Below are 55,398 nucleotides of genomic sequence, written 5' to 3'. Positions count from 1 at the left end.
CGGTTCGGGATGCCGTCGCCGTCCGCGTCCCAGCGCGAGGCACGGTGGTAGCCGCGGGGGCGGCTGTAGGGCGAGGGCTGCACGTAGTAGTAGCCGGGCGCGGGCCGCACGTAGACCGGCGCGGGCTGCACGTAGACGGGTGCCGGCGCATACACCGGCGCGGGCTGCGTGTACACCGGCACGCCCACCGGGGTGCCGATGGTGACGGACCACTGCACGTCGCTCCCGCCATGCGCCTGCGCCATGCCGGCGCCCAGCACGCCCGCCAGGGCCAGTGCCGCGACGACGATGCTTCTGCTGCTCATGAATCCACTCCTCGTTGGCTGCCGGCCAGCATGTCCCCGGCCGTGCTGGGAGTTCAAACGCCGCGTGCGCGGCGCCGGTTCACCGCCGCCATGTAAAGCCCAGGTAAAGCCAGCTGAAACCGGACGTTCGCCGCGGCGCGCACGATTGCGCGAATCCTTGACCCGGTTCCTTCTTGGGCCCGGCGCCGGCTGGCGACAATCGGCCCATGACACCGCCCGCCCCCGCGCGCCTGGCCGCGCTGCTCGAATCCCTGGAAGCCGGCCTGCTGGAGCGCCAGACCGCCGTTCGCTTGACCCTGCTGGCCGCGCTCTCCGGCGAGCATGTCCTGCTGATCGGCCCGCCCGGCACCGCCAAGAGCGAGCTGGCGCGGCGCCTGCACCGCGCCTTCGACGGCGCGCGCTACTTCGAGCGGCTGCTCACGCGCTTCTCGACGCCGGAAGAGCTGTTCGGCCCGCTGTCGCTCAAGGCGCTGGAGGACGACCGCTACGAGCGCCTGACCGACGGCTTCCTGCCCACCGCCGGCATCGCCTTCCTCGACGAGGTGTTCAAGGCCAACTCGGCCATCCTCAACGCGCTGCTGACGCTGCTCAACGAGCGCGAGTTCGACAACGGCAGCGGCCGTGAGCGCACGCCGCTGGTCAGCGTCGTGGGCGCCAGCAACGAGGTGCCCGGCGACGAGGCGCTGCAGGCGTTCTTCGACCGTTTCATCTTGCGTATCCCGGTGCTGCCGGTCAGTGACGACGCCTTCACGGCGCTGCTGCAACTGCGACCGCAGGCGCTCGCCGTCGAGCAGCCGCTGTCGGCCGACGAGCGCGGGGCGGCGCTGCAGGCCGCGGCGCACGTCGCGCTTGGCGAAGAGTCGCTGGCCGCCTTCCGGTCCCTGCGCGCCTGGCTGCGGGCGCAGTCGCTGCCGATGTCCGACCGCCGCTGGCGCCAGTGGCTGCAGCTGCTGCGCGTGTCCGCCGCCACCGAGGGCCGCGCCGAGGTCGATGCGCTGGACCTGTGGACCGCTCCGTTCGTGGCCGGCGCCGGCCCCGAGGACGTGCCACGGCTGCAGGCCTGGTTCGAGCGCGACCTGCTGGGCGCCGTGCCGCAGGACGCACCCTGGCTCACGCGCGCGGTGGAGGCCTTCGAGAAGCAGCTGGAGATCGAGCAGTCCGCGCCCGACGACCCGGACGCCGCCAATGCCGCGGGCAAGCTGGCGCTGGCGCGCTCGATCAGCGGCAGCGAGGACGGCGCGCGCATGCTGCGCATCGTCTCGGACACGCTCGAAGACAAGCTGCGCCGCCGCTACAGCCCGGTCCATGTCGAGGCGCGCGTGGCGCAGGTGGACGAGATCCTGGCGCAGGCCCGGGCGCAGCACGCCGCCGCGGCGCAGGCCCGCTCCGCGCTGGCGCAGCGGCTGCAGGGCCGGCTGTGGCTGCCGCCGGAGCTGGCGCAGCGCCTGCTGGACGCGCACGGCCACACCTGCGCGGTGCTGGCCGACCTGGTCGAGCGCCTGGCGCGCACGCGCGACGCTTTCGGCGCGCTGCCGCTGGATGCGCAGCTCGACGCCGCCGCGCCCACGCCGGTGCTGGTGGAAACCGCATCGGCCTGAGCCGCGCATGGACGCCGCCGCGATCGACCGCCCCTACGACCGGCTGGAGCCGCTGCCGCGCGCGCTGTGGCTGCCGGCGCTGATCACCAGCGCCGGCGAGCGCGGGCAGCGCCTGGCCGACGCCCGGACCTGGCTGGACAGCCTGGGCGCCGGCGCGCTGCCGCCGGCAGCTGCCGACTTCGGCGACGCCGCGGCCACCGCGCCGCTGCGCCAGGCCGTGGGCGAGCTGGGGCTGGCGGCGCTGTCGCGCGGCGTGCCGGCGCTGGCCGAGCAGGTGTTGCGCACGTTGCTGTGGCACCTGGACCGCATCGTCGATCACCAGCCGCGGCTGTCCCGGGGTGAAGCCATCGCGCGCGCCGCCGCCGACTTCCGCGCCGAATGGCAGCTGCAAGGCGCCGGGCTGGAGGAGCAGCTGGCGCTGCTGCGCAGCCTGGGCGACCTGGGCCAGATGCGCTGGGACGAGCTGCACGGGCAGCTGCACTCGCGCTCCTGGCAAGCCGCGCGCAAGGCGAGCGAGTGGCTGCAGCAGCTGCCGGCGCTGGTGGCGCTGATCCAGCGCCTGGGCCGCACCGAGCGCAGTGGCGGCACGCCCGCGCCGCAGTCGGTGGAGAGTGCGTGCGCCGCGCCGCCGCAGGGCTTGCGCGCCGTCGAGACCCGCCTGCCCGACGCGCCGGGCGAGATCGTCGGCGTGCGCTTCTCGTCGCGCCCCGAGCGCATGCTCGCCGGCGAGGCGGTGATGCTCACGCACCCGGTGCTGAAGAAGCTCTGGCGCGCGCGCCATGCCGAAGCGCGGCTGCTGAGCTGGGAGACGCAGGCCGTGCTTACCGACTGGCGGCCGGACCCGCACGCGCCGCCGCGCCGGCGCAGCGCCGAGGCGGAGCCCGAGGCGCTGCAGCGCGGGCCGATCATCCTGTGCCTGGACACCTCCGGCTCCATGCGTGGCGCCCCGGAGAACATCGCCAAGGCCGTGGCGATTGCCGCGCTGCGCGCCGCGCACGAGCAGCGCCGCGGCTGCAAGCTCATCGCCTTCGGCGGGCCCGGCGAGGTGCTGGAGCGCGACCTGGGCGGCGACGCCGCAGGCCTGCGCGCGCTGCTGGAGCTCATGGGCCAGAGCTTCGACGGCGGCACCGACATCCAGACCCCCATCGAGCGCGCCATCGAGCGCGTGCACGAGGCGCGCTGGCAGCAGGCCGACGTGCTGCTGGTCAGCGACGGCGAGTTCGGCTGCGTGCCGCACACGCTGCGCCGGCTGGAGGAGGCGCAGTCGCGCTTCGGGCTGCGCGTGCAGGGCGTGCTGGTGGGCGATCGCGAGACCATGGGGCTGCTGGAGGTCTGCGACGACATCCACTGGGTGCGCGACTGGCGCCGCTACGCCGACGCGGCCGAGGGCGGCGACGGCCGCGGCTTCTCGCCCGTGCACAGCAAGAGCCTGACGGCGCTGTACTTCCCCAACGCCCTGTCGCCGCGCGCCGCGCGGCACGGCACTTCCTCCGGAAAGAACGAATGAGCTTTGCCACCGACGCCCTGGCCCGGGTCCAGGCCCTGGCCGACTTCGGGCCGCTGCCGCGCGTGCGCGCGCTGCACCTGCCGCCGCTGCCGGCCGCCGACGCGATGCGCGGCGAGTTCGCGGCGCTGGAGCTGGAGGACGGGTCGCTGGGCCTGTCCTACGTGCTGCTGGGCGACACCTGGGCCGGGCTGCGCCGCCACGCGCAGCGGCACGACCTGGCCGGCGCGGACGCGCTGGCGCTGGCGCGCGGCTGCGCCGGCGGCGACCCCGTCGAGCGCACGCTGGGCTTTGCCGCGCTCAATGCGCTGACACGCCGGCTCTTCGACCAGGCCGGCTTCGTGCCGCCGGCCAGTGCCGACTCGCTGGGCGCGCTCGACCCGCAGCCGGGCGAGACGGTGGGCATGGTCGGCTACTTCACGCCGCTGATCCCGCGCATCGTGGCGCGCGGCGCGCGCGTGCTGGTGGTCGAGCTGCGCGCGGACCTGGCCGGCGAGCGCGACGGCGTGCGCGTGACGCTGGATGCGGCCGAGCTCGCCGGCTGCGCCAAGGTGCTGGCCACCGGCACGCTGCTGCTCAACGACACGCTGGACGCGACACTGGCGCACTGCCGCGGTGCACGGGCGCTGGCGCTGGTCGGGCCCAGCGTCGGCTGCCCGCCCGACCCGCTGTTCGCGCGCGGCATCACGCTGCTGGGCGGCAGCTGGGTCACGGACGGCCCGGGCTACCTGCGCGCGCTGGCCGCAGGCGAGTCCACGCAGGACCTGGCCCGCAAGTTCTCGCTGGCGCCGCGCGACTATCCCGGCTGGGAGGCGCTGCTGGAGCGGGCCGCGGTGCGGCGCGCCTGAATCGGGCCGGGTGCCGGCGCCTTCAGCCCTGGCCGGCGCCGCCGCGACCCGGGCGCCAGTGCCGCAGCGGACGCGGCGCGTGCGCGATCAGCCCGGACACGCCCAGCACCAGCCAGAACAGCAGCGGCGCCGCCGCCGGGCGCAACGCCATGCAGCCCACCGCCGCCAGCTTGAGCAGCACCACCAGGCCGGCGAGTTCCCCCAGCCGGATGCGCGTGTCGGCCAACTCGGCCACGAACAGCGCCAGCCCGCTGGCCAGCGTCAGCAGCGCGCCGTCACGCACGGACAGCGGGGCGCCCAGCAGCGCCGCGCCCAGCAGCACCAGGCCGGCCAGGTGCGCGCAGCGCAGCACGATGGCGATCCAGCGCCGCCAGGCGGGAGGTTTCGATGCAGCCGCGGAACGTGTCATGGGGCGGCATTGTCGCGTCGCGGCTCGCGGTCCCTGCCCGGCGCGCGGCCGTGTTTGACCATCACGAAACCTTCGGCAAATTGCTGTTGTTATGCTTCGTGCCGCGTGGGTCCACCGAAAAGTGGTTGCACCGGCGCGTCAGGCAGGAACCTTATTCCAGGGTGCCGTCCACTTCTCGCCGGTCATGCGAATGCCGTTTGCTCCTGCCGGGAGCAAAAGGGCGCGCCAGCGCCGTGAGTCAAGAAAAACAACAGAGCGCCTCTTGATTCCCGCGGGGTCGGACAAAACCATCGGGAACCTGGGGCAGGTAGTCATTGTTCTGGGTGATTGAAAATATGGCAGCAGTTGAGCACACCGGTTGGGTCAAGCCGCAAAGGGCGCCCACGTACGAGGAAATCCTGGCGCGCATCGACGAATTGCGTACCGAGCTGACGGCACTGGAACAACAGGCCGCCGACATGCGCGAAGCGTCGCGGCTGGAGGCGCTGGTCAAGATTCGAAACATCATGCGGGCGCAGCAGCTGACGGTCGAAGACATCCTGCCCGAGCGCTCCGAACGCACCGGCCGCCACTGAAACCGCGGCCGCACCTTCCGCCTCCCGAAGCCCGCCTTGCGCGGGCTTTTTCATTTGCAAACGTCATAAGCGGCACCGGCTTGTGCATAAACCCTGCAGTTACCGGGAGCACTTCCATGAAATACCTGCCTGCCGTTCACGTCCTGACACGCCGCCAGGCCCTCGCACTGCCGGCGCTGGCAGTGGGGACCTGCGCATGGGCCCAGGGCACCGGGCAGTTGCCAAGCGGGCACTGGGTCGGCACCTGGAGCACCGGGATGCAGCCGCCGCGCTACCCGCCCGTGGCGCAGGGCTTTCCCGGGCGGACGCTGCGCCAGATCGTGTTCACCAGCATCGGCGGCCAACGGGTCAGGGTGCGCTTTTCCAATGCCTTCGGCACCGCGCCCGTGAACATTGGCGCGGCGCGCATCGCGCTGCAGGGCAGCGGGGCGGCCATCGTGCCCGGATCGGACCGCGCGCTGACCTTCGACGGCAAAAGCGGCGTGGCGATGGCGCCCGGCGCCAGCGTATTGAGCGATGCGGTGGACTTCGAAGTCCCGGCAAGGCGCTCTCTGGCCGTGAGTATTTTCTTTCCCGGCTTCACCGGCGCGCCCACGCTGCGGTTTCGCTCGCGCCAGACCAATTACGTCTCGCCGCCCGGCAATTTCACGGCAGCCGCCAGCCTGCCGGTGGAATCCACGGGCTTTTGCGTCATGCAGGGCGGCAAGCAGGTATGCAGCTCGCCGTGGTATTTCCTGGACGGGGTCGAGGTGCTGGCGCCGGCCGAGGTATCGGCCATCGTGGCGCTGGGAGACTCCATCACCGGCGGCGCCGGCACCCGTGACAACGCCAACCAGCGCTGGACGGACGTGCTGGCGCGGCGCCTGCAGAACGAGGGCCTGGTGCGCGGGGTGCTCAACCAGGGCATCGACGGCAACACGCTGTGGACCACGTACCTGAGCCAGAACGCCCAAGCCCGCTTCCAGCGCGACGTGCTGGACGCGGCCGGCGTGAAGTACGTGATCGTGCTGCTGGGCATCAACGACCTGCGCACCGGCGTCGTGGCCGAGCGCGTGATCGCCGCGCTGCAGCAGCTCGCCGTCCGGGCGCATGCGCGCGGCCTGCGTGCCTACGGCGGCACCCTGCTGCCCAACGCCAATGCCGCCGACTCGGTCGAGGCCGCGCGCCAGGCCGTGAACCGCTGGATCCGCGGCAGCGGCGCCTTCGACGCCGTCATCGACTTCGACGCCGCGCTGCGCGACCCGGCGTGGCCGCGCCGCCTGCGCCCGGCCTACGACAGCGGCGACACGCTACACCCCAGCCCCGCCGGCCACGAGGCGCTGGCCAACGCCATCGACCTGGAGCTGTTCAGGTCCTGACCACGGGCCGCCAGGCGCCGGTGCCGCCTTCAGCCCGGCGTGCGCGCCGCCTGCGCCAGCTCGCGCGCCAGCGCGCGGTGGCGCTCCAGGTGCACGGGCAGGTCGAGCGTGGCCAGGTGGCCCTCGCTCACCACCACGCGGCCATTGACGACCACGGTGGAGGCGCTCGCGGGCGCGCAAAACACCAGCGCGGCCACCGGGTCCTCGCCCGCGCCGGCGTGGGCCACGCCGCGCACGTCGAAGGCCGCGAAGTCGGCGGACATGCCCGGGGCCAGCGCGCCGATGTCGTCGCGGCCCAGCACCTGCGCGCCGCCCAGGGTGGCGATCTCCAGCGCCTCGCGCGCGCCCATGGCCGCCGGCCCGTGGCCCACGCGCTGCAGCAGCAGCGCCTGGCGCGCCTCGCCCAGCAGGTGCGCGCCGTCGTTGGAGGCGCTGCCGTCCACGCCCAGGCCCACCTTCACGCCCGCGTCGCGCATGCGCCGCACCGGCGCGATGCCCGAGGCCAGGCGCATGTTCGAGCAGGGGCAGTGCGCCACGCCGGTGCCGGTGCGCGCGAACAGCGCGATGCCGGCCTCGTCGAGCTTGACGCAGTGCGCATGCCACACGTCGCGGCCGGTCCAGCCCAGGTCCTGCGCGTACTGCGCCGGCGTCATGCCGAACTTCTCGTGCGAGTAGGCGACGTCGTTGTCGTTCTCGGCCAGGTGCGTGTGCAGCGACACGCCGTGGGCACGCGCCAGCAGCGCCGACTCGCGCATGAGCTCGCGCGACACCGAGAAGGGCGAGCAGGGCGCGACCGCGATGCGCAGCATCGAGTGGCGCGAGGCGTCGTGCCAGGTCTCGATCAGCCGCAGGGTGTCGCGCAGGATGTCGGCTTCCTTCTCGACCACGGCGTCCGGCGGCAGCCCGCCCTGGCTGCGGCCCACGCTCATGCTGCCGCGTGCGGCGTGGAAGCGCATGCCGATCTGCCGCGCGGCCTCGATCGAGTCGTCGAGCCGGCTGCCGTTGGGATAGATGTAGAGATGATCGCTGCTGGTGGTGCAGCCCGACAGCAGCAGCTCGGCCATGGCGGTGAGCGTGGAGACGCGGATCATCTCCGGCGTGAGGCCGGCCCACACCGGGTACAGCGTCGTGAGCCAGCCGAAGAGCTCGGCGTCCTGCGCGCCGGGCAGCGCGCGCGTGAGGCTCTGGTACATGTGGTGGTGGGTGTTGACCAGGCCCGGCGTGACCACGTGGCCGCGCATGTCAAGCACCCGCGCCCGGCCGGCAGCGATGGCCTCGACAGCCTCGGCGGGCAGCTCGGCGCTGGCACCGACCCACTGCACCACGGCGCCGCGCGCCACCAGCGCGCCGTCGCGGATCTCGCGGCGCGCGGCGTCCATGGTCACCAGCACGTCGCAGTGGCGCAGCACGAGCAGGGCGTTGGAATCGGACATGGGCAGAAGTCTCCGGGCAGGAACGGCGGGAATGGCAGGAATGGCGGGAAGGCCGGGAAACGCCGGGAATGCAGGAAAGATGCCGGCGATCGGCGGCCGCCACTGTAAGGCGCCGCGCGCGCCGGTCGCCGGGCTCAGGCGGCCGCGGCGTGCAGCGCCTGCACCGTTTCCTCGCGCTCGGCAGCGCTGGGCCGCGACAGCAGGAAGCCGCTCCAGCCCAGCTGTGCGGCGCCGCCGCCCTCGTCGCCGCCCAGCCGCGCGGCCGTCACGGCCTGCGCGCGCAGCCGCAGGCGCACTTCCCATTCCAGGCTGACGCCGGCCATCAGCGTCAGCAACTCGCGCAGCGCCAGCGCGCCCGGCTGCCCGGGCAGGAAGCGCCGCTGCTGCTCCCGGCCGAGCGGGCCCAGCACCACGCGCAGGCGCAGGTCGCGCTGCCACACGCGCTCGCCCAGCACCGTGTCGGCGCCCAGCGTGGCGTGGACCGTGCCCAGGCTGCAGAAGTTGTCCGGTGCCAGCGCGCACCAGCGGCCGACGAACTGTTCAACCTGCACCGGCACGCCCAGGTAGTCGGCCAGCAGCGCCTGCAGCTGCCCGGCATCGGTGCAGCGGCGCTGCAGCGTGCCGGCGTGGTGGGCGAGCGCGTCGTCGGCAACCCCGCCTTCGGCCGCGCGCAGCCGTTCGCGCAGCGCGGGCTGTCCCAGGCCGGCCAGGCTCAGCGCCGCGCACAGGCCCGGATCGGGCTCGCCCAGCCCGGCCTGCAGCGGGAGCCGGTGCTTGCGCCACGCGGCATGGAACAGCGTGACGGCGCGGTGCTGGAAGATGTCCAGGAAAGCGCGCGCGGCGCCGTCGCGTTGCCGGGCCTCGTGCCCGGCCAGGGTTTCGCTGTAGGCCAGCGGCAGCGCGCCGCCGGTGCCCAGCAGCCCCATGAAGGCCGGCGTGAGTTCAATGCGGCGCCATGTGGCCGGATCGGGCATGGCAGGGGCACCGACTTCCCGGGTGGTGTCGCCGGCAGGCGTGGCGGCATCGGCCCGCGCGTCGGATTCCAGCGCCAGGGCGGCGATCTCGCTGGCCGGAAAGGCCAGCGACAGCGTGTTGCGGAACTGCAGCGCCGGCCGCTGCGGGACGGCGCTGCCGCCCAGCCAGCGCTCGAGCAGGCACACGGCCTGGTGGAACTCGAAGCGCTGCGGTTGCTGCAGCAACCGCGCGATGGGCGCGGCGTCCACCGCGGCCGGGGCCGCCGGCCCGGAAGGTCCGACGGGCCGCGCCGTCATGCCAGCACGCCGTGGCCGCTGCGGCGTGCGCCGGCAAAGAGGACATCGCCGGTGTGCGCGGACACCAGCACCAGCCGCGTGAAGGTGTTGAGCCTGGCCTGCAGCGCGAAGCTGCGCTCCAGCACCTGTGCGAACAGGCGCAGGCCGCTGCCCACGAAGTGCTGCTCGTCCACGACCAGGCGGATGCCCGTCCCGCACACCAGGGTGGCAAAGGGGTTGCCGGCCACGCAGTCCCGCACCGTGCGGTATTCAACCTGCAGCAGTCCCTGCACCAGGCGCTCGGCCTGGGCGCTGCCGGACGGGGCGTGCAGGCGCAGCAGCTCCTTGAGCCCGTCGATGCCGGCACCGGCGAGCGAGAGGTGGCCCAGCGACAGCCGCGACAGCAGCCGCCGCAAGCCTTCCTGCGCCAGCTCCAGGCGCTGCGGCGGCGTGGGCTTGCGCAGCAGGCGGATCGCTTCCCACGGATTCGTGTCGCTGCCTTCGCCAGCCAGCCGCAGGTCTCCGCCGGGATGGCCGATGCGCAACCGGCTGGGCAGTTCGCGCTGGGTGGCGCGCAGCTCGATGGACAGCGTGTCGGTGCCGGGTGCCGCCGGGTCGAAACCCGGGTCCGCCAGCCCGATCTCCGTTTCGTAGCCCGGGCTGACGCGCGCCACCGCTTCGTTGCGCTGCGCGTGCCAGTACGGTGCCCGGCCGCCGTCGCCGCGCAGCAGCGCCTCGTGCCGCAGCGCGTGCAGCGGCGCCACCGGCTGCACCTGCGTGCCCAGCGGCGTCTGGCGCACGCGTGTCACGCGGTCGATCGAATACACCTCGTGGGCCGCCGCGGCCTGCTCGTCGGCCAGCACCGGGTACGTCGTCGAGCGGTGGCTGATGCGCACAGGCACGGCATGGCGGCGGAACAGGTTGATGGCCGGCACGCATTGGGTGAGGAAGTTGGCGGCCGTGACCAGGCTGAGCAGCCGGGCGGCATCGTGGCCGCCGCGCGGGGCGGCCAGCACGAAATGCAGCGCCAGCCGGCGCTCCTGCGCGTGGCGTGCGGCCTGCGGCAGCGGCAGGTCGATGAAGTTGAACTTCTCCGCGAAGGCGAAGTACTCGCCCAGCAGCCGGCCGGCGGGATGCGCGCGGGCCTCGGGATCGATGAGCGCCTCGCCCTCCTCCAGCCCGACCTGGCGTGGGCAAGCCCCGGCTTCGGCCCGCCACGGTCCCGGCGCCCCGGTCTGCACCAGCGTCGCGGCGACGTGGCCGCACAGCGTCTCGCGCAGCAGCGTCACCAGCGAGGGGTCGCCGTCCAGGAACAGCCGGATGTGGTCCGTGCCCAGCGCCTGCCATGACGGCACCGCGGCACCCAGCTCCAGTTGCAGCGAGAGCTGCGCTGTGGCGCGCTGCGGCAGCGCCGTGCCCGGCGGCGCGGACACGCCGGCGCGGTAAGCCGCCGACACCACGCGCACGGGCAGCAGCTGTGCCGGCGCCGTGGTCGTGAAGCGGCAGGCGACGCGGCGTACCGGTCGCGCCTCGAGTACCGTGCCGCGAGGCAGCGCCGTGGCGCCGGGCAGCCGGTCCAGCGACCCGCCCGGCTCGAAGCGCACGATGGCGCAGCCGGGAAAGGGCCGCAGCGCCTGCGGCTGGAGCAGCTGCAACAGCCATTGCGTGACCAGCGCAAAGTCGTCGTCCAGACGCTTGTGAACGCGTGCGGTCAGCATCGCGAAGGCCTGCAGCAGGCGCTCCACATGCGGGTCGTGCGCGGTGTCGCCGGTGTCGGCGAGCTGGCCGGCAATGCGCGGGTAGTCGCGGGCGAAACGAGGCGCCTCCTCGCGCAGGAAGGTGAGCTCGTGCTCGTAGTGCGTGAGCAGCCGTTGCATCGCGGGAGGGCTTGTCTCAGCTCGGACGCCAGGCACGGCAGCCGCTGGACACCGCGTAGCGGTTGGAGCCCGGCTGCAGTACCGCGTCGAAGGCCACCGGCTCCACGTAGGGGGCAAGCTGCAGGTGGGCATGGATGCTGAAGCACAGGCCGCCGCCGGGCCGCGACTCGTCGCGCACGCCGACCTGGACGTCGCGCAGCCGCGGCTCGTGGCTGCGCAGCGTGTCGGTGATGGCCTCGACGATGCTGCGCCGGTCGCGATCGCTGGCCAGGCACGCGGCGCTGATGTCGGGCAGCCCGAAGGTCAGCAGCGAGCAGGCGGCTTGCGGGTGACCGGGCAACCGTGCCGGCACGAGCCCGGGCCGGGCGTTGAGCAGGGCCTCGATGTCCCGGGCCACCGAGGCCTTGACCTGTTCCAGGCTCGCGCCGGGCGCGGCTGCCGATGGGGCCCCCTGCGGCGCGCCCAGCAGCTTGTCCAGCAGCGAGGGGTTGAATCGGTGCATGGTGGCTTCCTTCCCGCTGCCGCAGCGTGCCGCCCGGCTCAGACGGCGACGTTGCGGGCCAGGTCCCAGCCGGCGATGCCGGTGGAGGCCGAGGAGCCGTCGTGCTTGTGCTGCTTGTACTCCCAGGTGAGCTTGCTGCACTTGAGGCCGAAGCGCTGCAGCGGCAGCTCGCCGTCGCCGATCTCCGTGGCCACCGAGGACACCACCACGTCGTCGAGCACGATCTTGTAGTAGTCCACCCGGGTCTGCGAGGTCGCCGTCGCATTCTTGCCGCCGTAGGCGCGGTAGAACGTGACGTAGACCTTGGGATAGACCGTGCCGGCGGCGCAGGCGCGGTTGAGCTTGGCCGAGGAGCGGTCGATGTCCTTGGTGAAGACCAGCTCGCCGATCTCGGTGCGCTCGGCCGTGTGGGCGCCGGCGGTGGAGGCGGTGGAGGACTTGGGCTGGGTGATGAGCTGGCTGAACGAGGTGATCTCAATCTCGTTGAGGTGCGCGCTGTCGGTGCTGTCGCCCTGCAGCTCGGTGGCGCCGGCAAACTTCAGGTAGATGTCTTTCATGGCTGAACGATCTCCTTGGGTGGGTCATCCCTTCTGGGACGGGGGCAGCTCGGCGACCAGGCGCAGCGAAACCGACAACTCATCGAGCTGGAAGTGCGGGCGTATGAACGAGACGGCCCGATAGACGCCGGGGCGTCCCGGCACCTCGGCCACCTGCACGCTGGCCTCGCGCAGCGGGTACGTGGCCTTGGTTTCCTGCGTGGCGTTGTCGTCCTCCACGACGTACTGCCGCAGCCAGCGGTTGAGGAACTCCTCGACGTTGCGCGCCGACGCAAAGCTGCCGACCTTGTCGCGCATCAGCGCCTTGAGGTAGTGCGCGATGCGGCAGATGCTGAACATGTACTGCAGCTGCGCCGACAGCACCGCGTTGGCGTTGGCCGCGTCGCTGTCGTACCTGCGCGGCCTTTGCGCCGACTGGGTGCCGAAGAAGGCGGCGTAGGCCGTGTTCTTGCAATGCACCAGCGGCACGAAGCCCAGGTCGCTGAGCTCCTTCTCGCGCCGGTCCGTCACGGCCACCTCGGTCGGGCACTTGAGCGCGATCTCGCCGTCGTCGGTCTTGAAGCAGTGCGTGGGCAGGTCGTCCACCAGGCCGCCGCCTTCGACGCCGCGGATCGCGGCGCACCAGCCATGGCTGTCGAACGCGGCGGTAAGGCGCGTGCCCAGGGCATAGGCGGCATTGATCCACAGGTACTTGCCGTGGTCGCTGCCGTCCACGTCCTCGACGAAGTTGAAGGACTCGACCGTGTTGCCTTCCCTGGGATGGAAGGGAAGCCGGCCCAGGAAGCGCGGCAGCGTCAGGCCCACGTAGCGGGCGTCCTCCGAGTCGCGGAAGGCGCGCCAGCGCACGTAGTCCACGGTGTCGAAGGTCTTGGACAGGTCGCGCGGCTTGCCCAGCTCCGTGAAGGCATCCAGCCCCAGCAGCTCCGGCGCCGCCGCGCAGAGAAACGGCGCGTGCGCGGCCGCGGCGACGTGCGACATCTGCTCGACGAAGTACACGTCCTCGGGTTGGCGCGTGATCTCGTAGTCGCCGATCAGCGCGCCGAACGGCGCGCCGCCGAAGGTGCCGAACTCCTCCTCGTAGACCTTCTTGAACAGCGTGCTCTGGTCGAAGTCGATGGCGGACCTGAAATCCTTCACCAGCTCCTTGCGGGTGGCGTTGAGCACCTGGATCCTCATGCCCTTGCCGGTGGGGGTCTGCCGGCACAGGTAGTGCAGGCCGCTCCAGCTGGCTTCGAGCTTCTGGAACTCCGGATGGTGCATGACCTCGCTGAGCTGTGCGGACACGATCTCGTCGAGCTGCGCGATGCGCGCGTCGAGCGCGGCGCCCAGGTTCTCCGACAGCTGCACCGTGCCCTGCATCACCTCGCGCACCAGCTCGGCGACGAGGTCGCGGGCACGGTCATGCTCTCCCTGCGAGCGCGCCACCTTGCTTTGCGTGACGATCTGCGACAGCAGCCCCATGTCGGCCGCAGGCGCGGCGGCCATGACTTCAGTCGCGGTCTCAACCATGCGGCACCTCCTTCGCCGGAGCAGCCTCGGCGCCAAGGCGCAGCAGCTGCTCCGTGTTGGACAGCGCTTCGGACAGCAGGTCGTCGAGCCGGTGGTTGCCGGCGATCTTGTTGCGCAGGTCGCACAGCCGGGCGCGGATCTCGATGAGCCGGCGCAGCGGCTCGATCTGCCCGATCACGGCCTCGGGCTGGAAGTCCCGCATCGCCCTGAAATGCAGCTCGACCGCGAACTCGCCACCTTCGGGCAGGATCCGGTTCTTCACCCTGAACGAGGCCCGGGGCCCCATGCCGGACATGACGTCGTCGATGTTGTCGACGTCGACATTGACGAACTTGCGGTCCTTGAGCCGCGTGGACACGTCGCGCGCGTCGGGCGTGCCGGTGAAGTCGCCCAGCACGCCGATGACGAAAGGCAGTTCCTTCTTCTCGATGGCATCACCCACCTGCACGTCGTAGGTGAGCTGCACGCGCGGCGGCCGCACCTTTTCAAGCCGCTTGTGCACGCTGTCGTTTCGAGACATGTCGCATCCTTCCTGAAGGTTGTGGATTGGTGGGGGCCGCTTACTTGAGCTTGTCGAGCGGGCTGCCCGACGGCGCCGGCGCAGCGGTCCGGGCAGCAGGCAACGCCGTGCCCGACACAGGCACGACAGCCGGGGCGGCGAAAGGCGTGGTTGCCGCCGCGCGGTGGGCCGTCCCCGCTCCGGCCGCTGCCGTGGCCGGGCCTGGGACTGTCGGCATGACCGCCGCACCGGGCGGCGGCGCCGGCTTCCTGGGACGGTTGGCCGGACTGCCCGAAGCCGCCGGTGCGAGCAGCGCGGTGGCCCCCAGCGCGTCGCGCAGCGAGCGCGCCACCGTGATGGCTTCATCGCGCGAGCCCACCGGGTACGCCGTGTCCTGGCGCAGTGCCACCAGGGAGCCTGCCGCGAGCCGCAGGCCGCTCATGGCCAGGATGCTGTGCGCGACATGGTCCTGGCCATCACGCTGCAGCGCCTCCTGTGCGGCGATGACGGCATTGCCGTAGTCCTGAGCGTTGAAGTAGTCCTCGGACAAACGCAGCCAAGGCAATTTCTCGGCCGGGTGGCTCTGTGCCGCGGCGCGGTATGCGGCGCGTGCCTTCTCACGGTTTCCTTCATTCAGTGCCGTTCGGGCCTGTCCCAGCCATTCCTCCATGGGAATTACTTTTGGAGCTGCCGTTGCGGAAAGTGGATCTTGTGGAGGTGCCGTTGCGCAACCAGCCAGCCACAAGGCGACACAACTGCTCAAGGCCAGGCGCAAGGCTGCGCGCGTGGCGGCCGGAATGGGTGAAGGTTTTGGTTTTCCCTGAATCGGGTGCAGCAGACAATGGGAATCCATGCCGAGATTTCCTCCGCTTTGCCAAGATTGCGTTCATCGAAGCAGCCGTACTGCATGGCGCCTATTGCAGTCCGCCCGCATAAAGCCCGGCCGGTGCTTGCAATTGCAATCGACAAACTCACCCGTCGTCCATCGGGAAAGCTCCAGCCGCTTACAAATGGGGGGTTCACACCAAAGGGGGAAGGGGGCCGGCGCGTCTGCGGCACACCATCGGGACGGGCTTTCCCACCGGCTGGCGCAGACACTGGCGTTTACAAACGACGTCGTGCGCAACCCGCACTCAAGGGGTATCAAGTTTCGGATTCGTGGTGAATAGGAGAATGTCTTGAATAACTCAGCACCCTACACCCCACGAATGAGCGTTCATGGATCAGATCAGATGCGTCAAGACGTATCTTTGTCGAGCCGGTCGCAGGGTGGATGGCCGGCGTGGACGCGCTGTCCCAAGTGCCATGACTCATTGCTGGCCGGCCGGACTTGTGTAACAGGCTTGGTAAAGGTGATGAGTTGATGAATATCGCGGATGGCAAATGCCGCCCTGTTTGTACGGTGGGCTGAGGGTGCCGCTGGAACGAGAGAATTGATTCTGTTACTGATAAAAACCATAAGACTGTGGAACCAGCGGCTTTGATGCCAAAGTGGGCGTCCACGGTTTTTCGAGATTTTCCAGGGCTGCTGATTTCAGGTTGTTTCGGCGCCAGGATGGCTGCAACGTCGGGGGTGGTCCTGGAGTCGTGAAAATGCCAAGCCGGGAGCTCAGGGTAAATTCAACCGCGCGAGAGATGAAATGATCAGATCAGCCAAGATTCTATGGGGCGAAGGGCTGTTCCTGCGGCCCCAGCATTTTCAGCGCCAGGATGCCTACCATGAGTGGCGGCAGGCTGAACGCTCCCTGGCGCTGCAACCGCATGGCTGGGGCTTGCGGCAGCTGCAGCTCGACACCGGTGCGCTGGCAACGGGCATGGTGCGCATCACCGGGCTGCAGGCCATATTTCCCGATGGCGATCTCTATTGCGCGCCGCAGGACGACGAGCTGCCTGCGGCGCTGTCGTTGTCATCCCTGCCCGCCGGAATGGGCGAGGTCACGCTGCACCTGGCGCTGGCACCCATGCGCGAGGCCGGCAGCAACTTCGCCGGGGAAGGCGACGACGGCGGCGGCGTGCGCTTCGTGCAGCGGGCACAGGCCGCCGGCGACTGGTTCACGGAAGCGGTGGAGGCCAGCGTCACGACGTTGCGGCGCCGAGCCCAGCTGCTGACGGACCCGGAGCCCAGGGCCCATCTCGTGTCCTTGCCGCTGCTGCGGCTGCGCCGCCTGGCCGGCGGCGGATTCGAAGTCGACGCCGATTTCGTGGCGCCGGTCCTCACGCTGGCCGCGGCGCCGGCGCTGAAGAGGACGCTGGACACGTTGCTCGACGTGCTGAAGGCCAAGGCCGATGCCCTGTACGGCGTGCACCGGGAACCGTCGCGCCACGTCATCGAGTTCCGCTCCGGCGACATCGCATCCTTCTGGCTGCTGCACACCTGCAATGCCGCCTTTGCCGGGCTGTCGCATCTGCAGCGCCACCCGCTGCTCCATCCCGAGCGGCTGTTCGAGCGCCTGCTGGAGCTTGCCGGCGCGCTGATGACGTTCTCGCGCTCGCATGGCCTGTCGGACCTGCCTGCCTATGAGCACCAGGCGCCACAGGCCGGCTTCCACCAGCTCGACACGATCGTGCGAGACCTGCTCGAGACCGTGATCTCGACCCGCTGCTTCTCGATTACGCTGGAGGAGGTCCGCACGTCCTTCCACCAGGCCCGGCTCGATTCGCAGAAGATCGATGCCCGCACCCGGTTCTTCCTGGGCGTGCAGGCCGCGGTGCCGGCGGCAGAGCTGGTGCAGCTCATACCGCAGCAGCTCAAGCTCGGCACGCCCGACGATGTGGACAAGCTGCTGCTGTCGGCCATGCAGGGCGTGAGGCTGGTGCATGCGCCGCAGGTGCCATCGGCCATTCCCGTGCGTCCGGGTGCCCTGTACTTCGGTCTGGAGCCGCGCGGTCCGCTGTACGAGCGCATGTTGCAGGCACGCACGCTCACGCTCTATGCGCCCAGTGGCCTGCCGGATCTGCAGCTTGAACTCTTTGCCTTGAACGATGGCCAGTGAGCCCGGAACTTCATCGCGGCGTGCACCAGGAGCCTTCCCGATGAAAGACATGCCTCCATCTGCATCCGGCGCCACGGTGCAGATGCCGAAGCCGCCTGCAGCGACCGGTGATGCGCGGACGCTGATGGAACTGCTCTATCCCGGCTTCTACATGGTGTTCCTGCTGCGCAGCGGCCATGCGCCGTCTCAAGCCGGCGAGTTTCGGAGGCAGGTGAAGGCGCTGCTGGATTCGGTGGAACAGGGTGCGCGGCGGTTGCAGCTGCCTGCCAGTGACGCGGTGGACGCACGGTTTGCGTTCTGTGCCCTGCTCGATGAAGTGGTGCTGGTGTCGAAGCTCGACATTCGCCGGGAATGGACCTGCCAGCCTCTGCAACTGGAACTGTTCGGCGAGCACATGGCGGGCGAGCGCTTCTTCGACCGGTTGGAGGCCCTGCGCCGCGAAGGCGCTGCCCGGCTGGGGCTGCTGGAGGTGTTCCACATGTGCCTGCTGCTGGGTTTCCGCGGTCGCTACGTGCTCGAAGGCCCGGAAAAGCTTGACTACCTGACAGCCCGGCTCGGCGACGAGATCGTCCACCTGCAGGGACGGCGCGCCGCATTCGCGCCGCACGGGTTGGCGCCGGACCGGCTGGCGCACAAGCTGCAGCGTGAGATCCCCCTGTGGGTCATGGGCAGCGTGTTCGCCGCGCTGGCGCTGGCAGCCTTTCTCGGCCTGCGGATACAGCTCGATCGTTCCACCGAGCGCGAGCTGGCGGCCTACGGCGACATCGTCCAGCTTGCGCCTCTGCCGGCCCAGGTCACGATCACGCTGCCTTGAGTCGGGGCTTCTGGCTGGACTGCACGAACGCCTGACGCAACGGCGTCGCACCGGGTCGAGAAAAAGCCCGCCGGGCTTCACAGCCACAGCGGGCTCAACACGACTCACCAACACAACTCTGCGGCGAGGGACGCAGCGCGTCCGGGTCCATGCCTAGATCTTCAACGCCCTTGCCGGGTTGCCGGCCACGCAGCATCCGCTGGCCACGCTGCGGATCACGTTGCTGCCCAGTCCGACCAGGCAACCGTCGCCGATCTCGATGCCGTTCATGATGCTGGTGCCGCTGCCCACGTAGCAGTTCTCTCCCACCATGACGTTGCCCGCGATCGTCACGTTCGAGCCGATGAGGCTCCAGTCGCCGATGCGCGCGTCGTGATGGATCACGGTGTTGGGCAGCACGCAGACGTGGTCGCCGATGACGGCGTTGCTGGTGATGACCACGCCGGCCATGATCAGCACGTTGCGCCCGATCGTGGCCAGAGGCGACACCCGTGCGCTCGGGTGGATGACCCGGGCAAAGCGCTGCGGCGCCACTTCCAGCGCCTCGATGGTCTGACGCCTGGAGCGGTACGAGGCCGGGCTGCCCGGCACTGCCAGCACCTGCGCCTCGGGCCAGCGGTGCATGGCATCGCGGCCGGTGACCACGCAACCATGGCGGTCCACGCCCTGCTTGCCCGGAGTGTCGTCCATGAAAGCCACGAGGCGATGGACCGGTTCCAGGCAGTCCAACGCTTCAAGCCCGTTGCCGTTGTACGGGAAGATCAGCAGCGGTTGCGCCACTGCCGGGGCCGTTGCGCTGGAGTGGCTGTCCATGGCGCGCGGCCCTAGATGGCGCCGGCCAGGGCGGTGTTCGCCGGCGCGCCAGCCACCGGTTCGGCCAGCGCCAGGACAGCCTGCGCCACCTGATCGCATTGCGCTGCCGTCAGCTCGGGGAACATCGGCAGCGACAGTACCTCGCTGGCGGCTTGTTCCGAATGCGGGAACTGACCCGGCTGGTAACCCAGGTCGGCAAAGGCCGGCAGCAGGTGCACGGGGGTCGGATAGTGGATGCCCGTCTGGATACCCTGCGCCAGCAGCGCTTCCTGCCAAGCTTGGCGATGCCGTGTGCGGATGGCGTAGAGGTGATAGACATGCCGCACGTCCGCGCGGGCAAAGGGCGTGGGCACGCTGCTGCCGGCCATCAACGAGTCGTAACGGGCTGCAGCGGCGCGCCGTGCCTCGGTCCAACCGTCCAGGTACTTCAGCTTGACCCGCAACACCGCGCCCTGGATGCCTTCGAGCCGGAAGTTGTAGCCCTTGAGCACATGGTGGTACTTCTTCTCCGCACCCCAGTCGCGCAGCATGCGAATGGTGCGCGTGAACTCGGGATGGTTGGTCACCACCATGCCGCCTTCACCGTAAGCGCCCAGGTTCTTGCCTGGGTAGAAGCTGAAGCAGCCCATGTCGCCCATGCTGCCGGCGCGGCGGCCCTTGTACTCGGCGCCGTGGGCCTGGCAGGCATCCTCGATCACGATCAGGCCGTGCTTGCGCGCGATCTCCAGCAGCGGGTCCATGTCCACGGGTTGACCGTAGAGGTGGACCGGGATGATGGCCTTGGTGCGTGGCGTGATGGCTGCTTCCACGGCGTTCACGTCCATCGTGAAGGTCCGGGGATCGATGTCCACGAACACGGGCCGGGCGCCGGTGTAGTCGATGGCCGACACCGTCGCGACGAAGGTGAAGGGCACGGTGATCACTTCATCCCCGGGACCTACGCCCGCGGCCAGCAAGGCCAGGTGCAGGGCACTGGTGCCGGTGTTGACGCCAATGCCGTGTTCAGCTTGGCAGTAGGCGGCAAACTCCTTCTCAAATGCCGCCACCTCGCTGCCGAGCGTGAATTCACAGCGGTCGAGAACGCCCTGGATGGCGGCGTTGACCTCGTCCTTGATGGAAAGGTACTGCGCCTTGAGATCGACGAAGGGAATCATGGGGTTCAGCTCCGCTTTTGAATGTTGACGGTGTCGCCGCGGCACCGCATGGAGCGGTTGGCCGCCTCGATCAGTTCGACGACGCGCACGCCGAGATGGCCGTCGGTCATCGGCCTGCGGCCATGCTCGATGCAATCGACGAAATGCTCGCTCTCTACCCGCAGGGCTTCGGCAACAGCCAGCTTTGGTGCCCACATGTCGCCGGTGCGGTAACCGATGCGCATTTCGCGAATCTGGTTCGGGTCGTCGGTGAAACTCACGCCCTTGTCATAAACCTTGATTTTCTCGCTGGGTTCGAGGTCATCATAGGTAATCATCTTGTTGCTGCCGCCAATCAATATCTGGCGTACCTTGACGGGTGCCAGCCAGCTCACGTTGGCATGGGCGATGATGCCTGAGTCATAGAAGAGCGTGACGTAGGCCAGGTTTTCAGGCGTGCCGGGAAAATGATTCGTGCCGCTGGCCGTGACGGCCACGGGATGCTCGCCCAGAAGATAATCCAGGATGGAAAAGTCGTGCACGGCGAGATCGGAAATCACGCTCACGTCACGCTGGAAAAGCCCGAGATTGACGCGTACAGAATCGTAGTAATAGATTTTTCCCAACTCGCCGTTGCGGATGATCTCGCCCATCTTGCGGACTGCACCGGTGTAGATGAAGGTGTGGTCCACGATCAGCACCCGATTGCGGCGTTCGGCTTCCTCGACCAGCCGGCGTGCCTGCACCGAGGTTTCGGTCATCGGCTTTTCCAGCCAGACGTGTTTGCCGGCCTGCAAGGCCGCCAGTGCCAATTCATAGTGAGTGTTGACCGGCGTGGCAATGGCGATTGCGTCGATGGAGGTGTCGTCGAGCAAATCGCGGTAGTTCGTCGTCGTGCCGCAGCCGTGGCGCTTGCGCACCAGTTCCAGCTTGCCGGGGTCCAGGTCGGACACCATGGTCACGTTCAGGCCGGGCGTTTCGGAGAAATTGCGGACCAGGTTGGGACCCCAATAGCCGTATCCGATGACACCGATGTTGACCATTTTGCTTCCCTCTCTGCTTTGACAGTTGACCATGGGCTCCATGGCGCCCGGCTTCAGGCCGGGTCGGAGCGATGCGTGTCGATGGGCTGATTTGCCGGGTGGGCCGTTGCCGGACCCGGAATTCCAGCCCGGAGGCGCTGGGCTATTTTTTTCGTTCCCGGGTATCTCCAACCACGCGTGCGGGTACGCCGGCCACGATGGCAAATGGACGGACATCCTTGGTCACCACGGCGCCGGCGCCTACGAGCGCGCCTTCTCCAATCGTGATGCCCGCGACGATCGTGGCGTTGCTGCCGATGGAAGCGCCGCGCTTGACGTACGTCGGTTCGACCTTCCAGTCCGCTTCGGTCTGCAGGCCGCCTTCAGGATTGGTGGCGCGCGGGTAGAGATCGTTCGTGAACATGACGCCGTGCCCGATGAATACTTCATCTGCAATATCGACGCCCTCACACACGAAGGTATGGGACGATATCTTGCAGCGGGCGCCAATGCAGGCATTTTTTTGAATTTCCACGAAGGCGCCGATCCGGGTGCCGTCGCCAATGCTGCAGCCGTAGAGATTGACCAGCGTGGGCTGGAAAATCTGGACCTCGTGTCCAAGCTTGACGTTGTCGCTGATGGGCATGAGTACCTGCCTTTTCGGATGAACGTGCCCACCCAAACTTCTCCATCCTGGAGCCAGGAGATTTCAGGGCAGGAATGGCAAATGCTTTCACATGGCTGAAACAAGTTTGAGCAGGGCGGTTTCAGCCGATGTGCACTCCCTGGTCGAGGGAGCACGCCTGCAGGCGCGGCAATCGCGGTGGTCGCGGTAATGCATGGCCCGGGCACCTCCCTCAAGGTCTTTTTGTGGTCTTGTCAAATTACGCTGCCCTCCAGACCTTCCCGAAGACGGCGTGGGTGGATTTTTGCCGGGAATTCGCAGCGCTTGCGAACCCGCAAACGCGGGTTCCTGCAACATGGGCGCGCCGACGTTTCAAAATTGATACGAGCCGGCCAGTGTTGCTTTTTGTTTTAAATATGTTTTATTTCGTATCGAAGGTGGTGCCATTGGGCAGTCGGCATGACGGGCCGCGGCGTCTGCCGCCGGATTGATATCCCTCAAGTCGGTGGCGTGCAGGCCTCTCCTACACTCGCGCCCTTGCGGGGCGCCCGGCCCCGGCAACAGGAGCGGTCGCCCGGTGCGCGACCGCATTGAGCAGTGCGTTGCTGTCAGCGGGCCGGACGAGGCCGCGACGGTGCGATGACGAGGGAAACGGATGTACAGCACCGCGCCGCCGAGCCGGATCCGACCGCAGCGGGTCTACTTTTTTGCCACCTGCCTGGTGGACGCCGTGGCGCCGCAGGCCGGGATGGACGCCATCAGCCTGATCCGCGCCGCCGGCATCGAGGTCGAGTTCCCCCCGGCCCAGAGCTGCTGCGGCCAGCCGGCCTACACCAGCGGTTACACCGAGGAGGCGCGCCGCGTGGCGCGGGCGCAGCTGGACCTGTTCCCGCAGCCCTGGCCGGTCGTCGTGCCCTCGGGTTCCTGCGCCGGGATGATGGTGCACCACTGGCCGCGCCTGTTTGCCGACGATCCTGCGCTGGCCGAGCGTGCCCGCGCCGTGGCGCAGCGGGTGGTGGAATTCAGCGCCTTCGCCTGCGACGTGCTGGGCCTGGCCGAACCGGCCGCCGCGACGCCTGCATCCGGTCCCGTGTTGAGCCTGAAAGTGGCGCTGCACACCTCCTGCTCGGCGCGGCGCGAGATGGGCACGCACGAGCCCGGCGAGGCGCTGCTGCGCGCGCTGCCCGGGGTGGAGGTGGTGCAGCAGGCGCGCGTGGCCGAGTGCTGCGGCTTCGGCGGCACCTTCTCGGCGCGGCATCCGGCCATCTCCGGCGCCATGGTCGGCGACAAGCTCGACAGCATCCGCGACTGCGGCGCCGACGTGCTCGTGAGCGCCGACTGCGGCTGCCTGCTCAACCTGCACCACGCCGCCGAGAAGCGCCGCGCCGCCGGCGAAGCGCTGCCGCGCTGCGTGCACCTGGCCAGCTTCGTGCGCGAGCGCCAGGGCGCGGCTGACGCCGCCCGCCAGGTCACCGACTGAAGCGCTTTCCCGGAGCCCCCGCATGAACCTGCCCGACACCCGCGGCGCGCGCAGCGCCATCCTGGGCGCCCTGCGCGCGGCCGCGCCGGCCGCGCCGCTGCCGGCGCCCGACCTTGCCCCGTACCTGGATGGTCCCTACGGCCGTGGCAGCCGCGGCCCGCGCGTGGACCCGGCCACGCTCATCGCCCCGTTCGAAGCCGCTGCCCGCGGCTGGCGCGCCGAGGTGCTGCACGCCGACGAAGCCGGCTGGCCGGCGGTGGTACGCCAGGCGCTGGCGCAGCGCGGCTGCACGCGCGTGGCCATCGGTGCGGCCAGCGCGCTGCAGCCGGGGCTCGACGCCGCGCTGCAGGGCTTCGCCGTGCGCCGCTTCGAGCAGCCGCTGGCGCAGTGGAAGGGCGAGCTCTTCGACGCCGTGGATGCCGGCGTCACCGCTGCCGAGGCCGGCATCGCCGACACCGGGACGCTGGTGCTGCGCCCGGGCGCGCACGAGCCGCGCACGCTGTCGCTGGTGCCGCCGCTGCACGTGGCCGTGCTGCGCGCCAGCCGCCTCCACCCGGGGCTGCCCGCGGCGCTGGGCGCCGTCACCGCCACGCAGGACGACATGCCCACGAACCTGCTGCTGGTCACCGGCCCGTCCAAGACCGCCGACATCCAGCAGGTGCTGGCCTTCGGCGCCCACGGGCCGAAAGAGCTGGTGATCGTCCTGGTCAACGACCTGCCTGCCACCGGGGAGCCGCAGCGATGAGCGCGCAACTGATGCCGAATGAAGCCGCGGCCGCCGAGGCGCCGCTGCACTTCGTGGACCCGCGCGCCTTCAAGGCGCGCACGCGCGAGGCCGTGGACGATGCCCACCTGCGCCGCAGCTTCCGCAGCGCCATGGATTTCCTGCAGGCCAAGCGCGGCGCGCATTTCGCCGACCGCGACGGCTTCGAGGCGCTGCGCCACGTCGGCGAGGCCGTCCGCCAGTACAGCCTGTCGAAGCTGCCCGAGCTGCTGGAGCGGCTGGAGCAGCGCCTGACCGAGCGCGGCGTGCGGGTGCACTGGGCCGCGACGCCGGAAGAGGCCAACGCCATCTTCCTGGCCCTGGCGCGCGCGCATGGCGCCAAGCGCATGATCAAGGGCAAGTCGATGGTCAGCGAGGAGATCGAGCTGAACCACCGCATGGCCGAGCAGGGCGTGAGCTGCCTGGAGTCGGACATGGGCGAGTACATCGTGCAGCTCGCCGGCGAGCGGCCCAGCCACATCATCATGCCGGCCATCCACAAGACCAAGGAGCAGATCGCCGCGCTGTTCAGCGAGCGCATCCCCGACACGCCCTACACCGAGGACGTGGACGAGCTCATCGCCATCGGCCGCCGCGTGCTGCGCAACGAGTTCCGCGACGCGCCCATCGGCGTCTCGGGCGTGAACTTCATGGTGGCCGACACCGGCACGCTGGTGCTGGTCGAGAACGAGGGCAACGGGCGCATGTGCACCACGGTGCCCGAGGTGCACATCGCCATCACCGGCATCGAGAAGGTGGTGGAGCGCTTCGAGCACGTGCTGCCGCTGTTCTCGCTGCTCACGCGCTCGGCCACGGGCCAGGCGGTGACGACCTATTTCAACGCCATCAGCGGCCCGCGCCGCCCGGGCGAGCTCGACGGCCCGGCCGAGCAGCACCTGATCCTGCTCGACAACGGCCGCAGCCAGGCCTACCGCGACGCCGACTTCCGTCCCACGCTGCAGTGCATCCGCTGCGGCGCGTGCATGAACCACTGCCCGGTGTACGCGCGCATCGGCGGCCTGGCCTACGGCACGACCTATCCGGGGCCGATCGGCTCGATCATCTCGCCGCACCTGCTGGGGCTGGAGCCGACGCAGGACCTGCCCACCGCCAGCAGCCTGTGCGGCGCGTGCTCGGAGGTGTGCCCGGTGGGCATCCCGATCCCGGAGCTGCTGATGCAGCTGCGCCACGCCGCCAAGCACGAGCCCGAGGCGGGCCACGCGCCGCTGGCCGGCCAGGCCAGCGCCAAGGACTGGAAGGAGGCGCTGGCCTGGAAGGCCTGGGCCTGGCTCAACGAGCGCCCGGCGCTCTACGGCGGCGCGCTGCGCCTGGGCGGGCGGCTGCGCGAGCTGCTGCCCACGGCGCAGCTGGGCTGGACCGACCACCGCACGCCGCTGCGCCCGGCCGCGCGCAGCCTGCGCGAGCGCCTGGCCGAGCAGCGGAGCGAATGAAGCGTCCGGTCGCGGGACGCCGGGGCGCTGAAAGCGAAAACCCCGCCGCGGCGGGGTGGTTGGTCTGCGACACCCAGGCGACGCGCGGGTGTCAGGGGGTCAACGCGGCAGGCCGTTCAGGCCGCGGCCGGCTGCGCGCCGCGCAGCTGCGCCAGGTGCTCGGTCACGGCGCGGCCGGCGCGGTCGATGGCGCGGTCGATGGCCTCGTGGATGTCGTGGGCGACATCCACCACCGTGGCCACGCCGGCATGCACCAGCCGCAACTGCACCTTGCAGTAGCCGTCCTGCGCACCGCGGCGGCTGCGCGTGTCGCCCAGCCGTACCTCGACATGCTCGACCTGGTGCTGGTGCGAGCGCAGCACGTACAGCAGGCGGCGGCGTGCGTGGTCGGCCAGCGCGGCGGCGCGGGCGCAGGCGGCATGCACTCGGATCTCCATTCAATGCTCTCCCGTCCGGCGGGCAAGTGACGACGCGACCACTCTAGGCAGCCCAAAAAATTTGGTAAATCCGGTTCTTCCTCGCTTGCTTGTAGGAAAAATCTGATGATCACGGCATGAACTACAAGCACCTTCAGTATTTCTTGCAGGTGGCCGAGACCGGCAGCGTGGCGCGCGCCAGCGAGCAGTTGCATCTCACGCCGCAGACGGTGAGCGGCCAGATCCAGCTGCTCGAAGACCGGCTGGGCAGCCCGCTGTTCGCGCGCAGCGGCCGGCGCCTGGTGCTCACTGACACCGGGCGCGTGGTGATGGACTACGCCAAGGAGATCTTCGGCCTGGGCGCCGAGCTGGAAGCGGCCGTGCGCGAGCGCACCGAGCGCGGGCGCACGCTGGAATTCCGCGTCGGCGTGGCCGATGCCGTGCCCAAGGCCATCGCCTATCACCTGGTCGAGCCCGCCTTCGCGGTGCAGGACGTGCGCATCGTCTGCCGCGAGTGGAAGCTGGACCTGCTGCTGGCCGAGCTGGCGCTGCACAAGCTCGACCTCGTGATCGCCGACGCGCCCATTCCCGCCGGCGTGTCGGTGCGCGCCTTCAGCCACCGCCTGGGCAGCTCGGCGCTGAGCATCTTCGCCAGCGCGGCGCTGCGCGAGCGCCATCCCGGCGACTTCCCCGGCTGTCTCGACGGCGCGCCGCTGCTCATGCCCGGCGAGGACTCGGCCATGAGCCAGCGGCTGCGCGCCTGGTGGCAATCGCAGGGCATTCGCCCGCGCGTGGTCGGCGAGTTCGACGACAGCGCGCTGATCCAGGAGTTCGGCCGCCGCAGCGTCGGCTTCTTCGCCGCGCCGGCCGTGCTGGGCGCCGAGATCGAGGCCCAGTTCGGCGTGCAGGCCGTGGGCACGGCCCAGGGCGTGGAGGAGGACTTCTTCGCCATCTCGGTGGAGCGGCGCATCACGCACCCCTGCGTGGTGGCGATCACGCAGGCCGCGCGCAACGAGTTCTTTGCGGCCCCGTCCAAGCCGCGTGCGGCGCCGGCGCGGCGGCGCTGACATCCGCCCACACTCGCGCGGCGGCGGCGGCGGCGGCGGCGCGCGCTTGCGCTGGCGCAAGGCGGCGGGCGCGGGCCGGGGACACGCTGGCGGCTTCGACCGGTCCTGCCAAGGAGCTCTGCCATGCCGATGATGAAAGCCGCCGTCTTCGTCGAACCGGGCCGCATCGTGCTCGACGACAAGCCCGTCCCGGACGTGGGCGCGCTCGACGCGCTGGTGCGCATCACCACCACCACGATCTGCGGCACCGACGTGCACATCCTCAAGGGCGAGTACCCGGTGGCGCGCGGGCTGACCATCGGCCACGAGCCCGTGGGCGTGATCGAGAAGCTGGGCTCGGCCGTCAAGGGCTACCGGGAGGGCCAGCGCGTGATCGCCGGGGCCATCACGCCCAGCGGCTGGAGCAACGCCTGCCAGTGCGGCTTCTGCGCCCAGGACGGCGCGGCCGGCGCCGCGCACGGCTGGAAGCCCATGGGCGGCTGGCGCTTCGGCAACACCATCGACGGCTGCCAGGCCGAGTACGTACTCGTGCCCGACGCGATGTTCAACCTCGCGCCCGTGCCCGACGGCCTCACCGACGAGCAGGTGCTGATGTGCCCGGACATCATGTCCACGGGCTTCGCGGGCGCGGAGAGCGCGGGCATCCGCATCGGCGACGCGGTGGCGGTGTTCGCGCAGGGGCCCATCGGGCTGTGCGCCACGGCCGGCGCACGGCTGGCGGGGGCCAGCCTCGTCATCGGCGTGGACCGGCTGCCGGCGCGGCTGGAGACGGCGCAGCGCATGGGCGCCGACGTGGTCATCGACGCCAGCCGCGTGGACCCGGTCTCGGAGATCCTGCGCCTGACCGGCGGGCGCGGCGTGGACGCCGCCATCGAGGCGCTGGGCACGCAGGCCACCTTCGAGGCCGCCTTGCGCGTGCTGCGCCCGGGCGGCACGCTCTCCAGCCTGGGCGTGTACTCGACCGACCTGCGCATCCCGCTGGACGCCTTTGCCGCCGGGCTGGGCGACCACCGCATCGTCACCTCGCTGTGCCCGGGCGGCAAGGAGCGCATGCGCCGGCTCATGGCCGTGATCGAGGCCGGCCGCGTGGACCTGGGCGCGATGGTCACGCACCGCTTCAGACTCGACGCCATCGAGGCCGCCTATGAGCTCTTCGGCCACCAGCGCGACGGCGTGCTGAAGGTGGCGATCACGCCCTGACACCCCCGCCAAGGGGCCGCCGCCTCCCCGCCCGGGGCGATTGACGATCCAGTTTTTTCGATGAAACGCATCGCAACGTTCTGATTGTTTCGAAGTCAGGATGCCCCTAGATTGACGCTGTCGCCCAAGTCCCGCGGCCTTCGCCGCGGGGGCGGCACGAAAGCGTCTTCGGAGAGCCCTCATGAACCTTCAGCAGATCGACCTCAACGCCCGCACCGCCGGCACGATGGCCGGCGCTGCGCAGCAGCAGCGCGTGCTGCGCAACACCTACTGGCTGCTCGCGCTGTCGATGGTGCCGACCGTGGCCGGCGCCTGGCTGGGCATCGCCACGGGGTTGTCGAGCGCGCTGTCGCCGATGGTGAGCCTGGTGGTGTTCCTGGCCGGCGCCTTCGGTTTCATGTTCGCCATCGAGAAGACCAAGAACTCGGCCGCCGGCGTGCCGGTGCTGCTGGCCTTCACCTTCTTCATGGGCGTGATGCTGTCGCGCCTGGTGGGCACGGTGCTGGGCCTGTCCAACGGCGCGAGCCTGGTGATGACGGCCTTCGCCGGCACCAGCGCGATCTTCCTGGGCATGGCCATGCTGTCCACGGTGATCAAGCGCGACCTGACGTCGATGGGCAAGTGGCTGTTCATCGGCGCGGTGATGCTGCTGGTGGCGGGCGTTGCCAACGTGTTCATCCAGTCGAGCGCGCTGATGATCACGGTGGCGGTGATGGCCATCGGCATCTTCTCGGCCTTCATCCTGCACGACCTCAAGCGCGTGCAGGACGGGCTGGAGACGAACTACATCACCGCGACGCTGGGCGTGTACCTGAGCCTGTTCAATGTCTTCCAGTCGCTGCTGGCGCTGCTGGGCATCTTCGGCGGCAACGACGACTGAGGAAACCCTGCGGCGATACTGGGCCCTCGACACACGACTTCAAAAAGGCGACGACTCCATGCATCTGCCGCACTCCGCGCGCCGGACCGAAGGCCCGGCGCGCCTGCTCGACACCCTGGCCACGCTGCTGCGGCGCCTGGCGCTGGGCGTGGCGGCCCTGTTCCTGATGGCCTTCACGCTCCTGGCCGGGCTGGTGGCGGCCGGCGTGCTGCTGGTGGTGGCGCTGGTGGCGCGCCGGCGCCTGCGCCGCGGCGACCTGCGTTTCCACTGGGCGCGGCGCGGGGCCGGTTATCCTGGTACCTCGGCGCCCTGGGGCGGCGGCCGTGCCGGGCACGGCCGCGGCGAGGTCGTGGACGCCGAGGTGCGGGAGATCCGTGACTGATCCGGGCGGGTCCGGCCACGTGGCCGGACCGTCCGTCCGGGGGCCCGGGCGCGCAGCCTGCTCCAGTTGTGCGAACGGCCCGGCACCATGCACGGGTCCACCCCAGGAAGGCCCGCCGCGGCGCGGGCGCCAGTCCAGAGAGGAGCCAGCTTGATCCGACTGCAGGCCACCATTCCCGACGGCGTGAACTTCGAGGACCTGCGCCTGTCGCGCGACGTCCGCGACGGCGCCGTGATCTTCGACACCCAGCCCATCGAGGCCATCTGCGAGGCCAGCGGCTTCGACATGGACGAGCTCACCGAGGGCCCGCAGCCCATCGTCTGCGCGCTGATCTCGGCTTGGTACGAGGAGCACCTGCGCCGCGGCGGCGCGCCCGACCCGGTGCAGGAAGACCTGATGGAAGAGACCCGCCTGGAGCGCGAGCGCGGCGGCGGCTTCAGCTACGCCCCCGGGCACGCCTGAGCGCCGCGGGCCAGGAGCGGCGGCGAAAGCGGCGACACTGCGCTCTCCCGCAACCCGCCGGCCCCGCGCCGGGCTCCTCCTCATGAACAAGATTTCCCTGGCCGGCGCCGCGCTGCTGGCGCTCGCCGCGCAGCTCGCCGCGGCCCAGCCGACGGCCGCCGCGCCGGCCGCCTCCGATAACGAGAAGCTCCCGTCGGGCGTGACCATCGAGCACAGCGTCAAGGGGCAGGGCGCGCAGCCCGCGGCCACGAGCACGGTGCAGGTGCACTACCGCGGCACCCTGGCCGACGGCAAGGAGTTCGACAGCTCCCACAAGCGCGGCCAGCCCGCCACGTTCCCGCTCAACCGCGTCATTCCCTGCTGGACCGAGGGGCTGCAGCGCATGAAGGTCGGCGGCAAGGCCAAGCTGACCTGCCCGCCCGCCACCGCGTACGGGCCGCAAGGCATCCCGGGCGTGATCCCGGGCAACAGCACCCTGACCTTCGAGGTCGAACTGCTGGCAGTGCGCTGATATAAGGGCCTGACATTCGACGCGCACGCCGCCGTCGCGCCGGTCGGCACCGGCCACGCCGCGGCGCCACGCGCGGTCCCGGCGAGACGTTGTGGGGAGGCGAGGCGCGATGCTGCACCGATTCAGGTCGAACACGCTGCTGTCGGGCGCCTCCGTCTACCTGCTGTCCAACCTCGTCAACGCGGCGATTCCCTTCGCGCTGCTGCCGCTGCTCACCCGCGTGCTGGGGCCTGCCGGCTACGGCGAGGTGGCGATGTTCCAGACCCTGCTGGCCGCGCTGGAGGCCGTCGTCGGCTTGAGCGTGGCCGGCGCCGTCGGGCGCAAGTACTACGACCTGCCCGCGGACGAAGCCGAGCTCGGCCGCTTCGTGGGCAGCTGCCTGCAGCTGGTGCTGGCCGCCGCCCTGGCCGTGCTGGGCGTGGTGCTCCTGTTCAGCGCGCCGCTGTCGCAGTGGCTGGGATTGCCGGCCCCATGGCTGCCGTGGGCGGTGTTCACGTCGGCCTGCGCGGCCGTGACGGGCATCCGGCTCGGCCTGTGGCAGGTGCGCCACCAGGCGCGGCGCTTCGGCGCGCTGCAGATCGGCCAGGGCGCGCTCAACATGGCGCTGTCGCTGCTGCTGGTCGTGGTGCTGCTGCAGGGCGCGGGCGGGCGCATCCAGGCGCAGGTCGTGGCCGCGGGACTGTCGGCGCTGCTGGCGCTGGCGCTGCTGCACCGCGACGGCCTGCTGCGGCTGCGCTGCTGGCGCCCGGACTTCCTGCGCGAGGCGCTGGCCTTCGGGCTGCCGCTGGTGCCGCATTTCGCGGGACTGTTCCTGCTCAACGCGGTGGACCGCCTCGTCATCCACGACGAGCTGGGCCTGGCGCAGGCGGGCGTGTACATGGTGGCGGTGCAGCTGGGCAACGCCATGAGCCTGGTCTTCGACGCCCTCAACAAGGCCTACGGGCCGTGGCTGTTCGAGCGGCTCAAGCGTGGCGACGATCAGGACAAGCGGCTCATCGTGCGCCGCACCTACGCCTGGTTCGCGGCGCTGCTGCTGGGCGCGGCGCTGGCCTGCGTGGCCGGGCCGGCGCTGGTGCGGCTGGTGGCCGGCGAGAAGTTCGCCGCGGCCGGGCTGGTCATCGGCTGGCTGGCGCTGGGACAGGCCTTCAACGGCATGTACTTCATGGTCACCAACTACGTTTTCTACGCCCGGCGCACGGGCTCGCTGGCACTGGCCACGGTCGGCGCGGGCCTGGTCAACGTGGCGCTGCTGCTGGTGCTGGTGCGGCACTTCGGGCTGCAGGGCGCGGCCATCGCCTTCAGCCTGAGCATGGGCCTGCGTTTCCTGCTGACCTGGTGCGTGGCCCACAGGCACTGCCCGATGCCGTGGCGCCGCGCCGTGCTGCCCGGCGCGGCACGTGCCGCCGCATAGCGCGCAGGCTTTCAGCCGCGCGGCGCCTTCGGCTGCAGCCGCCAGATCCAGACCAGGATTTCCGCCACCGCGGCGTAGAGCTCGGCCGGGATCTCCCGGTCCAGCTCGACATGCATCAGCGCCTGCGCCAGCTCGGCCGATTCCGTGACCGGCACGCCCGCCTCCTTCGCCAGCGCCAGGATGCGCTGCGCCGTGGCGTTGTAGCCCTTGGCCACGACCTTGGGCGCGCCCAGGCGCTGGTGCGCGTCGTAGCTCATGGCCACGGCGGCGCGGCGCCGCGCGGGGGAGGGGGGGCTTGAGTCGTCCATGGCGCGGTTTGTGGCTCAGTCGCCGGACATCGGCAGCAGCGGTGGTGAAGGGGCTGCCGCTGCCGGCCGCGCCCGCACGGCGGCGCTCAGGCCGCGGGCGCCGAGCGCGTCCCTGAGCTCGTCGAGCCGCTGCGCCACTGCCTCGGACAGCGCGCCGCTGGCGGCGATGTCCACGCCCAGCGGCGCGCGCTCGTGCGCGGCGCTGCCCAGCTGCACCGCCGCCTCCAGCACGCCATCCGCCGTCTCGTGGCGGATGCGCACGCGGCTGACGCGAAAGGCGCCGTGTCCGTCGGGTTCCCGCTCCAGCTCCAGCCGCAGCGGGGGCTGGTCGGGGCGGCGCAGCTCCAGGGCGGCCTGGCCGGTGAGCGCTGCGCTCAGCAGCGCGTTGAGCAGCGCTCCCGCGGATTGCGCCGTGGGCGCCGGTTGCGCCGCGGCGGCTTCTTCCGGCACGGCGGGCGCCGAGGGCAGGCTGGACGCAAGCGGGGTGGAGGCTTCGGCCGGCGCGTCGTGCGCCGGGGCGCCGGCCAGGTGCGGGCTCAGCGTGTCGGCCAGGGCCTTCTCCAGCCGGGGCGCGGCATCAGGCGTGGCGGGATGGGTCTCGCCCGGCAGTGCCGGCGTGCCGGACTCCTGGGGCTCGGCCAGCTCCAGCACGGGATCGCCGAAGGCGCCGAGCAAGGCCGCGACGCGGCCCAGCGGGCTGAGTTCCACGGCGGCCCCGGCGCCGGGCGGCACGGCGTGCGCCGCGTGTCCCTCGCCGGTGGCCAGCGCCACGGTGGCCAACGGCACCGTCACCGCCTCCACCAGGGCCGGCCGATCGACTGGGGAGACGGGAGCGAGCTTCACCCCGGGATTCTAGGAAGCGCTCCCACCGCTGCCGCGGTCGCAAAGCGTGCGCAATTGGCACGTCGTCGCCCGGCGCGCGGGTTCCGCAGCGACGGCATGCGGCAGGCAGCACGTCGCCATCGGATGCGGGCGGCGCCGGCCCGGCCCGGCGCGCCTTCAGCCGCAGGCGCGCTGCGCCGGCTGCAGCCCGCGCGCGAGTTCCTCGACCAGCGCGCAGGTGGCGCCCAGGTCGGCGGCGGCCAGCGTCCAGCAGGGGATGCTCTTGGCCAGCCCGACGACGGCGTCCATGCCGTGGCGGGCATGGGCCAGGGCATTGAGCGTGGTGACGTACAGCCGCGCGCCGGCCTCCGCGGGATGCAGCGGGCGCAGCGCCGGCTCGCGCAGCGCCGGGTCGTGCCGCACGAACAGCAGCCCGGCCAGCGGGCTGGGCCCCGTGGCGGCCGTGCCGCCGGGCAGGGCCGCCACCGGCACGTGCAGCGTGCGGCCGAGGTCGACGAGCTGCTCCTCGGGAAAGCGCCAGGTCGCAGGCGGGCGGCGCTTGAGGCACAGCGCATGCGGGTAGGCATGCACGCACAGGCTCTCCAGGTCCACCGGGCTGAGCTCGTCGCTCAGGTAGCGGAAGCCCTGGTGCAGCAGGCCCCAGGTGGTGGTGGACTTGCCGGCCCCCGAGTCGCCGGCCAGCAGCCAGGCCTGCCCCGCGTACTCCAGCGCCGCGGCGTGCAGGTGCAGCAACTCGGGCCGGCGCCACTGCAGCGCGATGATCAGGTCCTTTTCCAGGTCGAACAGCAGCTCGCACAGGCTGGCAGCCGCCAGGGGCTCGCGGCCGGCGCGGTGCAGCAGGTAGCCGCTGCCCTGCGGGGCGGTGCCGGCCTCGTAGGCCAGGTCGGTGCGGGCGTGCGGCGCCGCGGCGGGCAGCGCCGCGAAATTGGCCACCACGACGCGCGCCACGGCGGCATCCGTGCAGTGAACCTGCACCGTCTGGCCCAGGGCCTGGAAGCGGATGGCGGTCTGCGTGCCTGAAGGCGTGCGCGGCGCCTGCCAGGACGGCATCGAATTGATTGGAGTCACCGGCCTCCCTCCGAGTCGGTTTCCTCGATGCATCGAGGGTTGAATGGAAAACGCCGGAGTCCGCATTCGCGAAAACACCGGCGTGGCAGTGGTCGGGCTCGCGCTCGTGCCGCCCGAGGGGCAGCTGCCGGCGCCTGGCGTCGCCTGGACGGGCACGGCCCCGGCCCTGCAGCGGGCATTGCGTCAGGGCTGCTCAGCCCTTGCCCTTGCCCGGTTTGTCGGGCTTGTCTGGCTTGTCGGGCTTGCCCCCGCCCGGCTTGTCAGGCTTGCCGCCGCCCGGATTGTCGGGCTTGCCGGAGCCCGCCTTGGCGAACTCCGGTGCGGCGGCCAGCGTCAGGATCGCCGGGGCCACATAGGCGCCGCGCCTGACGAAGTCACGGCGCGTCGGATCACGAACTGACATTCAAACCTCCTTCCTTGGAAACACCCGCGTGACCGGCGCCAGGCGGCGGCGGCATGAGCAGGTGCAAAGATTCCAGGCGCTGCAACAGGTCGTGCACGTCGCTCAACGCCTGGTCCTCTTCCACCGCGAACTCCGCAGCCAGGGTGGCCGCGATGTCGCGCGGGGCTGCGCCTTCGCGGCGCATGCGCCAGACGATGCTGGCGGTTTCGTTGAGCTGGTGGATGTGGTTGGACGCGGTGTCGAGGATCAGCAGGGCGCCGTCCACTTCGCGAACTATCATCCCCGCGGCATGGGGATCCATCGTTTCCATCGCTTGCCTCCCTCCGTGCGGGTGTGTCCCTGGCGCTCTGTATTTCGGCGCCGCAACGCCCGGCAGCAAAAAATTGGTTCCGGATGTTGGTGTCAGTTTCCCGTCCATGGCCCGAAAGGGGCCCCCCGAAGGTGCGTGTAGGCGTCTACAGGCCGTGTGTGGCATGCGCGGCTCACTGACGGCGCGGCTGCTGGCGCACGCGGCCACCGGCGCGCCGCTGGACGCGCACGCCGCCTTCGGCTCCGGCGTTGCGGCCGGGGAGCAGGAGCGGCAGCTGCGCTGGCTGCTCGACGGCGGGCTGGGCCCGCTGCTGCACCACGCCACGCGCGCGCAGCCGCAAGGCGTGCCCGAAGCCTGGCGCCACGCGCTGCTGAGCGCCGACCTCACCGCGCGCATGCGCCACGCCACGCTGCAGGCCTCGGTGCGGGCGCTGCTGTCGGCCTGCGCCGCGCTGCGCCTGGAGCCCACGCTGCTCAAGGGCATCTCCGCGAGCGAGCAGCTCTACCCCGAGCCGCACCTGCGCCCGATGTCCGACTTCGACGTGCTGTTGCCCCCGCAACGCTACTCGGAGGCCGACGCGGCGCTCACGGCCGAGGGCGGCGGTTGGGAGCGCACTGACTTCCCCGCGCTGCCCGGCATGCACCACGACGCGCCGCTGCGCCACCGCGCGCACGGCGGCATCGTCGAGCTGCACCGCGCGCTGTTCCCGTCCGACTCCCCCTTCAGCGCCGGCAGCCTGTTCGCGCCGGCGCAGCTGCTGTCGCGCTCGCAACCGTCGAGCTGGCACGGCGAGCCGGTGCGGCGGCTGCCGCCGGAGCTGCAGCTGCCCTACATCGCCGCGTCCTGGTTCAACGACCTCAGCGACATGCGCGTGCACCCGAGCTTCCTGCCCTCGCTGGTCGATGCGCTGCTGCTGCTGCGCCGCTTCGGCCCGACGCTGGACTGGGCCCTGCTGCGCGGCTGGCTCGACAACGAGCTCGCGCGCGGCTGCCTGTACGCGCTGCTGGCCTACGTGCCGCGCTTCGGCGCCACGCCGGCGCCGGCGGACTTCATGGCCTGGCTGGGCAGGAGCCAGCGCGTGGCGGGCGCGCTGCAGCTGCGCCTGATCCACCACATGCTCGACCGCCACCTCGTCGCCGCCCGGCCCTGGACGCTGCCCTTCCCGCCGCCCGTGCCCGGCCGCTACAGCCCGGCCTACCAGTGGCGCAAGCGCCTGCGCGGCTGAGCGCCGGGCCCCGCGCGCCGGTGCCTCAGCCCGGCACGGCCGCGGCCGTCCGCGCCGCCGGCGCCTCCTGCGCCTCCTGCGCCCCGGCGCCGTCGCCCGGCAGCGGCACCACCACGCGCCACCAGGTGCCCGGGCCTTCGCCCACGTCCACGCTGGCGTCGAGCTGCGCCGACAGCAGCGTCACCAGCCGCATGCCCAGCCCGCTGCCCTGGGCCGGATCGAGTCCCGGGGGCAGGCCGATGCCGTTGTCGCGCACCTCCAGCACCAGGCGCGCCGGGACGGCGTCGTCCGCGGCGCGCAGGCGCAGGTCCAGCACGCCGGCAGCACCCGGCGCCCAGGCGTACTTGAGCGCGTTCGTGATCAGCTCCGTGACGATCAGTCCCAGCGGCACCGCCACGTCCACCGGCAGCCGCACGGGCTGCAGCGCCAGCTCGATGCGCACGCGCTGCTCGGCGCCGTGGGCGCGCACGAGCTGGTCGGCCAGCGAGCGCAGGTAGTCGCCGAAGTTCAGCGCCGACAGCGTGCTCTGCTGGTACAGCCGCTGGTGCACCAGCGCCATGGCGCGCACGCGCTGCTCGGTCTCCATGAACACCGCCTGCAGCGCCGGGTCGCCGAGCTGGCGGCGCTGCAGCTGCAGCAGGCTGGAGACCACCTGCAGGTTGTTCTTGACGCGGTGGTGCACCTCCTGCAGCAGCACCTCCTTCTCGGCCAGCGCCGCCTGCAGCGCCGCGTCGGCCTGGCGCCGCGCCGTGACGTCCATGTTGATGCCGATCCGGCGCAGCAGCCCGCCGCCGCTGGAGAAGCTGGCCTGCGCATGGTCGGCGACCCAGGCCCAGCTGCCGTCGGGGCGGCGCAGCCGGTACTCCAGGGCGTAGCCGGGCTGCGCCGGGCCGAGCGTGCCGATGCGTGCCGCCAGCAGGGCGCGGTCGTCGGGATGCACGCGCTCGGTGAACTCCTCGTCGCGGCCCTGCAGCGCCAGGCCCAGCGCCGCGTACAGGCTGCCGGTGCGCCGCACCTCGCCCGTGGCGGCGTCGTGCTCGTAGGCGCCCATGTGCGCCGCCTCCAGCGCCAGGCGCAGCCGCTCCTCGCCCAGGCGCAGCGCCTGCTCGGCGCGCTTGCGCTCGGTGATGTCGATGGTGGTGGCGACGACGACCTCGTGCCCGCCCTCGTCGTGCGCCAGGTGCGCATCGAGCAGCGCCTCGAAGTTGCCGCCGTCGCGCCGCCGCGCCGTGAGCTCGATGCGGCAGCTGCCCCAGGCGTGCAGCTCGGCCACGATGCGCTCGGCCACCGCGCGCTCCGCGCACAGCTCGGCCAGCGCCACGCCCTGCAGCGCCTGCGGCTGGCCGTGGCCGAACTGGTGGGCGAAGGCGTCGTTGGCGTAGCTCAGGCGCCCGTGCGCATCGACGATGGCCACGCCGTTGAGCGAGTTGCGTATCGCCCCGGTCAGCAGCTGCACCTCGGCCGTGCGCTCGGCCACGCGGTGCTCCAGCGCGCGCAGCTGCATGCGCACCGCGATGGCGGCCAGCACCGACTGCGCGATGCGCTCCAGCGTGGCGCAGTCGGCCTCGCTCCAAGGCCGCGGCTTGTCGTCCACCACGCAGAAGCTGCCCAGCACCAGCCCGTCCGGCGTGGCCAGCGGCACGCCCAGGTACGCGCCCACGCCCGCGGGCGGCGGGTATTCGTAGCGCGGCGGCGGCGCCCGCTGCGCGTCCTCCACCACCAGCGCCGCGCCGTCGCGCACCACGAACTGGCAGAACGACTCGCCCACCGGCAGCTCGCGCGTGGCGGCCAGCTCCTGGGGCAGCCCGAAGGCGCTCTTGAAGAACTGGCGGCGCTCGTCCACGAGGCTGATCAGGCACAGCGGCGCGTGCAGCGACAGCGCCGCCAGCCGCGTGAAGCGGTCGAATTCCTCCTCCGGCGGCGTGTCCATCAGCTGCGTGCGCCGCAGCGCCTCCAGCCGCTCGGCCGCGTCCAGCGCCATGGGCCGCGGCGGCGCGGCGGGCCGCGCCACGCCGTCGTCGATGGTGCGCCACAGCGCCTGGTTGAGCTCGGTGGCGTGCGCCGCCTGGGCCTTGAGCCGGGCGTTGGCCTGGCCCAGCGAGTCCTGCGCCTGCACCAGCGCCTGCACCGTGTCGCCCAGCCGGCGCAGGCTGCGCTGCTGGCCGCGCCCGGCCCAGGCCACCAGCGCCAGCGACAGCAGGCTGCCCAGCGCGGTGCCCGCCACGGTGAGGTTGGTGGTGTGCTGCACCGCCGCGTCGCGCAGCGTCTGCAGCCGCAGCTCCTCGGCGTCCAGCGCGTCGAGCAGCGTCCGCATCGCCGCCAGCTGTGCCGGCGCGTCGCTGGCGGCGATGCGCCGGCGCGCGGCCTCCAGCCCATGCCGTGCCGCGTCCTGCAGCACGGCCTCCTCCAGCGCGCCCAGCACCTGCAGGTGCTGCCCGAAGGCTTCCAGCCGCTGCTGCTGCGCCGGGTTGTCGGCCGTGAGCGTGCGCAGCCGCTGCAGCCGCTCCGGGGCGCGGCGCTGGGCCTCGCGCCCGGGCTCGAGCCAGTCGTCGCGGGCGCTGGCCACGTAGCCGCGCACCGCGCGCGACACCTCCAGCACGTCGTTGCGCAGCTCGGCCAGCTCCAGCCGCACCCGCAGCGTGTGGGCGCGCGAGCGCACCGCGTCGTTGGCCACGGCCTGCAGCCACAGCGCGCCGCCGGCCACGACCAGCAGCAGTGCCAGCGCCACGGCAATGGCCGGCGGGAAGGGCAGGCGGGTGGGAAGTCGCGATGTCAAGGCCATGAAGTTGCGTGCGCGTGATGCGGCGCGGAAGACCACCGGCAGCGCCGGGACCGTCCGGAACGGCTGCCGCTTTCCGCGGCATGGAATCCCCATTGTGGGTGAAGAGGTATCGATATGTCAGGCATCGGGCCCGCCCGCCACCGTGCGACGCCAGGCGGCCGGCCCGGGCTCAGGGCACCAGCACCGCCGCGCCCTGCAGCCGCCCCGCGCGCAGGTCGTCCAGCGCCTGGTTCGCCTGTGCCAGCGGGTAGACGCGGGTTTCGACGCGCAGCGGCGTGGCGGCCACCTCGCGCAGGAACTCCAGCCCGTCGCGGCGCGTGAGGTTGGCCACCGACACCACCTGCCGCTCCTCCCACAGCAGCCGGTAGGGGAAGGCCGGGATGTCGCTCATGTGGATGCCGCCGCACACCACGCGGCCGCCCTTGCGCACCGCGCGCAGTGCTTGCGGCACCAGCTCGCCCACGGGCGCGAACAGGATGGCCGCGTCCAGCGGCCGCGGCGGCGGCTCGTCCGAGGCACCGGCCCAGGTGGCGCCCAGCGCGCGCGCGAAGTCCTGCGCCGCCGTGTCGCCCGCGCGCGTGAAGGCGTAGACCTCGCGCCCCTGGCGCAGCGCCACCTGCGCCACCAGGTGCGCCGCCGCGCCGAAGCCGTACAGGCCCAGCACGCGCGCCTCGTCGCCGGCCGCGCGCAGGCAGCGCCAGCCGATGAGCCCGGCGCACAGCAGCGGCGCGAGCTGCACCGGGTCGGCGGCCTGGCCCCGCAGCGGCAGGCAGAACGCGGCCTCGGCCAGCACGTGCGTGGCGAAGCCGCCGTCGCGGGTATGGCCGGTGAAGCCCGGCGCGTCGCACAGGTTCTCGTGCCCGCCGGCGCAGTAGGGGCAGTGGCCGCAGGCATGGCCGAGCCAGGGCACGCCCACGCGCTCGCCCGGGCGCAAGGCCGTCACGCCGGGCCCGAGCGCCTCGACCTCACCCACGATCTCGTGGCCCGGCACCACCGGCAGCCGGGTGTCCGGCAGCTCGCCGTCGACCACGTGCAGGTCGGTGCGGCACACCGCGCAGGCCAGCACCCGCAGCCGCACCTCGCCCGGGCCGGGCTCGGGCTCCCCACGCTCCTCCGGCACCAGCGGGGTTCGCGGCTGGCGCAGCACCATGGCTCGCATCGGGTTCTCCTGAAGGGGAATGCGCAGCCATTCTGGGCAGCCGTGGCCCGCCCGGCGCTTGAGCCGCGTCAACGACGCGCGCCGGCGCGGCGGCCACGATGGCGCCGTGTCCGAAGCCTTTCCTTCGAGCGATCTCCCGGTCTTCCATGCCCGTGGGCTGACGAAAACCTACGGCAGCGGCGCCGCCGAGGTGCGCGCGCTGCGCGAGGTGGACCTGGACGTGCGCCGCGGCGAGTTCATCGTGCTGCTGGGCCCGTCGGGCAGCGGCAAGTCCACGCTGCTCAACATCCTGGGCGGGCTGGACGTGCCCAGCGCCGGCGAGCTGCGCTTCGGCGCGCTGGACCTGGCCCGCGCCGACGAGGCCGCGCTCACCGACTACCGCCGCCGCCACGTCGGCTTCGTGTTCCAGTTCTACAACCTCATCCCCAGCCTCACGGTGCGCGAGAACGTGGCGCTGGTCACCGACATCGCCGAGCACCCGATGGCGGTGGACGAGGCGGTGGAGCGCGTCGGACTGGGGCCGCGGCGCGACCATTTCCCGGCGCAGCTCTCCGGCGGCGAGCAGCAGCGCGTGGCGATTGCGCGCGCCATCGCCAAGCGCCCGGCCGTGCTGCTGTGCGACGAGCCCACCGGCGCGCTGGACGTGCACACCGGCAAGCTGGTGCTGGAGGTCATCGGCGGCGTGCACCGCGACAGCGGCACCACCACCCTCGTCATCACCCACAACGCCGCCATCGCCGCCATGGCCGATCGCGTGCTGCACATGGGCGACGGCCGGCTGCAGCGCGTGGACGTGAACGCGACCAAGGTGCCGGCGTCGGCACTGTCATGGTGAAACCGCAGGGCGCCCCGTGAAAGCGCTCGACGTCAAGCTGCTGCGCGACCTGCGCCTGATGTGGTCGCAGGCGCTGACCATCGCACTGGTGGTGGCCAGCGGCGTGGGCGGCTTCATCACCAGCCTGTCGGCGGTGGACTCGCTGGCCCGCGCGCGCGACGACTACTACGTGCAGGGCCGCTTCGCCGACCTGTTCGTGAGCCTCAAGCGCGCGCCTGAAGCCGTGGCCGAGCAGCTGCGTGCGCTGCCCGGCGTGGCCGAGGTGCAGACCGGCGTGGAGGCCATGGTGCGGGTGGAGGTGCCGGGCTCGCCCGACCCGGTGCTGGGCCAGCTCGTGGGGCTGGAGCTGCGCGCGCCGCAGCGCCTGAACGTCGTCACGCCCAGCGCCGGCCAGCCGCTGCAGGCCGCGGCCGGCGCGCAGCGCGACGGCGCGCTGCCGGCGCTGGTGTCCGAGGCCTTCTTCCAGGCGCGGGGCCTGAAGTTCGGCGACACGCTCACCGCCGTCATCAACGGGCGCGAGCGGCGGCTGCGCATCGTGGGCACGGCGCTGTCGCCCGAGCACGTCTTCGTCGGGCTGTGGGGCATGCCCGACCAGCGCGGCTACGGCATCTTCTGGATCGAGCGCGAGGCGCTGGCCGCCGCCTACGACCTGCGCGGCGCCTTCAACCGCGTGGCGCTGCGCCTGGCGCCCGGCGCCTCGGCGCCGGCGGTGGCCGCGGCGCTGCGCCAGCGCCTGGCCGCGTACGGCGCGCGCGACGTCATCCCGCGCGCCGAGCAGGCCTCGCACGTGATGCTCGACAGCGAGATCAAGTCCCAGCGCGTGCTCGGCACGGTGCTGCCGGCGATCTTCCTGGGCGTGGCGGCGTTCCTGCTCAACGTCGTGGCCTCGCGGCTGGTGAGCGCGCAACGCGAGCAGATCGCGGCGCTGAAGGCGCTGGGCTACGCCGACGCCGCCATCGCGCTGCACTACCTGAAGCTGGTGCTGCTGATCGTGGCGCTGGGGCTGCTGCTGGGCCTGGCGCTGGGCAGCCAGCTCGGCTCGATGCTCACGGCGCTGTACGCCGGCTTCTTCCGGCTGCCGCATTTCGAGCACCACGTGGCCCCGGCGCTGGCGGCGCTGGCCGCGGCCGTGACCGCCGCCACCGCGGTGCTGGGCACGCTGGGCGCCATCGCCGCCACGGTGCGGCTGGCGCCGGCCGAGGCCATGCGTCCGCCCGCGCCGGGGCTGTACCGGCCCACGCTGGCGGAGCGGCTGGGCTTCACCCGGCTGGCGCCGGCGCTGCGCATGGTGCTGCGCAACATGGAGCGGCGGCCGCTGCGCACGGCGCTGTCCGTCGGCGGCATCGCCGCGGCGGTGGCCATCACGGTGATGGGCAACTTCCTGCGCGACGCCATCGACGAGGTGGTGGAGACGCAGTTCACGCTGTCGCTGCGCGCGGACGTGACGCTGTGGCTCGACGACGCGGTGGACGACGCCGCGCGGCTGGAGCTGGCGCGGCTGCCGGGCGTGCAGGGCGTGGAATCGACCCGCATGGTGCCGGTGAACTTCAGCCACGGCCACCGCCACGAGCGCGGGCTGATCCGCGGCTACGCGCCGCGCGCGCAGCTCTACCGCGTCATCGACATGCGGCACCGCGAGCTGCTGCTGGAGGAGCGCGGCCTGGTGCTCACCGACCGGCTGGCCGAGAAGCTGGGCGTGCGCGAGGGCGACACGGTGCGGGCCGAGGTGCTGGTGGGCGAGCCGCGCACGCTCATGCTCACGGTGGGCGCGCTGGTGCCGGAGATGATGGGACTCAACGCCTACATGGACCGCCGCCAGCTCAACCGGCTGCTGGGCGACGGCGACGTCTCCACCGGCTTCGTGCTGTCGGTGGCGCGCGACCGCGAGGCGGCGCTGCTGCAGGCCACGCGCGAGATGCCGCGCATCGCCGGCGCCTTCAGCAAGGCCACCATGCTGCGCAACATGCAGGAGGTCAGCGCCCGCAACGTGCGCATCATGAGCACGCTGCTGACGGCCTTCGCGGCCGTGATCGCCGTGGGCGTGGTCTACAACAACGCGCGCATCGCGCTGGCCGAGCGCGGCTGGGAGCTGGCCAGCCTGCGGGTGCTGGGCTTCACGCGTGCCGAGGTGTCGGCGCTGCTGCTGGGCGAGCTGGCGCTGGCCATCGCGCTGGCGCTGCCGCTGGGCATGCTGCTCGGTTACGCGCTCACCCACGGCGTGGCCGAGGCGCTGCGCAGCGACCAGTTCGCCTTTCCGGTGGTGATCCGTGCCCGCACCTATGCCTGGGCCGCGCTGGCGGTGGTGGCCGCGGGCGTGGCCAGCGCGCTGGTGGTGCGCCGGCGCATCGACCGGCTCGACCTGGTGGCGGTGCTCAAGACGAGGGACTGAACTCATGAAGCGAAAGACGTGGCTGCTGGGCGGACTGGGCACGGCCGTGGCGCTGGCGCTGCTGGGCTGGGCCTTTGCGCCGCGCCCGGTGGCGGTGGAGACGGCGGCGGTGGCGCAGGGGCGCTTCGAGACCGCCATCGAGGAGGACGCGCGCACCCGCGTGCGCGACCGCTACGTGGTGGGCGCGCCGCTGGCGGGCGTGCTGCAGCGCATCGCGCTGCGCGAGGGCGACGCGGTCGAGCCGGGCCAGGCGCTGGCGCTGCTCACGCCGCTGCCGCCGGCCCTGCAGGACGAGCGCACGCTGCGCGAGCAGCAGGCGCGGCTGGGTGCGGCGCAGGCCGCGCGCGAGCGCGCCGCGGCGCGCCTGGCGCGCGCGCAGGTGGGGCTGCAGCAGGCGCGCGCCGAGGCCGGGCGCAGCGAGGAGCTGATCCGCCAGGGTTTCGTGTCGCTGTCCAAGCTCGACAACGACCGCCTGGCCGTGGAAGCCGCGCGGCGCGACGTGGACGCGGCCGAGCAGGACCGCCGGGTCGCCCTGCATGACGAGGAGCAGGCCCGCGCCGCGCTGGCCGCCGTGCGCGGCGGCGGTGGGGAAGCCGGGCGCGGCGTGGTGCTGCGCGCGCCGGTGGCCGCGCGCGTGCTGCGCGTGAACCAGCCCAGCGAAGCGACGGTGGCCGCCGGCGCGCCGCTGCTGGAGCTGGGCGACACGGCGCGGCTGGAGGTGGTGGCCGAGCTGCTGACCACCGACGCGCTGCAGGCCGCCCCGGGCAGCCGCGTGCTCGTCGAGCGCTGGGGCGGCGCCGGCGTGCTGGAGGGCCGCGTGCGGCTGGTCGAGCCCGGCGCCTTCACCAAGGTGTCGGCGCTGGGCGTGGAGGAGCAGCGCGTGCGCGTGCTCATCGATTTGACGGGCGACCCGGCGCGCTGGAGCGCGCTGGGCGACGGCTACCGCGTGGGCGTGCGCATCGTCACGCAGTCGGTGGAGGGCGCGGTGCAGGTGCCCGTGGGCGCGGTGTTCCCGGTGGAGGACGAAGGCGTGCTGGCCGTGTACCGCGTGGAGGGCGAGCGCGCCCGGCTGCAGCCGGTGGAGGTGGCGGCGCGCAACGGCGCGCAGGCCTGGATCAAGTCGGGGCTGCAGCCGGGGCAGGAAGTGGTGGTGTACCCATCGGCGGCCTTGAAGGACGGCGCGCGGGTGCAGCGGCGCAAGGTGTCGTGACAACCGCCGCGCGGCGCGCCGCGCCGAGGTTGCGCTCCATCAAGGCGCGCCGGCCCGGGCTTCCTAGAGTGGGGCCATCCCCGGCAGTCCTGAGAGGAGCGCGGCGCCGGGCGCCGCGGCAAGCACCATGATCAAGTTCCAAGACTTCGAGATTTCCGAGCAGCCCACCCTGGGCGAGCTGCGCGACGAGCGGCTGCAGCGCGTGCGTGCGCGGCCCGACGGCTATCACTGGATCGACGTCAACGGCCACCAGGAGTTCGGCCCCTTCGCCACGCTGCAGGCGGCGCTGGACGACATGGACGCCCCGGCCGAGCCGGCCTTCGACGACCCGGACTGCATCGAGGACGCCGGCGCCGCCGAGCTGGGCCTGGAGCTCGAAGCGGCCGGCCTGGGCGACGACGGCTTCGAGGACGCGGCCTGGGCGCTGGTGGCCGAGGCCTGAGCCGGTCGCCCGGCCTTTTCCCCTTCCGTTGGCCGCACCATGAAAAAGCGGGCCCCGAGGGGCCCGCCTTGCCGTGTGTGCCGTGCCGGGCTCAGAGCTTGGGCACGCAGGAGGTGAAGGTGGCCGGGCAGGTGGTGGTCAGGCCGCCGGCGGCATCCTTGGGCATGGCCGAGGACTTGAAGAACTGCAGCGCTTGCGGGTAGGGCGAGGGCGTGCCGATGAACGAGCGCGTCCAGAACATGTAGTTGGCGTTGAGCCGGGTGCGGCCGAAGCTGTAGAGGTCGGCGATCTTCGGCGGGTTGACCGGGCCGCGCTGCACCGTCGTCTGGTAGTTCTCGGGCTGCACCGACGGGCCGATGGGCACCTGGCCCTTGGCCGGGTCGTACATCGGATAGACGCGGGTGTTGTGGTCCCAGTCCTCCAGGAAGATGTCCGGCCCGCCCAGCCCGACCTTGCTGTTGACCATGTTGGCGATCAGGCCCGGCATGTAGGGGCGCGGGAAGTTGATGAACTGCATCACCACCGTGTTCGGGAAGGCCTGCTTGGTGGCCGTGTTCACCCGCGCCAGGTTGGCGAAGTAGGCGTCGAGCTGCGCGGCGGTCGGCGGCACCAGCGCGTTGCCGATGGCCGTCTCGTTGAAGGTCACGCCCTCGAAGGCGTTGTGGCCGTTGTAGCGCTGGCCCAGCGCGGTGGTCAGCGCGATGAGGCGGTCGCGCACCTTGGCGTTGTGCAGTGCGGCGTTCTCGCCGTAGCGCGTGCTGCTGTCGATGGCCTCGCGGGCGCCGATCAGGATCTTGTAGGCGCCGCCCTCGTACTCGGCGGTGCGCAGGTAGTCGGGCACGGCGCGGCCGCCGGGGGTGAACACCTTGGTGCCGACCATGATGAACAGCCGCTTGTTGGCCGCGGCCATGGCGGCCAGGTCGCGGTCGATCTTGGAGAAGTCGTAGACGCCCTTGGCGGTTTCGAGCTGCGCCCAGTCGTAGCGCAGCAGCAGGCCCTTGACCTGCGGGATGTCCTTGATCTCGCTGAGGATCTGCGCCACGGTGGCCGGATCGCGCTTGCCGGTGGCGATGTAGTGGCCGGGGTTCCACTTGGTGCGGGTGTCGGTCGCCAGGTTCATGGCCGTCTCGCGGGCCGCGCGGCTGAGCTGGCTGGTCAGGAAGGCCTGCTCGGTGGCCGGGTCCTCCGCCAGTTCCCAGGCGGCGGGCAGCGCGCGCGGCGCCGCGGCGTCCTCGGCGGACTGCGCCATTTCCGCGCCCGCGCCTTGCGCGGACGTCACGGCGGCGGTGGTGTCGTCCTCGGCGCCGCCGCCGCAGGCGGCCAGCATCACGGCCATCGAGACCAGGGAGGCCGCCATGGCCGGGCGACGGAACGGCAAAAGATTCAGGGTGTTCATGGTTGAAACTCGCGTCATGGGGGCTGCTGAAAACCTGTGTTGCCCGCTCTTGTTTTTTCGATCAGGCGGCCGCCGGCCCATGAAGGAAATTCACCCTTCATCCGCCGCTGCGCCCGATGCGTGGTTTGTTGATATTCAAGGCAATGCACCCCCTGTTTCGGCCGCACGGCAACCGCCATGAATATGAAAGCAAGTTGTGTGGTGTTTCTTTAGTAACCTGATGTATAAGCCTGTTGGTGGACTTTTGAATCCGTGAAGCAGGCTGCCGGGCGGAATGGGCCCGGACCGGTGGCCGGGATATTGATTTATGTCAGCAGGTCGGAGGTTTGCGCCTGGAGTATGGAGGGCGCGGCCGGCCGGTCCGGATACAGGAATGCATTTCGGTTATCGGCCTGCGCGGCGCCAGCTTGAGGATGCATCCGTGCCGGCCGGGAGGCCTCGTTCACGCGGACTGCTGCCTGCCGCGGGGCCGGCGCCGGGGCCTGCAAAGCCCACGCCCGTGGCAGCGGGACCGGCCACGGCGGCACACTGCCGGGCTCTTGGCATCAGGGGAGCATGCGCATGCGAGTGGGAGTGTTGACCGGCGGGGGCGACGGGCCGGGGCTGAACGCGGTGATCCGCGCGGTCACGAAGTCGCTGATCCACCAGTGCCGGGCGCAGGTGGTGGGCATCGAGGACGGCTTTGCCGGGCTGCAGGAAGGGCGCGTGCGCCAGCTCGACTGGCGCGCGGTGAGCGGGCTGATCCACCTGGGCGGCACGGTGCTGGGCACCAGCAACCGCCACAACCCGCTCATGGACGGCGAGGAGGGCGTGCAGCGCGTGGTCGAGAGCGCGCAGGCGCTGGGGCTGGACGCCGTGGTGGCCGTGGGCGGCGACGGCACCATGGCCATTGCGCACGCGCTGTGGCGGCGCGGCCTGGCGCTGGTGGGCGTGCCCAAGACCATCGACAACGACATCAGCGGCTGCGAGCGCAGCTTCGGCTTCGACACCGCGGTGGCGGTGGCCACCGAGGCGCTGGAGCGGCTGCAGACCACGGGCCAGGCGCACGGGCGCGTGATGGTGCTCGAGACCATGGGCCGCGACGCGGGCTGGATCGCGCTGGAGGCGGGCATCGCCGCGGCGGCGGACGTGATCCTGCTGCCCGAGATCCCGTACGACGTGGAGGCGGTGGCCGCGGTGTGCCGCGAGCGCGAGGCGCGTCAGCGCTTCACCGTGGTGTGCGTGGCCGAGGGCGCGCGCGAGCGCGGCGGCGACGTGGTGGTGCAGGAGATCGTCGCCGGGCGCGACGAGCCGGTGCGGCTGGGCGGCATCGCGCACGTGCTGGCGGCGCAGCTGCAGGCGCGGCTGTCCAGCGAGGTTCGCGCCACGGTGCTGGGCCACGTGCAGCGCGGCGGCGCGCCCACCGCCTTCGACCGCGTGCTGGCCACGCGCTACGGCAACGAGGTGGCCAACCTCGTGCTGCGCGGCGAGTTCGGCCGCATGGTCACGCTGCGCGACGGCGCCTTCACCAGCATCGCGCTGGACGCCGTGGCGGTGGGGCGCCGCTGCATTCCACCCGATCACCCGCTGCTGCGCTGCGCGCGGCAGATCGGCGTCCACCTGGGCGATGCCGGCGGCTGAGGCAAGAACGGGGAACGCCGGTTCCTTCTTGCGCCGCATGGAAGCCGGAGCCGATTTGTTTCCACGGCGCTTCAAAGCATGTTCAACGCCGGCTGCAATTGAAAGGCGCTTGAAAGGTGATTGAAGGGCGATCGGGCAATGATTGGAAAGGGGGGTTCGCCGCGCGGGGCCTCTCGCGTTCCGGGCGCGAACTGGTTAACCTGACACCTCCTGCATCGGGGAGGTTCAGGCGATGGCAAGAACTCACACGAATCTATATCGCTCGATCGAAGGCGATCAATTCGGGGCAATAACCGTCGGCATTTATCCGGGAGACGGCATTCTCGATCCGTGCTGGGAGGCGAAGAGCCGCTACAGCAGCGCGCTGCGGTGCATGGTTGCCGGTTGCGCCGAGGCGACGGTGGTGTTGGGAAACACGAATCCCGAAATCCTGGAAGGCAGCGGTCCCCTGCTGCGCGATGTCCCCGGCTGGTGGCCGGTTCGGGAATTCTGGATTCCCGAGGGTACCGAGTATTCCGACGAGTTGCTGATACGCAAGGACAAGGAAAGGCAGGTTTGTCCGGGCCAGCCGGCGCTCGAAGGGCATCAATATCGGATCGAGCCGCGCACGCGCATGCCGCTGCTCGCGTTCCGGCGGCACCTGGACAATTTCGCGCGCGCCGCCGTGGCGCGCCAGCGCGAGCTGATCGGGCAGCGCTGAGCCCGCCGCCGCAACCGCCGACCGCGAGGAGACCGCGCATGACCGACCTCACGCCCCAGACCCTGGTCATCGCGATCCAGGCCGTCGCCGCCCGGGTGCGCGCGCTGCGCGAGGCCGTGGCCGCCGGCCAGGCGCAGCCGCAGGAGCTGGCGCTGCTCGAAGACCACCTGCGCGCCGCCGGCGAGCTGGAGCTGGCCTATGACTTCGCCGCGCTGACGGTGCTCAACCTGCCGCCCTACGAGGAGTTGACCGGCGACTGACGCCGGCGCCGGCGCTGGCCGCCGCGGGTTTCCGGCGGTTTCCGGCGCGCGGCGGCCTCCGTGTTTGAAGCATGTCAATTCGGTCACGCGCCGGCGGGCCGCCGGGGCCGGGCGGGCCTCAATTCCCGGGCGCGGCGGCCGATAGGGCGGGGTTCCGTTCCACCGCAACGCGCCGATGTTCTCCTTCCTGCTTCGCCTGGCCTGCACCGCAGTCCTGGCCGTGCCCCTGGTCCAGGCCGCACCTGCCGCCCAGGCCGTGCCTGTCGCTCAGGCCGTGCCTGTCGCCCAGGCCGTGCCTGCCGCCGAGCCCGCGGCGCGCCTGGAGCGCGTGCGCCAGGCCGGCGCGGTGCGGGTGTGCATCTGGCCCGACTACTACGGCATCTCCTACCGCCACCCGGTGACGCGCCAGCTCAGCGGCATCGACGTGGACCTGGCGCAGGCGCTGGGCAAGGACCTGGGCGTGGCGGTGCAGTTCGTGGACAGCAGCTTCGCGCGGCTGTTCGACGACGTGCTGGGCGACCGCTGCGACGTGGCCATGTTCGCCATCGGCGTCACGCCCGCGCGCCAGGAGCGGCTGCGCTTCACGGCGCCGCACCTGGCCAGCGACATCTACGCCATCACCACGCGCAGCAACCGCGTGATCCGCAGCTGGGACGACATCGACCGTCCCGGCGTCGTGGTGGCCGTGGCGCGCGGCACGCTGCACGAGCCGGTGATGCGCGAGCGGCTGCGCCAGGCGCGGCTGGCGGTGCTGGACACGCCGCACGCGCGCGAGCAGGAAGTCGAGTCCGGCCGCGCCGACGTGTTCATGACCGACTTCCCCTACAGCCGCCGCATGCTCGCCGGCACCGACTGGGCGCGGCTGGTGGCGCCCACGGGCACCTTCCACGTCACGCCCTACGCCTGGGCCGTGGCGCCGGGCGACGAGGCCTGGCTGCGCCAGCTCGACGCCTTCGTGGCGCGCATCAAGCGCGACGGGCGGCTGCTGGAGGCCGCGCGCCGCCATGGGCTCGACCCGATCGTCATCGGGCGCTGAGCCCGTGCCGGAAGCGAGCTGATGCCGATCCTGATGCGCACCGCGTGGAGCCGCCTGGCCGACGTGCTCATCGTCGCCGCCATCGTGCTGGTCGCCCTGGCGGCGCTGGGCGCGCTGCTCTACCACGGCCGGCGCCTGGAGCTCGACCAGCTGGAGTCGCACCGCCGGCTCGCGGTGCTGGAGGCGCGCCACAACGCCCACCTCTTCGGGCAGACGCTGAGCGCGGTCGAGCTGTCGCTGCGCGGGCTGCTGCAGGCCGAGGCCGAAGCCGAGGCCGGGGCCGGGGCCGGGGCCCATGCCGGCGGCGCGGCGGCACCGGCCGGGACGGCGGCCGCGGCCGCGCGCGGCCAGCGGCTGCACGAGCTGCTGCGCAACGCGCCGCACCTGCGCTCGCTGTCGCTGCTGGACCGCCATGGGCTGGTGCAGGCCAGCACCAGCCCGGCCAACGTGGGCGTGCGCGTGGACCTGGCCGGCTGGCTGCCCGAAGCGGACCCCGACTCGGCCGAGCCGCTGCTGCGCCTGGGCCGCGCCCATGCCGGGCGCGACCTGGCCGAGGGCCGGGCGCTGGCGGCCGACGCCAGCATCGGCGCCGACGTGGGCTTCGTGCCGGTGATGCTGGGGGGCGGGCCCGGCGGGCAGGTGGTGGTGGCCACGCTCAACGTGGACTTCTTCCTGAACCGGCTCATGGCGCGCGAGGCCGGCGCCGGCTGGGCCGTGGACGTGCTGCGCTGGGACGGCGCGCTGCTGCTGAGCACGCGCGAGGCGGCCGAGCCCGGCTGGCGCCAGGCCGGGCAGGCGCTGGTGCAGCGCTGGCACGACGGCGCCGAGGCCGGCGACCTGGTGCAGACCGTGCCCGGGCGTGGCGCGTGGATCACGGCCTGGCGCGGCGACCGCGCGCGGCCCTTTGCCGTGGTGGCCCGTGTGGAGCAGGCCGCGGCGCTGGCCGACGCGCGCGAGGAAGCCCGGCGCCGCGCCCTGGTGCTCGTGCCCCTGATCGCGCTGGCCGCGCTGGCGCTGCTGCTGGGCTGGCGGCTGCTGCGCCGCGACGCGCTGCGGCGCCTGCACGGCCAGGCCGAGCAGGCCGCGGGGCTGGCGCGGCTGCTCGACGCGCTGCCGGCCAGCGTGCTGCTGTTCGGCGCCGACGGCCGGGCGCTGGCCCTCAACCAGGACTGGCGCGACATGGCCAGCGACGCCGCGCTGCCGGCCGGGGAGCCGCAGGCGCTGCACTACGGCGCGCTGGCCGGGCTGTACCGGCCCGGCGACGGCGAGGGCACCCCCGCGCTGGAGGCCGGCATCGCCGCGGTGCTCGCGGGCCGGGACGAGGCTTTCGAGGGCGCCTACGAGGTAGCCACGGCGCGGGGCCCGCGCTGGTTCCGCGTGCGCGTGCGGCCCTTCCTGCGCGAGGACCAGCGCTGCGCGCTGCTGCTGCAGCACGACATCACGGCCGCGCGCCGCAGCGCCGAGGCGCTGCGGCTGAACGGGCGCGTCTTCGCCATCAATGCCGAGGCCATCCTCATCACCGACGCGCGCAACCGCATCGTCTCGGTCAACCCGGCCTTCACCCGCATCACCGGCTACGCGGCCGAGGAGGTGCTCGGCCGCACGCCGGCGCTGCTGTCCTCGGGGCAGCACGACGCGGCCTTCTACCAGGCGATGTGGCGCGAGCTGCTGGCGCAGGGCAGCTGGTGCGGCGAGATCGTCAACCGGCACAAGTCCGGCGAGCTCTTCACCGAGTGGCTGACCATCACCGTGGACCGCGACGCCGAAGGGCGGCCCAGCCATTTCGTGGGCGTGTTCCAGGACATCACCGAGCGCAAGCGCCACGAGGCCGAGCTGCAGCGCCTGGCCACCACCGACGAGCTCACCGGCGTGCTGAACCGGCGCGCCTTCCTCGACGAGGTCGAGCGCGAGCTCGCGCGCTTCCAGCGCCACGGCCATGCCGGCGCGCTGCTGATGCTGGACCTGGACCATTTCAAGCAGGTCAACGACCGCCACGGCCATGCCGCGGGCGACGCGGTGTTGGTGCAGGTGTGCGCCGCGCTGCGCGAGCGGCTGCGCCGCAGCGACCGCATCGGGCGGCTGGGCGGCGAGGAGTTCGCGCTGCTGCTGCCCGAGACGCCGGCCGAGGGCGCGGCCGTGCTGGCGGAGTCGCTGCGCCGCGAGGTGGCGGCGCTGGAGATCGGCACCCCGGCCGGGCCCCTGCGCGTGACGGCCAGCATCGGCGTGGCCGCCTTCGCCGCGAGCGAGGCCGATGCCGCGGCGCTGCTGGGGCGCGCCGACCGGGCGCTCTACGCGGCCAAGGCGCTGGGACGGAATCGGGTGGCGCGGGCGGGGGAAGGGGCGGTGGCGGGGTGAGGCGGCGCCTGGAGCCGGCGTGGCCCGCCCGCTACGCCCCCGTCGCCGCGCTGCCACCACCGCCGCCGCCGCTGTCCTCGCCCCCGCGCTGCCCGTCCCGCGCCGCCCACGCCTCCAGCACCGCCTGCTCGAAGCTGCGCAGCTCGAAGGGCTTGCGCAGGAAGCCGTCGAAGCCGGCGGCCGCGGCGGCTTCGCGCGTGCGCGCGTCGCCGTAGCCCGTCAGCGCGATCAGCACCGGCGCCGGGCTGGCGCGCAGCGCGCGGATGCGCCGCGCCACCTCCAGCCCGTCGATGCCCGGCAGCCCGATGTCCACCAGCGCCACCTCCGTCTGCTGGCCCTGCACCAGCGCCACGGCGCTTTCGCCGTCCACCGCGCACACCACCTGGTGACCGGCCAGGCGCAGCAGCGAGCCCGTCATCTCCTCCACGTCGCGGTTGTCCTCCACCAGCGCGATGCGCAGCGGTTTCAAACGCATCACCGCCTCGGGCGCGGCGGGGTCGGCGTCTTCCTCCACCAGCAGCGGCAGCCGCACCGTGAACGTGGCGCCGCGGTCGGGGCCGTCGCTGTGCGCCTCGACCGAGCCGCCGTGCAGCTCGATCAGGCGCCGCACCACGTGCAGCCCCAGCCCCAGCCCGCCCTGGGCGCGGTCGATGCTGCGCTCGCCCTGCGAGAAGGGCTCGAAGATGCGCGGCAGCAGCTCCGCGGCCAGCCCGCTGCCGTCGTCGGCGAAGCTCAGCTCGGCCTGCCCGGCGTGCTCGCGCAGCCGGATGCGCAGCTGCCCGCCTTCGGGCCGGGCGTATTTCGCGGCGTTGTCCACCAGGTTGGAGACGATCTGCTCGATGCGCGTCTCGTCGGCGCGCACGTGCAGCGGCGCCAGCTCCGCGGCGTCGATGCGCAGCTGCGCCGTGCGCCCGGCCTGCTCGAAGGCCTGCAGCACGCGCCGCACCGCCTGCGCCAGGTCCAGCGGCACCATCTCCAGCCGGATGGTGCCGCTGGTCAGCCGCGCGGCATCGAGCAGCTCGTCAACCATGCGCACCATGTGCCCGACCTGGCGGTCGAGCACCTCGCGCGCGCGCCGCTCCATCTCGGGCGTGACGCGCGGGCTGCCCAGCACGCCGGTGGCCGAGCGGATCGCCGCCAGCGGGTTGCGCAGCTCGTGCGCGAGCATGGCCAGGAACTCGTCCTTGGCGCGCGCCAGGCGCTCGGCCTGCGCCAGCGCCTCGGCCTGGTCGGCCAGCGCCTGGCGCAGCGCGCGGCGCGCGGCCTCGGCCTCGCGGATGGGCAGCCGCCCGGTCTCGGGCTGCATGTGCCCGTCCGACTGCGCCAGCGCCGCCAGCGGCTCCAGCGAGTCGATGATGCGCCGCGCCACCGTCAGCGCGATCCCGAGCGCCAGCAGCACCGTCACGGCCAGCCCGCCGGCGGTCAGCAGCGCGGGCAGCTGCAGCGCGGCCTCCGCCGTCTCGGCCGGCACGCCCGTGCTCAGCACCCAGTCGGCGCTGCGCAGCCGGCTGAAGGCGGCGATGAAGCGCTGCCCTTCCAGGCCACGGACCTCGAAGGTGCCTTCGGCGCGTCCCTTGGTGCGCTCCCAGAAGGCCGGGCTGGAGGGCTTGCCGACCCACTGGTCGTGGTTGAGGGTGCGGGCCACGATCGTGCCGTGGCGGTCGTTGAGCGTGAGCGTCGCGCCCTCGGCCACCGGGTAGTCGCGCAGGAACGCCAGCCAGGCGCGGTCGTCCATGCGCGCCACCACGGCGCGCTCGACGCGGCCGTCGCGCACCACGGGCGTGGCGATCCAGGTGGAAAAGCCCGCGCCGCCGGGCGCGGGCACGAGGTCGGAGAGGACGGTGGCACGCGAGGCCTGCAGCTGCGCCATCGTGGCGGCGTCCACCGCCAGCGGCTCGGCGCTGCCGGCGCGGCGCACGGCCGCCAGCTCGTGGCCGCGGCCATCGACCACGCCGGCCACCGACCACAGCGGAAAGCTCTTGAGCAGCCGCTCCAGCAGCGCCTGCGACTCGGCGCCGCCGGGCGCGGCGTCGGCCGCGCCGCCGGCAATGGCCAGGCTCTCCAGCACGCGCGTGGTGCCCTGGATCTCGTTGTCCAGCGCCAGCCGCAGCGCGCTCACGCGCTCCTGGTAGCGCTGCGCATGCGCCTCGCGCTGCGCCTTGCCCAGCGCGTGGATGGACGCGCCCGCCAGCAGCGCCATCGGCGCCACCACGGCGGTCATCATCAACACGAGCTGGGGACGGATGCGCATGCGAGGCTGCCTCCGGGGGCCGGGAACCGGACGGGGCAGCCTAGCACCGCGGCGGGCGGCCGACAGTGCGGAAGGCGCCATGGCGGCGCCTTCCAGGGCCTCAGACCGTCACGTGCCCGCGCCGCGCGCTGGGCCCGCGCAGCAGCCACCACGCGCTCAGCAGCGCGATGCCGCCCACGGCGCCGGCCACGGTCTTCATCTTCCGCTTGGCCTCGGCCGCGGCCTGCGCGCTGCCCGGGGCGGCCTGCTTGGCATGCGCGCGCGCCAGCGCCGGCCCCGGCGTGACGGTGGCCGCGGCCACCTGCAGCTTGTTCTTCAGCCCCGTGACCACGCCGGGCTTGCCCGAGAACAGCGCCTCCAGGCCCTGGCGCGCGACCATGGCCGCGTCGTCCTTCTTCATGGTGCCCACGGCGGTGTCGAGCAGGTCGGCGCGCTCGAAGAACTTCGTCTCGGTGGGCCCGGGCATCAGGCAGGTCACGGTCACGCCGCAGTCCTTGAGCTCCTCGCGCAGCGCCAGCGCGAAGGAGTCCAGGAAGGCCTTGGAGCCGTTGTAGACGGCCTGGTAGCTGCCGGGCATGTAGCCGGCGATCGAGCCCGTGATCAGGATGCGGCCGCTGCGGCGCTCGCGCATCTGGCGCCCGACCTTCTGCAGCAGCGCCAGCGTGCCGGTGACGTTGGTGTCGAGCACGTGGCGCGCGGCCTCGAAGTCCTGGTCCAGGAAGCCCTTGCCCAGGCCGTGCCCGGCATTGGCCAGCAGCGCGTCCACCGGGCGGCCTTCGGCCGCGGCGAAGAGCTTCTCGACGCCCTCGACCGTGGACAGGTCGGCCTGCACCGAGCGCACCTCGGTGCCGTGCGCGCGCAGCTCCTGCGCCTTCTGCTCGATCTCGCCCTCGTCGGCGGCAATCAGCAGGTCGTAGCCGCGCTCGGCGCAGCCGCGCGCGAGCTCGAAGCCGATGCCCGAGGACGCGCCGGTGACGACGGCGAACGGGCGCGAGGCCGGGGTGGAGGACGGGGCGGTGCCGGACAGCGTGGAGGTGTTCATCAGAGGGCTCCTCTTGGATGGAGTGGATCGGGGAGCCCCTGTCGGCAAGCGCCGCGCCCGCCCGCCGCCCGCCGTCCGCCGCCCGCGCGCGGCTCAGGCCGGCTCGGGCTCGGCCGG

At 72.0% G+C, this 55,398-nt stretch carries 52 protein-coding genes (1 of these 52 only partly in view); 27 read left to right on the top strand and 25 right to left on the bottom strand.

Features of this window, described 5'->3' with window-relative positions:
- On the bottom strand, positions 1-305 hold the 5' portion of the coding sequence (locus tag FJ694_RS22075; protein ID WP_157269484.1) for a hypothetical protein. 142 nt of this gene lie to the left of the window's left edge; only the first 305 of its 447 coding nucleotides appear in the window; the start codon lies at positions 303-305; the stop codon falls past the left edge of the window.
- A 206-nt stretch (positions 306-511) separates the two neighbouring features.
- Here FJ694_RS22075 and FJ694_RS22070 point away from each other — a divergent pair, with 206 nt between their 5' ends.
- The 3 genes from FJ694_RS22070 to FJ694_RS22060 are packed head-to-tail and all read left to right on the top strand — an operon-like array spanning position 512 to position 4,255.
- Positions 512-1,903 (top strand): AAA family ATPase, encoded by a 1,392-nt coding sequence (locus FJ694_RS22070; RefSeq protein WP_157269483.1) that lies wholly within the window; start codon positions 512-514, stop codon positions 1,901-1,903.
- Positions 1,904-1,910: 7 nt separating this feature from the next.
- Positions 1,911-3,410, top strand: coding sequence for a VWA domain-containing protein (locus FJ694_RS22065; protein WP_157269482.1), 1,500 nt, complete (start codon positions 1,911-1,913; stop codon positions 3,408-3,410).
- On the top strand, positions 3,407-4,255 hold the full coding sequence (locus tag FJ694_RS22060) for a Rossmann-like domain-containing protein (RefSeq protein ID WP_157269481.1): 849 nt from the start codon (positions 3,407-3,409) through the stop codon (positions 4,253-4,255). Before FJ694_RS22065 ends, FJ694_RS22060 begins: the two co-directional genes overlap by 4 nt.
- Positions 4,256-4,277: 22 nt before the next feature.
- Here FJ694_RS22060 and FJ694_RS22055 read toward each other — a convergent pair whose 3' ends face one another.
- Positions 4,278-4,664, bottom strand: coding sequence for a hypothetical protein (locus tag FJ694_RS22055; protein ID WP_157269480.1), 387 nt, complete (start codon positions 4,662-4,664; stop codon positions 4,278-4,280).
- 314 nt (positions 4,665-4,978) lie between these two features.
- Here FJ694_RS22055 and FJ694_RS22050 point away from each other — a divergent pair, with 314 nt between their 5' ends.
- Both FJ694_RS22050 and FJ694_RS22045 read left to right on the top strand, forming a co-directional pair.
- Complete coding sequence (locus FJ694_RS22050) at positions 4,979-5,239, top strand: H-NS histone family protein (RefSeq protein WP_157269479.1); 261 nt, start codon at positions 4,979-4,981, stop codon at positions 5,237-5,239.
- A gap of 116 nt (positions 5,240-5,355) precedes the next feature.
- Positions 5,356-6,597, top strand: a complete 1,242-nt coding sequence (locus FJ694_RS22045) for an SGNH/GDSL hydrolase family protein (RefSeq protein WP_157269478.1) — start codon at positions 5,356-5,358, stop codon at positions 6,595-6,597.
- A 29-nt stretch (positions 6,598-6,626) separates the two neighbouring features.
- Here FJ694_RS22045 and FJ694_RS22040 read toward each other — a convergent pair whose 3' ends face one another.
- The 8 genes from FJ694_RS22040 to FJ694_RS22005 form a co-directional block, all read right to left on the bottom strand.
- Positions 6,627-8,030 (bottom strand): 8-oxoguanine deaminase, encoded by a 1,404-nt coding sequence (locus FJ694_RS22040; protein ID WP_157269477.1) that lies wholly within the window; start codon positions 8,028-8,030, stop codon positions 6,627-6,629.
- Between the two features lie 134 nt (positions 8,031-8,164).
- Positions 8,165-9,301: a type VI secretion system baseplate subunit TssG gene (tssG, locus tag FJ694_RS22035; RefSeq protein ID WP_157269476.1), complete on the bottom strand. Its 1,137-nt coding sequence runs from the start codon at positions 9,299-9,301 to the stop codon at positions 8,165-8,167.
- Entirely contained in the window at positions 9,298-11,157 is a 1,860-nt protein-coding gene (gene tssF / locus FJ694_RS22030) for a type VI secretion system baseplate subunit TssF (RefSeq protein WP_157269475.1), read from the bottom strand. Before tssF ends, tssG begins: the two co-directional genes overlap by 4 nt.
- Before the next feature lie 16 nt (positions 11,158-11,173).
- Positions 11,174-11,659 carry a type VI secretion system baseplate subunit TssE gene (gene tssE, locus FJ694_RS22025; RefSeq protein ID WP_157269474.1) on the bottom strand — a complete coding sequence of 162 codons (486 nt, stop codon included), beginning with the start codon at positions 11,657-11,659 and terminating at the stop codon, positions 11,174-11,176.
- A gap of 38 nt (positions 11,660-11,697) precedes the next feature.
- Positions 11,698-12,216, bottom strand: coding sequence for an Hcp family type VI secretion system effector (locus FJ694_RS22020; protein ID WP_157269473.1), 519 nt, complete (start codon positions 12,214-12,216; stop codon positions 11,698-11,700).
- A gap of 24 nt (positions 12,217-12,240) precedes the next feature.
- Entirely contained in the window at positions 12,241-13,725 is a 1,485-nt protein-coding gene (gene tssC / locus FJ694_RS22015; RefSeq protein ID WP_157269472.1) for a type VI secretion system contractile sheath large subunit, read from the bottom strand.
- The gene (gene tssB / locus FJ694_RS22010) at positions 13,718-14,245 is read right to left on the bottom strand and encodes a type VI secretion system contractile sheath small subunit (protein ID WP_157269471.1); all 528 of its coding nucleotides are present in this window, start codon (positions 14,243-14,245) and stop codon (positions 13,718-13,720) included. The genes tssC and tssB overlap by 8 nt, the downstream gene beginning before the upstream one ends.
- Before the next feature lie 40 nt (positions 14,246-14,285).
- Positions 14,286-14,894 (bottom strand): hypothetical protein, encoded by a 609-nt coding sequence (locus FJ694_RS22005; RefSeq protein ID WP_157269470.1) that lies wholly within the window; start codon positions 14,892-14,894, stop codon positions 14,286-14,288.
- A 970-nt stretch (positions 14,895-15,864) separates the two neighbouring features.
- On the opposite strand from FJ694_RS22005, the gene tssK reads away from it, so the two are divergent.
- Positions 15,865-17,217: a type VI secretion system baseplate subunit TssK gene (tssK, locus tag FJ694_RS22000; protein WP_157269469.1), complete on the top strand. Its 1,353-nt coding sequence runs from the start codon at positions 15,865-15,867 to the stop codon at positions 17,215-17,217.
- Positions 17,218-17,257: 40 nt separating this feature from the next.
- The gene (icmH, locus tag FJ694_RS21995) at positions 17,258-18,031 is read left to right on the top strand and encodes a type IVB secretion system protein IcmH/DotU (protein WP_157269468.1); all 774 of its coding nucleotides are present in this window, start codon (positions 17,258-17,260) and stop codon (positions 18,029-18,031) included.
- Positions 18,032-18,184: 153 nt separating this feature from the next.
- Here the strand turns inward: icmH and FJ694_RS21990 are convergent, their stop codons facing one another.
- The 4 genes from FJ694_RS21990 to FJ694_RS21975 all read right to left on the bottom strand — a co-directional run bounded on the left by FJ694_RS21990 (position 18,185) and on the right by FJ694_RS21975 (position 21,645).
- Positions 18,185-18,844, bottom strand: coding sequence for a NeuD/PglB/VioB family sugar acetyltransferase (locus tag FJ694_RS21990; RefSeq protein ID WP_157269467.1), 660 nt, complete (start codon positions 18,842-18,844; stop codon positions 18,185-18,187).
- Positions 18,845-18,855: 11 nt separating this feature from the next.
- Complete coding sequence (locus tag FJ694_RS21985; RefSeq protein WP_157269466.1) at positions 18,856-19,998, bottom strand: DegT/DnrJ/EryC1/StrS family aminotransferase; 1,143 nt, start codon at positions 19,996-19,998, stop codon at positions 18,856-18,858.
- A gap of 5 nt (positions 19,999-20,003) precedes the next feature.
- Positions 20,004-21,062, bottom strand: a complete 1,059-nt coding sequence (locus tag FJ694_RS21980) for a Gfo/Idh/MocA family protein (protein WP_232540168.1) — start codon at positions 21,060-21,062, stop codon at positions 20,004-20,006.
- A 100-nt stretch (positions 21,063-21,162) separates the two neighbouring features.
- Positions 21,163-21,645, bottom strand: coding sequence for an acyltransferase (locus FJ694_RS21975; RefSeq protein ID WP_157269465.1), 483 nt, complete (start codon positions 21,643-21,645; stop codon positions 21,163-21,165).
- Positions 21,646-22,279: 634 nt separating this feature from the next.
- Between FJ694_RS21975 and FJ694_RS21970 the strand changes: the two genes are divergently transcribed.
- Genes FJ694_RS21970 through FJ694_RS21960 form a run of 3 tightly spaced genes read left to right on the top strand, consistent with a single transcriptional unit; the run spans position 22,280 to position 25,318 of the window.
- A complete protein-coding gene (locus FJ694_RS21970) occupies positions 22,280-23,104 on the top strand; it encodes a (Fe-S)-binding protein (RefSeq protein ID WP_157269464.1) in 825 nt (274 codons plus the stop codon).
- A 22-nt stretch (positions 23,105-23,126) separates the two neighbouring features.
- On the top strand, positions 23,127-23,849 hold the full coding sequence (locus tag FJ694_RS21965) for a LutC/YkgG family protein (protein ID WP_157269463.1): 723 nt from the start codon (positions 23,127-23,129) through the stop codon (positions 23,847-23,849).
- Positions 23,846-25,318 (top strand): LutB/LldF family L-lactate oxidation iron-sulfur protein, encoded by a 1,473-nt coding sequence (locus FJ694_RS21960; protein ID WP_157269462.1) that lies wholly within the window; start codon positions 23,846-23,848, stop codon positions 25,316-25,318. The genes FJ694_RS21965 and FJ694_RS21960 overlap by 4 nt, the downstream gene beginning before the upstream one ends.
- Before the next feature lie 116 nt (positions 25,319-25,434).
- On the opposite strand, the gene FJ694_RS21955 is transcribed toward FJ694_RS21960, so the two are convergent.
- On the bottom strand, positions 25,435-25,755 hold the full coding sequence (locus FJ694_RS21955; RefSeq protein WP_157269461.1) for an HPF/RaiA family ribosome-associated protein: 321 nt from the start codon (positions 25,753-25,755) through the stop codon (positions 25,435-25,437).
- Between the two features lie 116 nt (positions 25,756-25,871).
- Between FJ694_RS21955 and nhaR the strand changes: the two genes are divergently transcribed.
- The 7 genes from nhaR to FJ694_RS21920 all read left to right on the top strand — a co-directional run bounded on the left by nhaR (position 25,872) and on the right by FJ694_RS21920 (position 31,647).
- On the top strand, positions 25,872-26,801 hold the full coding sequence (gene nhaR / locus FJ694_RS21950) for a transcriptional activator NhaR (RefSeq protein WP_157269460.1): 930 nt from the start codon (positions 25,872-25,874) through the stop codon (positions 26,799-26,801).
- Positions 26,802-26,924: 123 nt separating this feature from the next.
- A complete protein-coding gene (locus tag FJ694_RS21945; RefSeq protein WP_157269459.1) occupies positions 26,925-28,001 on the top strand; it encodes an NAD(P)-dependent alcohol dehydrogenase in 1,077 nt (358 codons plus the stop codon).
- A 181-nt stretch (positions 28,002-28,182) separates the two neighbouring features.
- Positions 28,183-28,881 carry a Bax inhibitor-1 family protein gene (locus FJ694_RS21940; RefSeq protein ID WP_157269458.1) on the top strand — a complete coding sequence of 233 codons (699 nt, stop codon included), beginning with the start codon at positions 28,183-28,185 and terminating at the stop codon, positions 28,879-28,881.
- A gap of 58 nt (positions 28,882-28,939) precedes the next feature.
- Positions 28,940-29,263, top strand: a complete 324-nt coding sequence (locus tag FJ694_RS21935) for a hypothetical protein (RefSeq protein ID WP_157269457.1) — start codon at positions 28,940-28,942, stop codon at positions 29,261-29,263.
- 150 nt (positions 29,264-29,413) lie between these two features.
- Entirely contained in the window at positions 29,414-29,725 is a 312-nt protein-coding gene (locus tag FJ694_RS21930; RefSeq protein ID WP_157269456.1) for a hypothetical protein, read from the top strand.
- Between the two features lie 82 nt (positions 29,726-29,807).
- Positions 29,808-30,236, top strand: coding sequence for an FKBP-type peptidyl-prolyl cis-trans isomerase (locus FJ694_RS21925; RefSeq protein WP_157269455.1), 429 nt, complete (start codon positions 29,808-29,810; stop codon positions 30,234-30,236).
- Between the two features lie 109 nt (positions 30,237-30,345).
- Entirely contained in the window at positions 30,346-31,647 is a 1,302-nt protein-coding gene (locus FJ694_RS21920) for a lipopolysaccharide biosynthesis protein (RefSeq protein ID WP_157269454.1), read from the top strand.
- Between the two features lie 11 nt (positions 31,648-31,658).
- On the opposite strand, the gene FJ694_RS21915 is transcribed toward FJ694_RS21920, so the two are convergent.
- The 5 genes from FJ694_RS21915 to FJ694_RS21895 form a co-directional block, all read right to left on the bottom strand.
- Complete coding sequence (locus FJ694_RS21915; RefSeq protein WP_157269453.1) at positions 31,659-31,955, bottom strand: EscU/YscU/HrcU family type III secretion system export apparatus switch protein; 297 nt, start codon at positions 31,953-31,955, stop codon at positions 31,659-31,661.
- A 15-nt stretch (positions 31,956-31,970) separates the two neighbouring features.
- Positions 31,971-32,798 (bottom strand): hypothetical protein, encoded by an 828-nt coding sequence (locus FJ694_RS21910; RefSeq protein ID WP_157269452.1) that lies wholly within the window; start codon positions 32,796-32,798, stop codon positions 31,971-31,973.
- A 156-nt stretch (positions 32,799-32,954) separates the two neighbouring features.
- Positions 32,955-33,866, bottom strand: coding sequence for a hypothetical protein (locus FJ694_RS21905; RefSeq protein ID WP_157269451.1), 912 nt, complete (start codon positions 33,864-33,866; stop codon positions 32,955-32,957).
- Positions 33,867-34,059: 193 nt separating this feature from the next.
- Positions 34,060-34,269 (bottom strand): hypothetical protein, encoded by a 210-nt coding sequence (locus tag FJ694_RS21900; protein WP_157269450.1) that lies wholly within the window; start codon positions 34,267-34,269, stop codon positions 34,060-34,062.
- Positions 34,256-34,579: a PqqD family protein gene (locus tag FJ694_RS21895; protein WP_157269449.1), complete on the bottom strand. Its 324-nt coding sequence runs from the start codon at positions 34,577-34,579 to the stop codon at positions 34,256-34,258. The genes FJ694_RS21900 and FJ694_RS21895 overlap by 14 nt, the downstream gene beginning before the upstream one ends.
- 163 nt (positions 34,580-34,742) lie before the next feature.
- Between FJ694_RS21895 and FJ694_RS21890 the strand changes: the two genes are divergently transcribed.
- Positions 34,743-35,804: a nucleotidyltransferase family protein gene (locus FJ694_RS21890; protein WP_157269448.1), complete on the top strand. Its 1,062-nt coding sequence runs from the start codon at positions 34,743-34,745 to the stop codon at positions 35,802-35,804.
- Positions 35,805-35,829: 25 nt separating this feature from the next.
- On the opposite strand, the gene FJ694_RS21885 is transcribed toward FJ694_RS21890, so the two are convergent.
- Both FJ694_RS21885 and FJ694_RS21880 read right to left on the bottom strand, forming a co-directional pair.
- Positions 35,830-38,580, bottom strand: coding sequence for a histidine kinase dimerization/phosphoacceptor domain -containing protein (locus FJ694_RS21885; protein WP_198320933.1), 2,751 nt, complete (start codon positions 38,578-38,580; stop codon positions 35,830-35,832).
- A gap of 175 nt (positions 38,581-38,755) precedes the next feature.
- Positions 38,756-39,745: a zinc-dependent alcohol dehydrogenase family protein gene (locus FJ694_RS21880; protein WP_157269446.1), complete on the bottom strand. Its 990-nt coding sequence runs from the start codon at positions 39,743-39,745 to the stop codon at positions 38,756-38,758.
- 106 nt (positions 39,746-39,851) lie between these two features.
- Between FJ694_RS21880 and FJ694_RS21875 the strand changes: the two genes are divergently transcribed.
- From FJ694_RS21875 to FJ694_RS21860, 4 genes are all read left to right on the top strand, one after another.
- Positions 39,852-40,580, top strand: coding sequence for an ABC transporter ATP-binding protein (locus FJ694_RS21875; protein ID WP_232540169.1), 729 nt, complete (start codon positions 39,852-39,854; stop codon positions 40,578-40,580).
- Positions 40,581-40,596: 16 nt separating this feature from the next.
- Positions 40,597-42,969 (top strand): ABC transporter permease, encoded by a 2,373-nt coding sequence (locus FJ694_RS21870; protein ID WP_157269444.1) that lies wholly within the window; start codon positions 40,597-40,599, stop codon positions 42,967-42,969.
- Positions 42,970-42,973: 4 nt separating this feature from the next.
- The gene (locus tag FJ694_RS21865; RefSeq protein WP_157269443.1) at positions 42,974-44,179 is read left to right on the top strand and encodes an efflux RND transporter periplasmic adaptor subunit; all 1,206 of its coding nucleotides are present in this window, start codon (positions 42,974-42,976) and stop codon (positions 44,177-44,179) included.
- 127 nt (positions 44,180-44,306) lie between these two features.
- Positions 44,307-44,621: a hypothetical protein gene (locus FJ694_RS21860; RefSeq protein ID WP_157269442.1), complete on the top strand. Its 315-nt coding sequence runs from the start codon at positions 44,307-44,309 to the stop codon at positions 44,619-44,621.
- Between the two features lie 91 nt (positions 44,622-44,712).
- Here FJ694_RS21860 and FJ694_RS21855 read toward each other — a convergent pair whose 3' ends face one another.
- The gene (locus FJ694_RS21855; protein WP_157269441.1) at positions 44,713-46,017 is read right to left on the bottom strand and encodes a glycoside hydrolase; all 1,305 of its coding nucleotides are present in this window, start codon (positions 46,015-46,017) and stop codon (positions 44,713-44,715) included.
- A gap of 561 nt (positions 46,018-46,578) precedes the next feature.
- Between FJ694_RS21855 and FJ694_RS21850 the strand changes: the two genes are divergently transcribed.
- The 5 genes from FJ694_RS21850 to FJ694_RS21830 all read left to right on the top strand — a co-directional run bounded on the left by FJ694_RS21850 (position 46,579) and on the right by FJ694_RS21830 (position 51,988).
- On the top strand, positions 46,579-47,637 hold the full coding sequence (locus FJ694_RS21850; protein WP_157269440.1) for a 6-phosphofructokinase: 1,059 nt from the start codon (positions 46,579-46,581) through the stop codon (positions 47,635-47,637).
- Between the two features lie 232 nt (positions 47,638-47,869).
- Positions 47,870-48,337, top strand: coding sequence for a Tse2 family ADP-ribosyltransferase toxin (locus tag FJ694_RS21845; protein ID WP_157269439.1), 468 nt, complete (start codon positions 47,870-47,872; stop codon positions 48,335-48,337).
- A gap of 38 nt (positions 48,338-48,375) precedes the next feature.
- On the top strand, positions 48,376-48,597 hold the full coding sequence (locus FJ694_RS21840; RefSeq protein ID WP_157269438.1) for a Tsi2 family anti-toxin: 222 nt from the start codon (positions 48,376-48,378) through the stop codon (positions 48,595-48,597).
- A 175-nt stretch (positions 48,598-48,772) separates the two neighbouring features.
- Complete coding sequence (locus tag FJ694_RS21835) at positions 48,773-49,633, top strand: ABC transporter substrate-binding protein (protein WP_157269437.1); 861 nt, start codon at positions 48,773-48,775, stop codon at positions 49,631-49,633.
- Positions 49,634-49,654: 21 nt separating this feature from the next.
- Positions 49,655-51,988, top strand: a complete 2,334-nt coding sequence (locus tag FJ694_RS21830) for a sensor domain-containing diguanylate cyclase (protein WP_157269436.1) — start codon at positions 49,655-49,657, stop codon at positions 51,986-51,988.
- A gap of 31 nt (positions 51,989-52,019) precedes the next feature.
- Here FJ694_RS21830 and FJ694_RS21825 read toward each other — a convergent pair whose 3' ends face one another.
- Together FJ694_RS21825 and FJ694_RS21820 are read right to left on the bottom strand one after the other, a co-directional pair.
- A complete protein-coding gene (locus tag FJ694_RS21825) occupies positions 52,020-54,239 on the bottom strand; it encodes a hybrid sensor histidine kinase/response regulator (protein WP_198320932.1) in 2,220 nt (739 codons plus the stop codon).
- Between the two features lie 100 nt (positions 54,240-54,339).
- Positions 54,340-55,281: an SDR family NAD(P)-dependent oxidoreductase gene (locus tag FJ694_RS21820; RefSeq protein WP_157269434.1), complete on the bottom strand. Its 942-nt coding sequence runs from the start codon at positions 55,279-55,281 to the stop codon at positions 54,340-54,342.
- Between the last annotated feature and the right edge of the window lie 117 nt (positions 55,282-55,398).

The sequence above is a fragment of the Azohydromonas aeria genome (assembly GCF_009760915.1).
GTDB lineage: Bacteria > Pseudomonadota > Gammaproteobacteria > Burkholderiales > Burkholderiaceae_C > Azohydromonas > Azohydromonas aeria.
The sequence above is the reverse complement of the archived record's forward strand: the minus strand, read 5'-3'. Positions and strand labels throughout refer to the sequence as shown.

Coding starts and splice junctions, on each gene's coding strand:
- FJ694_RS21825 (WP_198320932.1), bottom strand. CDS start 54,239: ATGCGCATCCGTCCCCAGCTCGTGTTGATGATGACCGCCGTGGTGGCG.
- tssF (WP_157269475.1), bottom strand. CDS start 11,157: ATGCAACGGCTGCTCACGCACTACGAGCACGAGCTCACCTTCCTGCGC.
- FJ694_RS21890 (WP_157269448.1), top strand. CDS start 34,743: ATGCGCGGCTCACTGACGGCGCGGCTGCTGGCGCACGCGGCCACCGGC.
- FJ694_RS21955 (WP_157269461.1), bottom strand. CDS start 25,755: ATGGAGATCCGAGTGCATGCCGCCTGCGCCCGCGCCGCCGCGCTGGCC.
- FJ694_RS21925 (WP_157269455.1), top strand. CDS start 29,808: ATGAACAAGATTTCCCTGGCCGGCGCCGCGCTGCTGGCGCTCGCCGCG.
- FJ694_RS21895 (WP_157269449.1), bottom strand. CDS start 34,579: ATGGAAACGATGGATCCCCATGCCGCGGGGATGATAGTTCGCGAAGTG.
- FJ694_RS21835 (WP_157269437.1), top strand. CDS start 48,773: ATGTTCTCCTTCCTGCTTCGCCTGGCCTGCACCGCAGTCCTGGCCGTG.
- FJ694_RS21945 (WP_157269459.1), top strand. CDS start 26,925: ATGCCGATGATGAAAGCCGCCGTCTTCGTCGAACCGGGCCGCATCGTG.
- FJ694_RS21900 (WP_157269450.1), bottom strand. CDS start 34,269: ATGTCAGTTCGTGATCCGACGCGCCGTGACTTCGTCAGGCGCGGCGCC.
- FJ694_RS21940 (WP_157269458.1), top strand. CDS start 28,183: ATGAACCTTCAGCAGATCGACCTCAACGCCCGCACCGCCGGCACGATG.
- nhaR (WP_157269460.1), top strand. CDS start 25,872: ATGAACTACAAGCACCTTCAGTATTTCTTGCAGGTGGCCGAGACCGGC.
- FJ694_RS21960 (WP_157269462.1), top strand. CDS start 23,846: ATGAGCGCGCAACTGATGCCGAATGAAGCCGCGGCCGCCGAGGCGCCG.
- FJ694_RS21855 (WP_157269441.1), bottom strand. CDS start 46,017: ATGAACACCCTGAATCTTTTGCCGTTCCGTCGCCCGGCCATGGCGGCC.
- tssB (WP_157269471.1), bottom strand. CDS start 14,245: ATGTCTCGAAACGACAGCGTGCACAAGCGGCTTGAAAAGGTGCGGCCG.
- FJ694_RS21935 (WP_157269457.1), top strand. CDS start 28,940: ATGCATCTGCCGCACTCCGCGCGCCGGACCGAAGGCCCGGCGCGCCTG.
- FJ694_RS21975 (WP_157269465.1), bottom strand. CDS start 21,645: ATGCCCATCAGCGACAACGTCAAGCTTGGACACGAGGTCCAGATTTTC.
- FJ694_RS21985 (WP_157269466.1), bottom strand. CDS start 19,998: ATGATTCCCTTCGTCGATCTCAAGGCGCAGTACCTTTCCATCAAGGAC.
- FJ694_RS22005 (WP_157269470.1), bottom strand. CDS start 14,894: ATGGAGGAATGGCTGGGACAGGCCCGAACGGCACTGAATGAAGGAAAC.
- FJ694_RS22020 (WP_157269473.1), bottom strand. CDS start 12,216: ATGAAAGACATCTACCTGAAGTTTGCCGGCGCCACCGAGCTGCAGGGC.
- FJ694_RS22070 (WP_157269483.1), top strand. CDS start 512: ATGACACCGCCCGCCCCCGCGCGCCTGGCCGCGCTGCTCGAATCCCTG.
- FJ694_RS21880 (WP_157269446.1), bottom strand. CDS start 39,745: ATGCGAGCCATGGTGCTGCGCCAGCCGCGAACCCCGCTGGTGCCGGAG.
- FJ694_RS22065 (WP_157269482.1), top strand. CDS start 1,911: ATGGACGCCGCCGCGATCGACCGCCCCTACGACCGGCTGGAGCCGCTG.
- FJ694_RS21915 (WP_157269453.1), bottom strand. CDS start 31,955: ATGGACGACTCAAGCCCCCCCTCCCCCGCGCGGCGCCGCGCCGCCGTG.
- FJ694_RS21820 (WP_157269434.1), bottom strand. CDS start 55,281: ATGAACACCTCCACGCTGTCCGGCACCGCCCCGTCCTCCACCCCGGCC.
- FJ694_RS21860 (WP_157269442.1), top strand. CDS start 44,307: ATGATCAAGTTCCAAGACTTCGAGATTTCCGAGCAGCCCACCCTGGGC.
- icmH (WP_157269468.1), top strand. CDS start 17,258: ATGAAAGACATGCCTCCATCTGCATCCGGCGCCACGGTGCAGATGCCG.
- FJ694_RS21840 (WP_157269438.1), top strand. CDS start 48,376: ATGACCGACCTCACGCCCCAGACCCTGGTCATCGCGATCCAGGCCGTC.
- FJ694_RS22060 (WP_157269481.1), top strand. CDS start 3,407: ATGAGCTTTGCCACCGACGCCCTGGCCCGGGTCCAGGCCCTGGCCGAC.
- FJ694_RS22045 (WP_157269478.1), top strand. CDS start 5,356: ATGAAATACCTGCCTGCCGTTCACGTCCTGACACGCCGCCAGGCCCTC.
- FJ694_RS21850 (WP_157269440.1), top strand. CDS start 46,579: ATGCGAGTGGGAGTGTTGACCGGCGGGGGCGACGGGCCGGGGCTGAAC.
- tssK (WP_157269469.1), top strand. CDS start 15,865: ATGATCAGATCAGCCAAGATTCTATGGGGCGAAGGGCTGTTCCTGCGG.
- FJ694_RS21865 (WP_157269443.1), top strand. CDS start 42,974: ATGAAGCGAAAGACGTGGCTGCTGGGCGGACTGGGCACGGCCGTGGCG.
- tssC (WP_157269472.1), bottom strand. CDS start 13,725: ATGGTTGAGACCGCGACTGAAGTCATGGCCGCCGCGCCTGCGGCCGAC.
- FJ694_RS21990 (WP_157269467.1), bottom strand. CDS start 18,844: ATGGACAGCCACTCCAGCGCAACGGCCCCGGCAGTGGCGCAACCGCTG.
- FJ694_RS21920 (WP_157269454.1), top strand. CDS start 30,346: ATGCTGCACCGATTCAGGTCGAACACGCTGCTGTCGGGCGCCTCCGTC.
- tssG (WP_157269476.1), bottom strand. CDS start 9,301: ATGACGGCGCGGCCCGTCGGACCTTCCGGGCCGGCGGCCCCGGCCGCG.
- FJ694_RS21965 (WP_157269463.1), top strand. CDS start 23,127: ATGAACCTGCCCGACACCCGCGGCGCGCGCAGCGCCATCCTGGGCGCC.
- FJ694_RS21980 (WP_232540168.1), bottom strand. CDS start 21,062: ATGGAGCCCATGGTCAACTGTCAAAGCAGAGAGGGAAGCAAAATGGTC.
- FJ694_RS21970 (WP_157269464.1), top strand. CDS start 22,280: ATGTACAGCACCGCGCCGCCGAGCCGGATCCGACCGCAGCGGGTCTAC.
- FJ694_RS21845 (WP_157269439.1), top strand. CDS start 47,870: ATGGCAAGAACTCACACGAATCTATATCGCTCGATCGAAGGCGATCAA.
- tssE (WP_157269474.1), bottom strand. CDS start 11,659: ATGCACCGATTCAACCCCTCGCTGCTGGACAAGCTGCTGGGCGCGCCG.
- FJ694_RS22055 (WP_157269480.1), bottom strand. CDS start 4,664: ATGACACGTTCCGCGGCTGCATCGAAACCTCCCGCCTGGCGGCGCTGG.
- FJ694_RS21830 (WP_157269436.1), top strand. CDS start 49,655: ATGCCGATCCTGATGCGCACCGCGTGGAGCCGCCTGGCCGACGTGCTC.
- FJ694_RS22040 (WP_157269477.1), bottom strand. CDS start 8,030: ATGTCCGATTCCAACGCCCTGCTCGTGCTGCGCCACTGCGACGTGCTG.